The sequence below is a fragment of the Janthinobacterium sp. GW821-FHT03A03 genome (assembly GCF_059421435.1).
Window position 1 is genome coordinate 563,960 of record NZ_JBWKUZ010000002.1, and the last position, 55,715, is coordinate 619,674.

At 60.7% G+C, this 55,715-nt stretch carries 53 protein-coding genes, 1 tRNA gene and 3 pseudogenes (2 of these 57 running past the window's edge); 21 read left to right on the plus strand and 36 right to left on the minus strand.

Features of this window, described 5'->3' with window-relative positions; translation table 11 throughout:
* From AC07VI_RS09150 to traJ, 6 genes are all read right to left on the minus strand, one after another.
* Positions 1–875, minus strand: the beginning of a protein-coding gene (locus AC07VI_RS09150) for a zincin-like metallopeptidase domain-containing protein (protein ID WP_492994518.1). Its footprint begins 2,368 nt before the window's first position; the window shows 875 of its 3,243 coding nt (coding positions 1–875); it begins with the start codon at positions 873–875; its stop codon lies beyond the left edge, outside the window.
* Positions 847–1,119 (minus strand): protein TraD, encoded by a 273-nt coding sequence (locus AC07VI_RS09155; RefSeq protein WP_099375900.1) that lies wholly within the window; start codon positions 1,117–1,119, stop codon positions 847–849. The genes AC07VI_RS09150 and AC07VI_RS09155 overlap by 29 nt, the downstream gene beginning before the upstream one ends.
* Positions 1,120–1,158: 39 nt before the next feature.
* Positions 1,159–1,680 (minus strand): conjugative transfer signal peptidase TraF, encoded by a 522-nt coding sequence (gene traF, locus AC07VI_RS09160; RefSeq protein ID WP_492994521.1) that lies wholly within the window; start codon positions 1,678–1,680, stop codon positions 1,159–1,161.
* An 11-nt stretch (positions 1,681–1,691) separates the two neighbouring features.
* Positions 1,692–3,602 (minus strand): type IV secretory system conjugative DNA transfer family protein, encoded by a 1,911-nt coding sequence (locus tag AC07VI_RS09165; protein WP_492994523.1) that lies wholly within the window; start codon positions 3,600–3,602, stop codon positions 1,692–1,694.
* Positions 3,599–5,830: a TraI/MobA(P) family conjugative relaxase gene (traI, locus tag AC07VI_RS09170; RefSeq protein WP_492994525.1), complete on the minus strand. Its 2,232-nt coding sequence runs from the start codon at positions 5,828–5,830 to the stop codon at positions 3,599–3,601. The genes AC07VI_RS09165 and traI overlap by 4 nt, the downstream gene beginning before the upstream one ends.
* 64 nt (positions 5,831–5,894) lie before the next feature.
* Positions 5,895–6,272, minus strand: a complete 378-nt coding sequence (gene traJ / locus AC07VI_RS09175) for a conjugal transfer transcriptional regulator TraJ (protein WP_099375922.1) — start codon at positions 6,270–6,272, stop codon at positions 5,895–5,897.
* 369 nt (positions 6,273–6,641) lie between these two features.
* On the opposite strand from traJ, the gene AC07VI_RS09180 reads away from it, so the two are divergent.
* Genes AC07VI_RS09180 through traM form a run of 3 tightly spaced genes read left to right on the plus strand, consistent with a single transcriptional unit; the run spans position 6,642 to position 8,196 of the window.
* On the plus strand, positions 6,642–7,034 hold the full coding sequence (locus AC07VI_RS09180; RefSeq protein ID WP_492994528.1) for a TraK family protein: 393 nt from the start codon (positions 6,642–6,644) through the stop codon (positions 7,032–7,034).
* Positions 7,034–7,759 carry a nucleotide-binding protein gene (locus AC07VI_RS09185; RefSeq protein WP_092605215.1) on the plus strand — a complete coding sequence of 242 codons (726 nt, stop codon included), beginning with the start codon at positions 7,034–7,036 and terminating at the stop codon, positions 7,757–7,759. The genes AC07VI_RS09180 and AC07VI_RS09185 overlap by 1 nt, the downstream gene beginning before the upstream one ends.
* The gene (gene traM / locus AC07VI_RS09190; protein ID WP_492994530.1) at positions 7,759–8,196 is read left to right on the plus strand and encodes a conjugal transfer transcriptional regulator TraM; all 438 of its coding nucleotides are present in this window, start codon (positions 7,759–7,761) and stop codon (positions 8,194–8,196) included. The genes AC07VI_RS09185 and traM overlap by 1 nt, the downstream gene beginning before the upstream one ends.
* Here the strand turns inward: traM and AC07VI_RS09195 are convergent.
* The 9 genes from AC07VI_RS09195 to AC07VI_RS09235 all read right to left on the minus strand — a co-directional run bounded on the left by AC07VI_RS09195 (position 8,176) and on the right by AC07VI_RS09235 (position 14,987).
* Positions 8,176–8,805, minus strand: a complete 630-nt coding sequence (locus AC07VI_RS09195) for an IncP plasmid survival protein KfrC family protein (protein WP_492994532.1) — start codon at positions 8,803–8,805, stop codon at positions 8,176–8,178. The genes traM and AC07VI_RS09195 overlap by 21 nt on opposite strands.
* A gap of 30 nt (positions 8,806–8,835) precedes the next feature.
* A complete protein-coding gene (locus AC07VI_RS09200) occupies positions 8,836–9,180 on the minus strand; it encodes a KfrB domain-containing protein (protein WP_086147511.1) in 345 nt (114 codons plus the stop codon).
* A 115-nt stretch (positions 9,181–9,295) separates the two neighbouring features.
* On the minus strand, positions 9,296–10,657 hold the full coding sequence (locus tag AC07VI_RS09205) for a type II toxin-antitoxin system HipA family toxin (protein WP_492994534.1): 1,362 nt from the start codon (positions 10,655–10,657) through the stop codon (positions 9,296–9,298).
* Positions 10,658–10,660: 3 nt separating this feature from the next.
* Positions 10,661–11,026 (minus strand): helix-turn-helix transcriptional regulator, encoded by a 366-nt coding sequence (locus tag AC07VI_RS09210; protein ID WP_086147513.1) that lies wholly within the window; start codon positions 11,024–11,026, stop codon positions 10,661–10,663.
* Positions 11,027–11,171: 145 nt separating this feature from the next.
* A complete protein-coding gene (locus AC07VI_RS09215; protein ID WP_086147514.1) occupies positions 11,172–11,501 on the minus strand; it encodes a hypothetical protein in 330 nt (109 codons plus the stop codon).
* Positions 11,502–11,634: 133 nt separating this feature from the next.
* On the minus strand, positions 11,635–12,582 hold the full coding sequence (locus AC07VI_RS09220) for a ParB/RepB/Spo0J family partition protein (RefSeq protein ID WP_492994537.1): 948 nt from the start codon (positions 12,580–12,582) through the stop codon (positions 11,635–11,637).
* Positions 12,579–13,871 carry a KleE stable inheritance protein gene (gene kleE / locus AC07VI_RS09225; protein ID WP_492994539.1) on the minus strand — a complete coding sequence of 431 codons (1,293 nt, stop codon included), beginning with the start codon at positions 13,869–13,871 and terminating at the stop codon, positions 12,579–12,581. The genes AC07VI_RS09220 and kleE (AC07VI_RS09225) overlap by 4 nt, the downstream gene beginning before the upstream one ends.
* Positions 13,762–13,989, minus strand: coding sequence for an Arm DNA-binding domain-containing protein (locus tag AC07VI_RS09230; RefSeq protein ID WP_492996339.1), 228 nt, complete (start codon positions 13,987–13,989; stop codon positions 13,762–13,764). The genes kleE (AC07VI_RS09225) and AC07VI_RS09230 overlap by 110 nt, the downstream gene beginning before the upstream one ends.
* Positions 13,990–14,777: 788 nt before the next feature.
* Positions 14,778–14,987 carry a hypothetical protein gene (locus AC07VI_RS09235; RefSeq protein ID WP_139842594.1) on the minus strand — a complete coding sequence of 70 codons (210 nt, stop codon included), beginning with the start codon at positions 14,985–14,987 and terminating at the stop codon, positions 14,778–14,780.
* A gap of 24 nt (positions 14,988–15,011) precedes the next feature.
* Between AC07VI_RS09235 and AC07VI_RS09240 the strand changes: the two genes are divergently transcribed.
* The 5 genes from AC07VI_RS09240 (at position 15,012) to tnpC (ending at position 18,923) form a co-directional block, all read left to right on the plus strand.
* Positions 15,012–15,536 (plus strand): FxDxF family PEP-CTERM protein, encoded by a 525-nt coding sequence (locus AC07VI_RS09240; protein WP_193068895.1) that lies wholly within the window; start codon positions 15,012–15,014, stop codon positions 15,534–15,536.
* Positions 15,537–16,304: 768 nt separating this feature from the next.
* Positions 16,305–16,559, plus strand: coding sequence for a helix-turn-helix domain-containing protein (locus AC07VI_RS09245; RefSeq protein WP_253251973.1), 255 nt, complete (start codon positions 16,305–16,307; stop codon positions 16,557–16,559).
* Positions 16,560–16,615: 56 nt separating this feature from the next.
* Positions 16,616–17,008 (plus strand): IS66-like element accessory protein TnpA, encoded by a 393-nt coding sequence (gene tnpA / locus AC07VI_RS09250; RefSeq protein WP_086147517.1) that lies wholly within the window; start codon positions 16,616–16,618, stop codon positions 17,006–17,008.
* On the plus strand, positions 17,005–17,352 hold the full coding sequence (gene tnpB / locus AC07VI_RS09255) for an IS66 family insertion sequence element accessory protein TnpB (RefSeq protein WP_086147518.1): 348 nt from the start codon (positions 17,005–17,007) through the stop codon (positions 17,350–17,352). The genes tnpA and tnpB overlap by 4 nt, the downstream gene beginning before the upstream one ends.
* A gap of 29 nt (positions 17,353–17,381) precedes the next feature.
* The gene (gene tnpC, locus AC07VI_RS09260; protein ID WP_099375885.1) at positions 17,382–18,923 is read left to right on the plus strand and encodes an IS66 family transposase; all 1,542 of its coding nucleotides are present in this window, start codon (positions 17,382–17,384) and stop codon (positions 18,921–18,923) included.
* A 363-nt stretch (positions 18,924–19,286) separates the two neighbouring features.
* On the opposite strand, the gene AC07VI_RS09265 is transcribed toward tnpC, so the two are convergent.
* A complete protein-coding gene (locus tag AC07VI_RS09265) occupies positions 19,287–21,281 on the minus strand; it encodes an eCIS core domain-containing protein (RefSeq protein WP_492994543.1) in 1,995 nt (664 codons plus the stop codon).
* A 198-nt stretch (positions 21,282–21,479) separates the two neighbouring features.
* Positions 21,480–22,406, minus strand: a pseudogene (locus AC07VI_RS09270) (IS3 family transposase); the annotation flags it as partial.
* A gap of 205 nt (positions 22,407–22,611) precedes the next feature.
* Between AC07VI_RS09270 and AC07VI_RS09275 the strand changes: the two are divergent.
* Together AC07VI_RS09275 and AC07VI_RS09280 are read left to right on the plus strand one after the other, a co-directional pair.
* On the plus strand, positions 22,612–23,214 hold the full coding sequence (locus tag AC07VI_RS09275; RefSeq protein ID WP_492994545.1) for a hypothetical protein: 603 nt from the start codon (positions 22,612–22,614) through the stop codon (positions 23,212–23,214).
* A gap of 342 nt (positions 23,215–23,556) precedes the next feature.
* The gene (locus AC07VI_RS09280; protein ID WP_139842596.1) at positions 23,557–23,799 is read left to right on the plus strand and encodes a hypothetical protein; all 243 of its coding nucleotides are present in this window, start codon (positions 23,557–23,559) and stop codon (positions 23,797–23,799) included.
* A gap of 463 nt (positions 23,800–24,262) precedes the next feature.
* Here the strand turns inward: AC07VI_RS09280 and AC07VI_RS09285 are convergent, their stop codons facing one another.
* Both AC07VI_RS09285 and AC07VI_RS09290 read right to left on the minus strand, forming a co-directional pair.
* Complete coding sequence (locus AC07VI_RS09285; RefSeq protein ID WP_413465895.1) at positions 24,263–24,376, minus strand: H-NS family nucleoid-associated regulatory protein; 114 nt, start codon at positions 24,374–24,376, stop codon at positions 24,263–24,265.
* A gap of 8 nt (positions 24,377–24,384) precedes the next feature.
* Positions 24,385–24,582 (minus strand): hypothetical protein, encoded by a 198-nt coding sequence (locus tag AC07VI_RS09290; protein ID WP_226936043.1) that lies wholly within the window; start codon positions 24,580–24,582, stop codon positions 24,385–24,387.
* A gap of 220 nt (positions 24,583–24,802) precedes the next feature.
* Between AC07VI_RS09290 and AC07VI_RS09295 the strand changes: the two genes are divergently transcribed.
* Together AC07VI_RS09295 and AC07VI_RS09300 are read left to right on the plus strand one after the other, a co-directional pair.
* Positions 24,803–25,393: a hypothetical protein gene (locus AC07VI_RS09295; RefSeq protein ID WP_143450755.1), complete on the plus strand. Its 591-nt coding sequence runs from the start codon at positions 24,803–24,805 to the stop codon at positions 25,391–25,393.
* Positions 25,357–26,010, plus strand: a complete 654-nt coding sequence (locus tag AC07VI_RS09300) for a hypothetical protein (RefSeq protein ID WP_143450754.1) — start codon at positions 25,357–25,359, stop codon at positions 26,008–26,010. The genes AC07VI_RS09295 and AC07VI_RS09300 overlap by 37 nt, the downstream gene beginning before the upstream one ends.
* Positions 26,011–26,383: 373 nt before the next feature.
* Here the strand turns inward: AC07VI_RS09300 and AC07VI_RS09305 are convergent, their stop codons facing one another.
* On the minus strand, positions 26,384–27,421 hold the full coding sequence (locus AC07VI_RS09305; protein ID WP_099375881.1) for an extracellular catalytic domain type 2 short-chain-length polyhydroxyalkanoate depolymerase: 1,038 nt from the start codon (positions 27,419–27,421) through the stop codon (positions 26,384–26,386).
* A 1,130-nt stretch (positions 27,422–28,551) separates the two neighbouring features.
* On the opposite strand from AC07VI_RS09305, the gene AC07VI_RS09310 reads away from it, so the two are divergent.
* Entirely contained in the window at positions 28,552–28,860 is a 309-nt protein-coding gene (locus tag AC07VI_RS09310) for a hypothetical protein (RefSeq protein ID WP_086147524.1), read from the plus strand.
* Positions 28,861–29,024: 164 nt separating this feature from the next.
* Here the strand turns inward: AC07VI_RS09310 and AC07VI_RS09315 are convergent.
* The 8 genes and pseudogenes from AC07VI_RS09315 to AC07VI_RS09350 form a co-directional block, all read right to left on the minus strand.
* Positions 29,025–29,248, minus strand: a pseudogene (locus AC07VI_RS09315) (DDE-type integrase/transposase/recombinase); the annotation flags it as partial.
* A 217-nt stretch (positions 29,249–29,465) separates the two neighbouring features.
* A complete protein-coding gene (locus AC07VI_RS09320) occupies positions 29,466–31,385 on the minus strand; it encodes an acyl-CoA synthetase (RefSeq protein ID WP_099375880.1) in 1,920 nt (639 codons plus the stop codon).
* 33 nt (positions 31,386–31,418) lie between these two features.
* On the minus strand, positions 31,419–34,862 hold the full coding sequence (locus AC07VI_RS09325) for an indolepyruvate ferredoxin oxidoreductase family protein (RefSeq protein ID WP_099375879.1): 3,444 nt from the start codon (positions 34,860–34,862) through the stop codon (positions 31,419–31,421).
* Positions 34,863–34,908: 46 nt separating this feature from the next.
* The gene (locus AC07VI_RS09330; protein ID WP_492994551.1) at positions 34,909–36,177 is read right to left on the minus strand and encodes an OmpP1/FadL family transporter; all 1,269 of its coding nucleotides are present in this window, start codon (positions 36,175–36,177) and stop codon (positions 34,909–34,911) included.
* A gap of 58 nt (positions 36,178–36,235) precedes the next feature.
* Positions 36,236–37,207 carry a fumarylacetoacetate hydrolase family protein gene (locus AC07VI_RS09335; protein WP_492994553.1) on the minus strand — a complete coding sequence of 324 codons (972 nt, stop codon included), beginning with the start codon at positions 37,205–37,207 and terminating at the stop codon, positions 36,236–36,238.
* Positions 37,204–37,800, minus strand: coding sequence for a VOC family protein (locus AC07VI_RS09340; protein ID WP_086147529.1), 597 nt, complete (start codon positions 37,798–37,800; stop codon positions 37,204–37,206). Before AC07VI_RS09340 ends, AC07VI_RS09335 begins: the two co-directional genes overlap by 4 nt.
* Before the next feature lie 31 nt (positions 37,801–37,831).
* Complete coding sequence (locus AC07VI_RS09345) at positions 37,832–39,715, minus strand: FAD-dependent monooxygenase (RefSeq protein WP_193068894.1); 1,884 nt, start codon at positions 39,713–39,715, stop codon at positions 37,832–37,834.
* A 10-nt stretch (positions 39,716–39,725) separates the two neighbouring features.
* Positions 39,726–41,570, minus strand: coding sequence for an FAD-dependent monooxygenase (locus tag AC07VI_RS09350; RefSeq protein WP_099375875.1), 1,845 nt, complete (start codon positions 41,568–41,570; stop codon positions 39,726–39,728).
* A gap of 231 nt (positions 41,571–41,801) precedes the next feature.
* Here AC07VI_RS09350 and AC07VI_RS09355 point away from each other — a divergent pair, with 231 nt between their 5' ends.
* From AC07VI_RS09355 to AC07VI_RS09375, 5 genes and pseudogenes are all read left to right on the plus strand, one after another.
* A complete protein-coding gene (locus AC07VI_RS09355) occupies positions 41,802–42,500 on the plus strand; it encodes a TetR/AcrR family transcriptional regulator (protein WP_172404790.1) in 699 nt (232 codons plus the stop codon).
* Between the two features lie 724 nt (positions 42,501–43,224).
* On the plus strand, positions 43,225–44,097 hold the full coding sequence (locus tag AC07VI_RS09360) for a hypothetical protein (RefSeq protein ID WP_492994557.1): 873 nt from the start codon (positions 43,225–43,227) through the stop codon (positions 44,095–44,097).
* Between the two features lie 147 nt (positions 44,098–44,244).
* The gene (locus AC07VI_RS09365) at positions 44,245–45,159 is read left to right on the plus strand and encodes a hypothetical protein (protein ID WP_492994559.1); all 915 of its coding nucleotides are present in this window, start codon (positions 44,245–44,247) and stop codon (positions 45,157–45,159) included.
* A 133-nt stretch (positions 45,160–45,292) separates the two neighbouring features.
* On the plus strand, positions 45,293–46,957 hold the full coding sequence (locus AC07VI_RS09370; RefSeq protein WP_492994561.1) for a WG repeat-containing protein: 1,665 nt from the start codon (positions 45,293–45,295) through the stop codon (positions 46,955–46,957).
* Positions 46,958–47,019: 62 nt separating this feature from the next.
* A pseudogene (locus AC07VI_RS09375) lies at positions 47,020–47,553 on the plus strand (transposase); the annotation flags it as partial.
* A gap of 9 nt (positions 47,554–47,562) precedes the next feature.
* Here AC07VI_RS09375 and AC07VI_RS09380 read toward each other — a convergent pair.
* Positions 47,563–48,324: a ParB/RepB/Spo0J family partition protein gene (locus AC07VI_RS09380; RefSeq protein ID WP_099375870.1), complete on the minus strand. Its 762-nt coding sequence runs from the start codon at positions 48,322–48,324 to the stop codon at positions 47,563–47,565.
* On the minus strand, positions 48,321–48,638 hold the full coding sequence (gene kleE, locus AC07VI_RS09385; protein ID WP_143450753.1) for a KleE stable inheritance protein: 318 nt from the start codon (positions 48,636–48,638) through the stop codon (positions 48,321–48,323). Before kleE (AC07VI_RS09385) ends, AC07VI_RS09380 begins: the two co-directional genes overlap by 4 nt.
* Before the next feature lie 389 nt (positions 48,639–49,027).
* Between kleE (AC07VI_RS09385) and AC07VI_RS09390 the strand changes: the two genes are divergently transcribed.
* Positions 49,028–49,351, plus strand: coding sequence for a helix-turn-helix transcriptional regulator (locus tag AC07VI_RS09390; RefSeq protein ID WP_099375868.1), 324 nt, complete (start codon positions 49,028–49,030; stop codon positions 49,349–49,351).
* Positions 49,352–49,370: 19 nt separating this feature from the next.
* Here the strand turns inward: AC07VI_RS09390 and AC07VI_RS09395 are convergent, their stop codons facing one another.
* From AC07VI_RS09395 to AC07VI_RS09415, 5 genes are all read right to left on the minus strand, one after another.
* Complete coding sequence (locus AC07VI_RS09395) at positions 49,371–49,628, minus strand: site-specific integrase (RefSeq protein WP_143450752.1); 258 nt, start codon at positions 49,626–49,628, stop codon at positions 49,371–49,373.
* A gap of 353 nt (positions 49,629–49,981) precedes the next feature.
* Positions 49,982–50,056, minus strand: a tRNA-Val gene (locus tag AC07VI_RS09400).
* An 81-nt stretch (positions 50,057–50,137) separates the two neighbouring features.
* Positions 50,138–50,854 (minus strand): DNA polymerase III subunit epsilon, encoded by a 717-nt coding sequence (dnaQ, locus tag AC07VI_RS09405; protein ID WP_086146495.1) that lies wholly within the window; start codon positions 50,852–50,854, stop codon positions 50,138–50,140.
* Between the two features lie 202 nt (positions 50,855–51,056).
* Complete coding sequence (gene rnhA / locus AC07VI_RS09410; RefSeq protein WP_099375866.1) at positions 51,057–51,506, minus strand: ribonuclease HI; 450 nt, start codon at positions 51,504–51,506, stop codon at positions 51,057–51,059.
* Positions 51,499–52,275 (minus strand): class I SAM-dependent methyltransferase, encoded by a 777-nt coding sequence (locus AC07VI_RS09415; RefSeq protein ID WP_086146493.1) that lies wholly within the window; start codon positions 52,273–52,275, stop codon positions 51,499–51,501. Before AC07VI_RS09415 ends, rnhA begins: the two co-directional genes overlap by 8 nt.
* 19 nt (positions 52,276–52,294) lie before the next feature.
* Here AC07VI_RS09415 and gloB point away from each other — a divergent pair, with 19 nt between their 5' ends.
* On the plus strand, positions 52,295–53,104 hold the full coding sequence (gene gloB, locus AC07VI_RS09420; RefSeq protein ID WP_099375865.1) for a hydroxyacylglutathione hydrolase: 810 nt from the start codon (positions 52,295–52,297) through the stop codon (positions 53,102–53,104).
* A gap of 199 nt (positions 53,105–53,303) precedes the next feature.
* Here the strand turns inward: gloB and aceB are convergent, their stop codons facing one another.
* Entirely contained in the window at positions 53,304–54,902 is a 1,599-nt protein-coding gene (gene aceB, locus AC07VI_RS09425; protein WP_086146491.1) for a malate synthase A, read from the minus strand.
* Positions 54,903–55,118: 216 nt separating this feature from the next.
* Between aceB and AC07VI_RS09430 the strand changes: the two genes are divergently transcribed.
* On the plus strand, positions 55,119–55,715 hold the 5' portion of the coding sequence (locus tag AC07VI_RS09430; RefSeq protein ID WP_086146490.1) for a LysR family transcriptional regulator. Its footprint extends 315 nt past the window's final position; only the first 597 of its 912 coding nucleotides appear in the window; it begins with the start codon at positions 55,119–55,121; its stop codon lies off the right edge, out of view.

Consider the following 55,715-nt stretch of genomic DNA (forward strand, 5'->3'; position numbering starts at 1 on the left):
GCCTGGATCTTCTCGGCCCCCGACGCGGCGCGGAAAATCTCCAGCGGATCGGACTGCAGCGCGCGTATCCATGATCCGACATAGGCCGCGTGCTGGCCGGGATCGTGGCCGATGCCCAGCTCGTCGCCCAGCAGCATGCTGGCGATTTCCGCGCGCAGCTCTTCCCGCGCATATTCCTCGCTGCCGAAGGGATGGCCAAGGTCGCGGCCCAGCCGGCTGGCATGCCCGGTCCAGTGCCCGAGTTCATGCAACGCCGTCGCATAGTAATTGTCCGCCGTGGGGAACTGCTCCTTGCCTGGCAGGTGGATGGTGTCGGTGGACGGCCGGTAGAACGCGCTATCGCGACCCTCGCGCCCGCCATGCTCGATGGTGGCGCCCGATGCCTGCAATATCCGCTCCGCCCGCTCGGCCGGCGCCCAGGCAGCAACTGGCCGTGGCGCCAGCGGTGCCAGGCCGTCGATCTGCGACGCGTTGAACACCGTGGAAAAGAACATCTGCGGCCGCTCCAGCCTGACGGACTGGCGCGCCTGGCGGCCGTCGCTGCCCAGCACCGGCTTGCCGTCGGCATCCGTCTGTCCCTGCTCCTCGCTGAATTTCCAGTACTGGATGGGCGTGCCCTTCTCGCCTTGGCGCACCTGCGCACCGGCGGACGCTGCCTGCTTGTAGGTCATCCAGCGCTGGTCCGCATGGCCTTCGCTCATCAGGTGCAGGGCGTTGATGCCCTTGTAGCGCTTGCCCGTGGTGGGATTGAACGGCAGGAGCGCTCCCGGCTCGCCCGGCTGCCAGGGCTTCTGCCAGGGCGCCGTGCCTTCCCTGAGCTGCGCCACCAGCTTCTCGGCGATCGTTTCAATCAGTGACTTGGGCAGGTCGTTCATGGCTGGTACTCCCTGTCAGGGGCAGCGGCGCGCTGGCATCGGCCAGGTCGACGGCGCCTGCCGCCGCATCGTGTTCATCCACGGCATCCTCGGCAAAGGAGCCGGCCTGTTCGGCTTCATCCGGCGCGAACTCGGCCCGGCTGCCTGGTATGGCGGCGTCGCCCAGTTTTTCGCGCAGGACGGCTGCCATGGCCTGTTCGTCGGCCATCGCGCCACCGGTCTGCCTGTCTCGTGCATTCTTCATCGGTTTCCTCCTCTTCTACGTGGTTGAAAATGGAACCTGCTACCAGGTCAGCACCGGGACGATCACCGTGCGGACCTGCATGCGCTGGACGGGGCCAAAGTAGCGCGCGTCGAAAGACCGGGGATTGGCGTCCGCCATCAGCAGCAGCTGGAATTCGCTGAGGGTGTAGCGGTCAGCCTGGAAGCGTGCCATGGGACGGCCATTGCCATCGGTGGCCAGCGGCGCGCTGTGCGCCAGCAGGCGCCCGTTGACGCGCACGCCGTCCGGCGCCACGCTGATAGCGTCATTGCCCGCGCCAAGCACTTTCTTCATCATGTAGCCATAGCCGCCGGGACAGAAACCCGCACCGATATAGCCGCGCCGGCGCGCCTCCTCGAACACCCCCAGCTGGGGCGGACAGAACATCACGAAGCGCCCGGGCGCCACCGGGGCTGAACTGGTCCAGTACAAGCCGCGCGGAATGCTATGGCTGCTGTTGATGCGCGCGCCAGCCAGGTGGACTGCCACGCCCAGCACCTGCAGCGCGGCGCCCAGCGAGGCGCTCCAGGCGCCGAGTTTCACGCATGTCCTGTTCATAGCCGTATGCCCTCCCCTTCGGCAGGCCGGTGCGCGTGGTGCAGCTTGTCGCTTTTCGTGGGCGCGGGGATCGCAGCGCGCACCTGGAAGACCGCATCCTGGAAGTACAGCGGCTGGCGGCCGTAGATCGCCGGATAGCCGGCCACGTAGACGACCATGTCGCCGGCCTTCTCGATGTCGCCGCTGGCCGACTTGACGGGGCCGGGCATGCGCAGGCACTCGTCCGGCGTGAGCAGAGGGCGCTGCGTTTCCTGGATGGTGCGCGACACCTGGGCCAGCAAGGCGCTGGTGCGGCGCCCGCTCGTCGTGACCTGCTCCTTCGCCACCGTGGTCTGGCCCGTCAGCTTGGACAGGTGTTCGGCCGTCTCCAGTCGGTTCGGTGGATAGGCATTCTGAATATGGCAGCTCGATGTGATGCTTTCATCGGGACCATAGCCCGTTTCGCGGCTCTTGAGCTGGTTGATATCCTGGCAGATCAGGTAGCACTTGATGCCGTAGCCCGCCAGGAAGCCCAGCGACTCCTGCATGATGTCCAGCTTGCCCAGGCTGGGAAACTCGTCGAGCATCATCAGCAGGCGGTGCCGGTAGCGCGCCACGGGACGCCCGTTCTCGAAGCTGACACGGTCGGCCAGCTGGCGCACGATCATGTTGACCAGCACGCGCACCAGCGGGCGCAGGCGCGCCTTGTCCGTCGGCTGCGTGACGATGTACAGGCTCACGGGGCTGTCGTGGTGCATCAGGTCGCGGATGCGGAATTCCGAGCGGCTCACATTGCGCGCGACAATCGGGTCGCGGTACAGCGACAGGTAGGACTTGGCCGTCGACAGCACGGATCCGGCCTCCTCCTCGGGCCGGTCGAGCATGTCGCGCGCGGCCGAACCCACCACCGGATGATTGCGCCCGTCGGCATGGCTGTAGGTGATCATTTCCATCCACAGCTCGCCGATGCCGCGGTTCGGGTCCGCCATCATGGCGTCGACCACGGACAGGGTGGCCGTCGTGCCTTCGGCGCGCGCCTTGTACAGCGCATGCAGGATCACGCCCACGATCAGCGCCTGGCTAGTCTTTTGCCAATGCGTCTCCAGCCCCTTGCCGTCCGGGTCGACGATCAGGGTGGCGAGATTCTGCACGTCGCCCACCTCGTGCTCCGTATCGAGGCGGATCTCGTCGAGCGCGTTCCAGCACACGCTGCCCTTGGCGGCGGCCGGCTCGAAGTACAGCACCTTGTTTCCCGCATGCTTCTGGCGCCAGCCCGAGGTCAGCGCCCACAGCTCGCTTTTCAGGTCCGTGATGACGGCGCTGTGCGGCCACGCGAGCAGGGTCGGCACCACTAGGCCGACACCCTTGCCGGAGCGGGTGGGCGCGTACGTCAGCACGTGTTCCGGCCCGTCGTGGCGCAGGTAGTGCTGCCTGCCCGCCCGGTCCAGCCAGGCCCCTACGTACACGCCGGCGCTGGCCGGCTGCGCCCTTCCGGCCACCAGCTGCCACAGCGAGCGCGTCGCAGGCAGCAGGCCGGCGGCGCGGATGTCCGTGATGTTCGCCCAGCGCGCCGAGCCGTGCAGGTACTCGCTGGCGCGGGCCGAATTCACCGAGATCATCCGGGCCACCAGCAACCCGATCAGGCCGATCCCCGCGACGCTGACGCCCACGCTGCCCGCCTGCATCAGCGCATCCGGATACTGCCCGCGCCATCTGGCAGCCCAGCCGACGATCGCCCATGGCGGATAGACCTGGCTGGCATGCCAGCCCAGCGCGCTCTGGTAGTGGAAGGCGTGGGCAAAGAACTGGGTGGCCGCCTGGAAGCCGCCAACGAGGGTGAGCGCGGCCAGCGCCGGGATGGCCTTGCGGGCGCCCCGCCGTGCGCTGCGCACTTGGGGGCCGACGGCATTATTGAACCTGTCTTTCATCTGGTCCGTCCTTTCGTCTTGATGACGCCGTCAAGCGTCACGGTGACGGCATCACCGGGGGCCAGCGTACGCAAGCGCCTTGCTGCGGCGCCGCTCACCGGCAGGACCATCGTTTCCGCGCCCCGCTCCAGCAGCGCCAGCACCTGGCCGCCCGCCTCGCGCAGCCCGGCGAAGACAGCCGGCCCCTTGACACCATCATATCGTTCAAATTTCGGTATATCGGACAATCGCGGCTTTGTTTGTTCCTGCTCAAGGAGGAAGGCATCCACTGCCGCCGAGCCGGTATCCCGCCTGTCCGCTACGCCTCCCCGCCCAGAAACATGCCGTCGCATGCGCTGATCTGCTGCGGCTCCTTGCTGCTCCACGTGACCAGGTACATCACGCGGCAATAGCACTTCAGTTCCACTGCCGATGCGAACCATACCGAGTTGGGACAGCTTTCGCAGACGGTTCCTGGCTGCGGGCGGCGGATGGCCTCCAACGCCGCCAGGGTCGGACTGTGAGTGGGAGCTGCGCCGATGTCCGGCGCCTGCGCGGCCGGCCGCGGTGGCGGCGCACGCTCCAGCGACTCCAGCGCCTGCTCCAGCAGCGCGTCGCGCTGCGCCTTCACCGGGCTGTCCGCCCCGGCGCGGTTGCCTTGCCTGTTCATCCTGCTTCTCCTTCGTGCCTACGGCACGCAACAGGTCCTGCCGGCGCCGCTCCAGCACGGCGTCGTCGAACGTGACCGCCAGGTGCGCGGCAGCCGCCGCCTGGATGACCTGGTCCTGGAACGCGGCGCTGCCATCGACATGCAGGCAGCTGCCATAGCGCGAAACCGCCATGTCCAGCGCCAGCAGCAGGCCCGCCTGCGTGGCGCCGCGCGTGATTTTCAGCTTATGCCCGTCGTCGCGGATCGTCGTCGCGCCAGCGCAATAGATGAGCGTGCCATGCTTGGTGACGCTGTCCTGCCGCAAATCATTCGGCGCCTGCGCCCCGCTTGCCTCACTTGCCAGCGGGTTGCCGGCCAGCGTGTTTCCTGCCAAACTCTGCTTGCCGCCGCGTGCGCGCAGGGCGGACAGCGCCTGTGCGTCGCCGGCCCCGGCACGGGTGCGCAACCAGTCCGCCCAGGCAAGGCGGCCGTGCTGGCTGCGGATGGCGCGGCGCTCCGCAAGGTAGCCGCCGTTGATGCGTTCGATGTCCGCCATGAGCGTCTTCGCGGCTGCCGCATGCAAGATGCGTTTGGCAAAGGGACCGCTGGCAAGTATGCGGATGGCAGCCCGCTTGAGCCTGCCCCGGCGCTTCGCCTCGGCAATCAGGCGCTGGTGCTGTGCGCGTGCGCCCGCCAGGGCGCCAGCGCGCACCTGGACGGCGTCCTGCTGCTGTTCCTGGTAGAGCGCATACAGCGCGGCCGTTTCCACGCGCAGGCGCAGCGGCTGGCGAATTTGGCTCGCTTGGCTAACATGGCCGCCGCCTGTCCCGGCCGGCCCGGGAGTGAATGGCCCCAGCCGCGCTTCCAGGCGCGCCCTGGAGCAGTCGCGGTGCACGGAACTGGCCTTCACGGCCGTGCCGTCGTCGGCCAGGATCACCAGCCCGTTGCCCCGTTCGCGCAGCGCCAGGCCGTGCGCAAGCAGCACGCCGTGCAGTTCCTGCCACGAGGCCGCATCCCGCATCTGCGCATGGCATGCGCGGCGCACCAGTCCCAGCAGGCTCTCGATGCCGGCGTGGCGCTCCATGTCCATGGCGCGGCTGGCGGCGCCCGTTTGCCGCGCCTGGTGGTTGTCGCGCTGCAAGCCGAACTCGTCCTCCAGCGCCGCGCACAGTTGGCCCAGCGTGGCATGGTCGCGATAAGGCTGGTGGATCGTGTAGCGGGTGGGATGGATCTTGTTGATGGCGATATGCACGTGCAGGTTGTCCGTATCGTGATGCACGACGCTGATGCGTTGGTGCGCCCCATAGCCCAGCCCGTGGCAGATGCGTGCCTCCACGGCCTGCAGCACGGCCGGGGGCGGTTCTTCGCCGGCCGGAAAACTGAGGATCAGGTGATAGGTCTTGTCCGATAGCGCGCGCTGGTTCTGCGCCTGCGTGTTGAGGATCTCGGTGACGGCCACTGCGGCCTGGTCCGACTGGCAGTTCGTGACCGTCACGCAGCCGACGCGTTCCCGCTTGGCCTGCGCATCGGCCAGGTAGGCGAGCAGGCTGGCAAAGCCGCTTTTCCGGGCCACCTTCATCGGAACATGCTTGGCAATCATGCGGCTCTCTCCCTGCTGGGCTGCGACTTCCGTTGACCGGCCAGTGCAGCCAATTTTTTAGCTGCTAAAGTCCGCGCCCCTGTTGCGGCAAGACTACGGCACGCATGACGGCATGCATTTCATCCTGGGTATCGGCGATCTTGGCCAGCACGGCGCGGATCGTCGCCTCGCCGAACGCGGCAGTGCGCTCGTCGTTGGTCAGCCACAGCTTCAGCAGGCCACCCAATCGGCCCAGGTCGCCATTGATGCGCGCCAGTTCCTCGACGCGCCGGTGGTCGAGGATGCCCGGCAGCCGATGGCCCAGCCCGACCCTGCGCAGATAGGCCGCCACCGGCAGCCCGGCCGCGGCTGCCAGCCGCTTGATCTGCGCCTCTTCGTCTGGCAGCACCGGCACGCGCAGCTGCCGGGCCTTGCGGGTGGTGGAGTGTTCTGGTTCTTGCATGGCGTCCTCGCAGTTGGCGCGGCACGCGCAGGCCTCGCAGAGCAGGATGTCCGTTGAGCGCCGCAGGCGCGAATAAGGCACCGTGAAGAGAGATAACCGGCCCGCCGGTTAGCTAACTTCACCTATCCTGCCCCGGCCCGCACAGCGACCGAGCCATTTAATCGTAGGACAGGCTTTCGATTTAACCCTTGTTCTGGCACAAAACGGAGCGGATTTTATCGGTCACTATTCCGAAAAGGCCTTTAAAGGCCTTATTTGCCTCCAACCGTGGCATATCAGGCTTCAACCGTGTCAGATTGGTGGTTCAACCGTGCCAGTTTTGTGGTGTAACCGTGCATCTTCCGCATAACGTGAAGGGGAATAAATACCATGGAGAAACCCTATGCCGAACAACTGAGTGACTGGATCAAATGCAGCAAGCCGGCCAAGCGCGACCAATACCTGGTCGCCTTCCTCGCCGTCAGCGACGATGTACGCGCCGCACTGGCGGCGGGCTTTCCCATGAATACCATCTGGCGCCATATGTATGCCTCGGGGCGCGTACCGTTCGGCTACGACACGTTCCTGAAGCACGTGCACCGCATGCTGAAAGCCTCCGCACCGGCCGGGGAGACGGCTGGACAAGGCGTGGCGCCCCAGCAGCCGGCATCCCGCCAGTCCCGCGCGGCTTCCGGGAAACCGGACGCCGTGACGTCCCGGCCGGCACCAGCGCCGGCCGGCTTCCATTTCAACCCGATCCCGGACAAAAAGGAGCTACTGTAATGGCCCATATCCATATGATGCTGCAGGGTAAAGGAGGCGTTGGCAAGTCGCTGATCGCCGCCATCCTCGCCCAGTACATGCTCAGCAAGGCCCGCACGCCGCTGTGCATCGACACCGATCCCGTGAATGCCACCTTCCATGGCTACCAGGCGCTGCAGGTCCGGCGCATCGACCTGATGGAAGAGGAAGAAATCAATCCGCGCGGCTTCGACGCCCTGATCGACCTGGTGGCGCAGGCGCAGGGAGACGCCATCATCGACAACGGCGCCAGTTCCTTCGTGCCGCTGTCGCACTACCTGATCAGCAACCAGATCCCGGCCCTGCTGGCGGAACTCGATCATTTGCTGGTGGTGCACACCGTGATCACGGGCGGCCAGGCCCTGCTCGATACCATCAGCGGCTTTGCCCACCTGGCCAGCCAGTTTCCGCCGGAAACCCGCTTCATCGCCTGGCTCAATCCCTACTGGGGTCCGGTCGAGCACGAGGGCAATGGTTTCGAGCAGATGAAGACCTATCTGGCCAACCGTGAACGCCTGTCTGCCATCGTCCGGCTGCCCGTCTTGAAGAAGGAAACCTTCGGACGCGACCTGGCCGGCATGCTGCAGCAGCGCCTGACCTTCGACGAGGCGCTGGCCATGCCCGCGCTGCCGATCATGACGCGCCAGCGCCTGAGCATCATCCGGCGCCTGGTGTACGGCGAACTCGATGCCGCGATGGTGCTGTGATGGGCGACCAGACCGAGGAACTGCTGCGGGAAATTGCCGCGAAACATGGCATCGCCGTCGCGCGCGACGACCCCATCCTGGTTTTGCAGACCATCAACAGCCGCCTGATGCAGGACAGCGCCAGGGCCCAGCAGGTCCAGCTCGATCGGTTCAAGGAGGAAATGGAAGAGCTGTCGCGGCGCTGGAGCACGGACGCCAGGGAAAAGGCCGAACGCATCGTCAATGCAGCGCTGGCCGCCGCCCGGGAAGCCATGGCTGCCGCCATGCTGGAAGGAGGCCAGCAGGCGGCAAGGGCCGCACGCCAGGAAATCGACGGCGCCCTGCTCCAGCTCGCACGTCCCGTGCGCGCCGCACATGCCATCGCGGTGTTGAATGTCGCCGCCGGCTGCCTGGCCATGCTGGCGGCGGCCGTGGCCTCATGGGCCGTGCTGCGATAGGCCCAGCCGCGAGCCGCGTCCGGCTTGCAGCACATGGCTGCGATCAGGGAGCTGCTGTGTCTGCTGCTGCTGCTGCTGCTGCTGCTGCTGCAGCAGCTTTTCCAGGCGCTGCGCCTGCTGCAGCGCATCCCACTCGCTGGCCAGCCCGGGATGCCTGGTACGCAGCTTGCGCGCGGCCAGTTCCTCGATGCGCGGCGCGTGCACACCCATGCTGTCGCGCACCTCGCGCACCAGTTCCAGGCGGCCCAGCAGGCGCTGCATGGTTTTCTGTTGCTGCTGCACCTGCTGCTGCCACTGCGCGCGCGTGGCGGGAAAGGCCAGCAAGCCCGGCTGCTGCATCTGCGTGCGCTGCAGGCGCGATGCCTGCGATTCGATCAGGTTTTCCAGCCTGTCCTCGATGCGCTCGACCTGCTCGTGCTTGGCCTCGAGCTGCGCCGCCAGCGCCGCGCCATACTGCATGTCCGGCGGGGCGGCATCCAGCATTGCCGCCTGCTCCAGTTGCTCCTCCGCTGCCTGGTAGAGCTGCGCGTCAGCCTGCATCTCGGCGCCGCCCCGCGCGCCTGCGCTGGCTGTCCTGCCTTGCTGCGGCCGCTCCATCGATAGTTTCATGATCCGCCTCCTCTATCAGCGGGCTCTGCCCTACCGGCTCAGCTTGCGTCCCTGTTTGACGCTGGCACTGCTGCTGTGCGCCTGGCCGTCCTCATAGCTGACACTGGTATCGATGCCCGTCCCAGGTACTTTAGCGAAATCGCTGGCGGCGTGCTTGATCAATGTCTTGCCAACCTGCTGGTACACGCTGGCCCCATCGGCATGCACGATGACGCCGGCATACGTCTTGGCCTTGTCGGCATTACCTGCAAGATAAATATCGTAGATGCCGGGCTTGATCGCCCCTGCCTTGTCCACCTTGCTGGTAGCCCACTGTCCGCCCTGCTCGTTTTGCAGCAGGCGCTGCCCGTTCATGACCAAGACTCTTTGCTTCATCAATACGCTCCTGTTTATCGGTAGGACGTGACAGCGGCCGATTCGTTCGGCGATGGGCCATTTTAAGACGTGATACTTGCCGCTGGGTATCTAAATGCCCGTGATGTGGCACACATCAAACTGCATCCGTGCCTGCTTCGCCATCCGGCATATCCCTGAGCCGCCGCGCCTGGCGGGACATGCCCTGCAGGATGGCATCGGCAAGATCAGCGGGAAAGCCGGGTGGCAGCAAGCCGTACATGGCAGCCACCACCGCATCGGCATGGTCAAGCACCTCGTCGATCACGTCTTGCGCCGCAGCCGCGCCGAAACTGGCCTGGCGAGCCTGGCTCAGGCAGTGGCGCCGCTGGATCTGCTCCAGGTGATAATGGTTGCTGGCGCCGCGCACGGCCATCGCCAGCCGGGCATCCTGGCGCGGCAGCCGGTGCGCGCCGGGGCCGATGATGGGATGGGCGGACAGCACGTCGTAGAGCGGCGTCGACTGGAAACGGCTGTGCGGCAAATGGAAAATGCTGAAGTTCTTCGCATGGCCATCGGTCGCCGCCAGCAGCCAGAACACCAGCTGGGTCTTGAAGAAGCGGCGGCGGTCTGCCTCGGCCTGTGCAGAGCCCAGCAGGATGTCCATGATGCGGCTGATGCCCGGCCCGCCATCGGCCTGGTACTTGTGCAGGGGCGGCGTGCCGGTCGCCTGGCAAAAATCTTCCTGCGGCAGGCGGACTATCCAGCTGCCGTCACCCGACAGCCTGCGGTCGAAGCGCTCCACCACCAGCGTCTTCAGATCCTCGAAGGTGGCAATGCGGCATGGCGCCGTGGGCAGTCCGAACGCGTGCATAATTTGCGAACACAGCCATTCGTTTTCCACCGAGGTGCGCATGTCGGCGCGCATATTACCCACCAGCCCCATGGGCAGCTTCAGTATGTGCGTCGTCGGCGTGCTGCCGGTGGGACGGTGCCACTGGCCGCGATGCCATAGCAACGCCGTCTTTTCCTGCGCTCCGGCAATCGACAGGCGCAGGTCGGGCTCTGCGCCTGGATGCCCGAACGGGGCTTCCGCGACCGTGTTGCGCAATATCCTCGCCACGCCAGCCTCGTCGAGCGCCTCGCCCGTAATGGTAAACAGGTCCGTGGGTACCTCGCCGGGCGGCAATAGCTGGATGGCGCCGACACAGTCGCGCCCGGCCGCAGCGAGCAGCTGGTATGGCGCGATGCCCCCAGTCTGGAAGTGCTGGGCCATGCGGCGGCGGATCGGTTCGCTGTCAGGCAGGAGGTTGTCGAAATAATTCTGCACCAGCGCGCCGCGATAGGCGCCGCCCTGCGGCTTGAAAGGCATCGACAGCGACAGCGGCCGTCCGGCCTCGTCCTCGATCCAGGCGTCAAAATAGGTCAGCGCCGAGGTGCCAGCGGACGCATCCCAGTAGGCCACAGGACTGCCATTCAGCCACAGGTGCAGGCGCTGCGCATGCGCTCGCCGGCCCATGGCTTACCAGCGCTCCCTGGCCGATGGTGACGGTACCTGCCTTGCCGGCGCCTCCGGCCGCGCCGGACCGGACGCGCGCTGGCGCGCGAGGCGGGCGGCGGGCGGCCCCGCATCGGTTGCCTCCTGCGCGATGTCGGCATCCGGGGATGGCTGCCCGGCTGGCGAGAGCAGCAGTTCGGCCCCCAGCAGCCGCAGCACCGTGTACAGGCGCTCGACGCTGGTGGAAGCAGGATTGGCTTCGATCTGCGCATAGCTTTGCTGCGTGATGCCCAACTGCTCCGCCAGCGCCTGCTGCGACAGGCCGGCCTGCTTGCGGAAGCCGATGAGAATCGGCCGCAACTGCTGCAAGGATCGGATCGGATAGTCCATGGCGTGTCCTGGGATATGTATCTACAGTATAGGAACTGTGAAACACAATTACAAGAAACAGGCTGTAATTCCGTTTTACAGTCCATAGGCTGTATTTCAGATATTCCAGCAGACGGCTGGCCGGCACCACCAAGCAGGCAGCGGCTCAGTTGGCGCTGTGAAATTTCAGCCAGAATGCTTCGCGGCAGCGACTGTCAAAGCGCCTGACCGCTGGCTGCACCTCGACCGGCGCCTGCCCGTTCGATGGCACTTCATAGGTGATCCAGCACTCCGCGCAGGCCGCCTTCGATGGAAAGCTATCCTCTTCGGACGTGCGGCGCACCACTACGCCATTGCTGAAATAATAAGTGGCCACTTCCTGCCGTACATCAAAACCGTCCTCCTGCCAGGAGGATTGCGCGACATCTCGCCGCTCGATCACGGCCTGGCTGGGCAGGTTGAAAATAGCACCGATGTAGGTCAACAAGTCATTCATGGTCGCATGACAAATAATTGGACGGTTCCGTCTGTACTTCAAGACACGCTGGCGGAAACTGCAGCACAGCGCAAGAGCCGCAGTGTAGCACCGGCCCTGATCCGCGCGGCAAGCGCCATGGGCCACGGATGCGTCAGTCACCCGCGCCCAGCAGCCTGAGCGGCACAAGCCCGGCGAGCGCCACCTCCACTTCAACGCCATCGGCGCGCCGCAGCCAGGCCAGCCCCTCCCCGCCAGGCCTGCGTCCCAGCACCAGCACGCCTTCGCCCTGTCCATGGCGCACGAGCATGCCAGTGCAGCGCCAGCGGCCAGCGCCAGCCGGCGCGGCAAGAGTGGCCTGCGCAGATGCGGGCGGACCGGCGGCCGATGGCACGACTGTGGCGCCGCCGGTACCGTGGGTGATCTCGTCCTCCTCGCCAAACTTCGCCCCGAGAAATGCGCGCAGCAGCTTGACGGCGCTGCGCGTTATCTCCGGTTCGCCCTCGCGCAGCCAGGCCCCGACCTCGCCCGGATGCGACTTATAGGCCGTCACCAGTTCATTCACCGTCGTCACGTCGCGTACCCTGCCCTCGTTGAACGCCAGGGCGATGGGTTCCGGTAAATCCAGCAGGGCCGCATGCTGCGTCACGAAGGCGGCGGACTTGCTGATGTTGCTGGCGATCTGCCCCCGCTTCAGCCCCTTCGACAGTTCTCGGCCAATGTAGTTGGCAATTTCGCGCGCCGTCAGCTCGTTGCGCTGCAGGTTTTCCACCACCTGGTCGGTCTCGCTATAGTCGTCGTCGATAAAGCCAGGAATGGTCACCAGCTGCGCCAGTCGCGATGCGCGATAGCGGCGCGCGCCGTGATTGATGATGTAGTGGCCAGGCCGTTCGGGATGATGGCGCACGGAGATCGGTGTCTTGATCCCGCGCAGGCGTATCGAGGCGGCGAGTTCGGCCAGGCTATGCGCCGTAAAGCCCGGATTTTCGGACGAACGCGGCTGCAGCGGGTCTTCATTGATATGCTCGAGCGGCAGCGCCAGCGGCCTGCCCTCCGGCGCGCGGCCGCTGGCGGGGCCTGGTAGTGCGGACGCCTTCTTCATCGCAACTGGTCCGGCTTGCCGTACGCCACGAACCAGGTCAGGTAGCAGAAAAAGGCGTAGTGCAGCAGCAAGGTCCATCCGGCATGCGCGCCAGGCGTATCCCACAGCACCAGCGCGCGCAGCAGCTGGAACAGCACGTCACACACCATGATGAAGCGCAGCACTGGCCAGCACAGCGTGGCAATAACCCACAGGATGGTGCGCAGGCCCGGCCGGCCCGGCGGCGGAACGGGCGCGGGCGGCAGCGGTGGCGCTTTCTCCTTGTTTGGTACCGGTGGAAACTGAATGATGTCTGCCATGCCTCTTCCCTCCCGCCCGCTTCGCTGCACCCGTGCAACTGATATGTCGGCAGAACCTATCGTCGCTCCGCCAGCCGTAAACGACTTTGATCCAGAACAAGCTCTGGTTCCGCCATCGGCGTAATTTTTAGCTGCTAAAGCCTGATTACCGCCCAATTCCTGCATGGGACACACAGCCATGCGCGCCGCCTTGATCCAGTCGGTTTTGCGTGAAGATTCCTGTCGAATCCCCATGGCCACGGATACCAGCACCGCATTCAAGGTCGCGCCATTCATCGGCCGGTCAGGATCGTACCTGGAAGGCAGTACATAACGGGAGCCGCCAGCACAGGTCTTAAACGCGACCAGCACATCCATGGCCTGGCGCGACAGATAGACGTTATGGGGATTTCTTCTTTTCATGCGCGCGCCAGGGATCGTCCACAGGGCATGCTTGAAGTCGATCTCCGACCAGGTAGCGTCGGGCAGTTCCGACTTGCGCACCAGTGTCAGCAACAGCATCTTGCAGGCCAGGCGTACTGTCGCGGCACACTGAGTCCGATCAAGATACTTGTAGAACAATTTAATCTCGGCCGGCGTCAAGGTGCGGTCACGCGGCGCGAACGTCGCGATCGACGATGGCGGCACGCGATCCGCGGGATTTGGATGTTTTTCCCCGCGCGCCTCGGCATACCTGAAGACCATCATTACGATCTCGCGCGCATGCACGGCCACGGCCGGAGCCTGGCGTGCAACGATGCGGTCGCACAATTCACGCAGCATTTGATCGCTGATTTCCGATAGCAGCAAGGAGCCAAACGCTCTTTTCAGGTCCAGCTCATACGTCCAGCGGCGCATGGCACGAGTTGATTCAGCCATCCTGTACTTGTCGAGCCAGCGTTCAGCCCAGACAGAAAACGGTTCCTGTACCGTGCGGCGTTGGATGCTCTCTTCCTTCGTGCGCGCTGGCGCCGCCCGCAGCAACGGACTTGCGCGCCTCGGCAAGAGCATCGCGCGCTTCGCGCAAGCTCAAGCCACCCGCACCGTACCGGCCCAGGGTAATGGTCTCCTGTCTTCCGTTAATGCGGTAGTTGTAGCGAAAGGAAATGCTACCGGACGCTGCCACCATCACGTACAGTCCGTCCCGGTCCGCAACCTATGGCCGCCCGGTGCCCTTGATATTTTTCAGCTTCGCATCTGTCAGCATTTTCGCCTCCAAACGTATACCATCATGACGCCAAAATAACAAAACAAATCAACAACTTGCAATCGATTCGACAACGAATTACAAGCGCGTGGATGGTACCCGGGCCGCCAAAAGTACCATCAACGCGCATCGCGTTTTTCGAGCCAGGAAAAACCAATAAAAACAAATACTTACAGGGCTTTATACCATCAAGGCCCGGCTGAGTATGATGGTATACGTGTACCAACAGCATCACCCAAGATGGGCGATACCATCTTGAGTACCATCAAAAGAACCTGCTCGACGTTACCCGAGCTTGCCGGACCAGGTATCCCAAAAAAGAAAAAGCCCCTGCAAATCAGGGGCTTGGTCTCATCATCCTACCCGGCTGTACCAGAGGCCGCCGGATGGAATATTATTCCGCACTCGAACATCGCTGACACTTCAAAAGTGATGAATTGAAACAATTCGGACTCGATTATCAATTAGTACACCAAGAAACTGTTTTCATGATGCTTTTCCGTGTTGAAAATATTCAACATCATTAAAAATACCCTCTTCGAAACAGCGGTTAGGCATCTAATCTTACTAGATGGTTCCTATAAAAAATACTTTCCAATTATTTCCAAGACAACTGCAAGCTGAGCGACGTAATTGGCAAAATGGTTTCATCCACCGGGAGGGCCGCAGCATGGCCTTTACTTCCCTCTTTTCCAGACGGAACTAGGTACCTATACAACAGTATTTTTCACACAATTAACTCCATTCATTTCTTGTGAAATATTAATAGTACCTATTTTATATTTTTCATTTTCCTGGAATTCTTGCCCGTGCAGTAGCGATGGACTATTCAAATGACGGCAGCGATGAAAAAATATAACATTGACAATGTTTTGTGCTGGCGATAATTTATCACTGCAGTACGGTTTTTCTAAAAACATTTAGTATTCTTGGAGGAGATCAACATGAAACTAAAATCACTCATTGCAGCGGCAGTATTAAGTGCCGTTACCATCGGTAGCGCCAGCGCCACCGCCTATACTGTCAACCTCACCAACACCTCGGGCAACCTGTGGACCAGCGGTTTCAACGCTGTCCCCAGCCCGCTCGGCGACTTCACGGATACCTTCACGTTCACCCCCACTGCGACCTTTGGCTCGACCGCGCAGGCCTTCCTTGCCAACCTGTCCGTCACGGGCTCGGACAGCTCGTCCATCAGCTTTGCCAGCGCCAACCTGAACGGCATAGGACTGACCGGATTTGGCGGCCCCACCGTCTTTGGCTTTGCTCAGGGGGAAGTACTCGCACCGACGAGCATTTTGTTCAATGGCCCGCTGGTCCTGACCGTGATGGGCAACACCAAGGGCGGCAGCTATGGCGGCACCTTCAACCTGAACCTGGCTCCCGTTCCTGAACCGGAAACCTATGGCATGCTGCTGGCTGGCTTGGGCATACTGTGCTTCCTGGCCCGGCGCCGCAAGCAATCTTGAGTGCGCCACCAAAAGACGCCCCGGCGTCTTTTTTTTTATGGCGGCTAGATTCTGCGACGAACAGGGCAACCAAGTACTCGCGATAAGCGTCCTATTCCTTCGTCCGTAGTCCCCCAGCCAGCCTTGGCCATTGGTCCAAGTCCAACTCTAGAATCATTGCCATACACGTCATATCGCTAGGTTTGTGGAAGCGCGGCGTCATCGGGCGCCCATCAGCGTTGATCATCAACCTAGTAACGACAGTAACTGATCCGTCACCGGCCTCCCCGATGGCAGCGATGGCCACAGGATAGCCAGCGACGCATACAGTGCGCCAGCAAACAGGTTTGCCGGTTCAAAATTGAGCTCAAAAGAAATGGGGAATCGGATAATGCAGCACTGCTTGCACTTCCAGGCGCCGTGGACGGAGTACTCGCCACCACGTCGGGGCGAGCGCGGCAGGCCTGGCGGGCAAGATTCAGTCCTGCTCAGTAAGACCCCATGTGAATCTTGCAAAGGGAATCTTCTATCTGCTCCTTACCGCTGTGGAATACATATGGGGACAGGTTATTCCATCGAATACAGCGAAGCCAGACCACGTTGATAACTTTCGCTGCTGGCATACAGTCAAATCCCGAAAGCGGGACCTTCGATGAGGAGCATTGACCACATCATGTTGATTTGCAGCGAAATCTGACCCACTTCACCCTATAATTTGCAAACGGAACTGACCCACGTTTAAGACACAATCCTACTCATGACATTGAGTGGGGAATTGGAGTGATCGACGTGGCACTACTAGGCATTATTCGACGCTGGCACATTTGCGACCAGATCCCATTGAGAGAGATAGCCAGGCGCTTGGGCATCTCGCGAAACACCGTTCGACGCTATTTACGCTCAGAAACCATAGAACCAGCCTACGCTGAGCGGCGCTCCAAGCGAGCCATTGACCAATACGCATTCCAACTTTCGGCAATGCTCAAAACGGAAGAGGCGCGATCGCGCAGTAAGCGTCTTCCTAGTGCCGTCTGGACTGCCTGAGCGCCGTTATTCATGATCGAATTTTGGCACAGTATTTGTGCCCACAAATTCTGATTATGGACACAAATTTTCAACCGACCATTTCAAAGAACGCACGCGGCCACTATCGCCAGCATCCGCTGGAGTTCAAGCGCGCATTGGTTGCGCTATCGCTCAAACCGGGCGCCTCGGTCGCGCGCATCGCGCGCGACCACGGTGTCAACGCCAACCAGGTGTTCAGCTGGCGCCGGCTGTATCAACAAGGGCGCCTCGGTGTGCCGGCGTTGATGCGCACCGATGGCTTGTTGCCGGTGGTGCTGGCGCCGTCGGCGCCCGCGCCGAACAACGCCGATGCCGATGGCGACGCCGGCGGCACCATCGTGCTGGATCTGGGCGAAGTCCGTGTACGCATCGAAGGCCAGCCCAACGCAGCCACGCTGGCCCAAGTATTGGATCGGGTGCTACGATGATCGGGCTGCCCGCCGGTACCAAGGTGTGGCTTGCCGCCGGCACTACCGACATGCGCTCCGGCTTCAATGGCTTGGCTGCCAAAGTGCAGACGGCGCTTGAGGAAGACCCGTTCAGCGGCCACGTGTTCGTGTTCCGTGGCCGGCGCGGCGACCTCGTCAAATTACTGTGGTGGAGCGGCGATGGCCTGTGCCTGTTGGCCAAGCGGCTTGAACGCGGTCGCTTCATTTGGCCGCAGGCTACCAGCGGTTCGGTGGCGCTGACGCAAGCGCACCTGTCGATGCTGCTCGAAGGCATAGACTGGCGGCGGCCGGAACGGACCTGGAAACCAACGTCGGCCTTGTAAACGACACAAGCCTCGCGTAAACTTGGCGCATGCTCAGCCCAGCCGACCTGCCCAACGACATCGCCGCCTTGAAGGCGCTGCTGCTCGCCCAAGACGAGGTGGTTGAATGGCTGCGCGAACAACTGAACACGCGCGCCGTCGAGATCGAGCACCTCAAGCTGCAGATCGCTAAATTGTGGCGCATGCAGTTCGGTCGCAAGTCGGCAAAGCTCGACCACCAGATCGAGCAGCTGGAGTTGCAGCTGGAAGACTTGCAGGCCGACGAGGCGGAGGCGGCGCGCGAGATGCCGGCGGCCGACCAGGCACCGCGCAAGAAATCGGTGCGCCGGCCGTTGCCCGATCATTTGCCGCGAGACGAGAAGGTCTATGCACCGACGACCGATGCCTGCCCGGCCTACGGTGGCGGCCTGCGGCCGCTGGGCGAGGACGTGGCCGAGCAACTGGAATTCGTTCCGGCCAGCTTCCGCGTGATTCGTCATGTGCGCCCCAAGCTGGCATGCGCCTGCTGCGACGCCATCGTCCAGGCGCCGGCGCCGAGCCGGCCAATCGAGCGCGGCATCGCCGGCCCAGGTTTGCTGGCGCACATCCTGGTGGCCAAGTGCGCCGATCATCTGCCGCTGTATCGCCAGTCCGTCTTCTACGCGCGCGAGGGCGTCGACTTGGATCGTGCGCTGCTGGCGAGCTGGGTCGGCGCAGCCAGTGCGTTGCTGCGCCCGTTGGTCGACGCCATTCGCCGCCACGTACTGGCGGCATCAAAGTTGCATGCCGACGATACGCCGATCCCGGTGCTGGCCCCCGGCAACGGCAAAACCAAGACGGCGCGCCTGTGGACTTATGTGCGCGACGACAGGTCTTCCGGCGACACCACGTCGCCAGCGGTCTGGTTTGCCTACACACCCGACCGCAAGGGCATCCATCCGCAGACCCACCTAGCCAAGTTTGAAGACGTGCTGCAAGCGGACGCCTATGCAGGCTTCAACGCCTTGTTCGAGGACGGCACGATCCGCGAAGCGGCATGTTGGGCGCACGCGCGGCGCAAATTCCACGATCTGCACGCCGCCCGCGCGACGCCGCTGACCACCGAGGCGCTGCGCCGGATCGCCGAGCTCTATGTGATCGAGGCTGAGATCCGGGGCAAGCCGCCCGACGAACGACGACAAGTTCGGCAAGCCCGTTCGCGCCCGCTGCTCGACGACCTGGAGCGCTGGCTGCGCGCCACGCTCGATACTTTATCGCGCAAATCTGACACGGCGGCGGCGATCCTGTATGCGCTCAAGCTGTGGCCGGCACTGCTGCGCTACCGCGACGACGGCGCAATCGAGATTGATAACTCTGCGGCCGAACGCGCCTTGCGTGGTGTCGCCATCGGCCGCCGCAACTACCTGTTCGCCGGCGCCGACAGCGGCGGCGAGCGCGCCGCCGCGATCTACTCGCTGATCGGCACGGCTAGGCTGAACGGTGTCGACCCCGAAGCCTGGTTGCGTCACGTGCTGACGCATATCGCCGATCATCCCGTGAACCGGGTTGATGATTTCTTGCCTTGGAACTGCAACCTGCCAGCAGCCCTTTGAGATCACGCCGCTTCCCAGCGGTGTGACGCCATCATCGATCAAATCCCTCCTGCACTCAAGATGGCGCTGAGCGGACGCTTACCTAGGCCTCACGGTGCTTTGTGACTTAAAACAATAAAGTTGGTCGGACTGACGCGAGGTAAGTGACTGATTTTGCTGGACCCGAACGATTGAGAAAAGTTGACCGTTTGAACCCAAGACAGAAACCCGCTCACCAGAAAAGCGACTGCGCAGAGTTGTATTGAAGAGAGCCGGTCTACGGGGCCGGTTTTTTTGTCGGTACTGTTGATGGCGTTATCGGTGAGCCCGCTGTCAGTGCACGCGACAGACCCACGGTCAAGAAGCATTGAACCGGCTGATGCGTCATTCGATCAAGTCGAAGCCTCGCAACAAGAAGTTGCTGCCGTCCACACGATGGCAATTGCCATGACTATCGAAGAGCATCTCAATCAGCTGGTGTACACTGAAGTTTTTTGCAGCATCGGCACGCACGCCCTGATAGCGAAGCGCGCGTTCGTCCGGTGTGAACAGTGCAAGGTTCTGGTCTCGCGCGTTGCCATAATCCGCTTCGTTGACAAACAGGTTTTCCGCTGCCCAGTCAAAACCGCCATAAAGGATGCCCATCATCCTGTCCCTTAGCCCCTCCGGCATGTCAGCAATGCTTACCGCTCCTTCCGCTGCTTCAGGCGCGTCCGCCGTCGCCGTGATGATTGCATCCCGCGCTGTACCAACAGCTGCATAGTCTTCAATTTCAAACACATTTTTGTTGGCGAGCTGCCTTGCCTGATCGCCGCTGCTCAGGATGGGCTCTGCCTTGGGGACGAGCTCCTTAATCCGCTGGACCATGGCAGAGAGTTGGATGTGGCTGGGATTCAAATCGCCAAGGCCCAGGAATTCCTTCAAAGCACCGATCACGTTGTAGACAAACACTGGCTTGTCGGCTTCATTGAGCCTGGTGACCAGGGCTTCGTGATCGGCGCCGTTAAAAATTTCAATGGCATTGATTTCAAAGCTGTCCTTATCGGCGAACTGCGCATCCATTCCGGCACCCACATCGCCGGCCCCCAAGCCGCTGATGACACCGTCGGTTTTCAGAAGAGCCAAAATGGGCTGGTAGAGAGCTGCTTGCGGCGCATCGGTCACCTTGTGAATGAGTACCTGGTCAATATAGCCATCGAATCGCGCAGCGACTTCCCGAATGTGCGCATCAAGCCCCGCGGGAGGTGTGTGATCGACCTTGTAGATGATGTCAAATTCGTCTCGCGTTCTTCCACCCGCGACCGCCTCGTCAATCGCCGTCGCCAGACTCAAAATCGTCCCGCCGTAAGAATCGGCGCCGTCAAATGTTGTATAGCCCGCCGCAATCGCAAGTCTTATCTGCTCAAGGCTGCGTCCCGACAGTCCAAAAATAACATTGGCCTCCTCACCAATTTTGCGTTGCACTATCGGCTGGGCCGCTACAGTGGACGAGCGTTTCTGAACCGGATTTTCACGCCCGCGTGCGAACGCTTCCACGCTGGCCTGTGGTGAGTCGTGCGCATTTTTGCCAGTGCTTTCGCCAAGCGCCAGGTCGCCCATGATGTCGGCCTCATGCTCGAGACCGGCATCATCATTCACGTTCACGCCGCCTTTCATCTGCCGCGTCGGTGCCACCCTGCCCTGCGCCTGTTGGACGACGTGCCAGGCCTCATGCGGCAGGTGCCTTTCCTGCCCGGGCGCCACATGAATGTCACTGTCCTGCGCATAGGCGTGGGCCTGCAAAAGGGCCGGCTTATGCGAGTTAAAATGCACCTTCACATGATCCATGCTCATGCCAGAGAGCGACTCTATTCCTGATTTCAATCGATTGGGTAGGCCGGTATTGTTTGTTTTTTCTTTGCGCTGCGCCGGCGACGCCTCCGCTCGAATTGCACCATCTCCTTGCGGTTTGACCGCCTCGCCAAAGAGCGCATTCATTTGATGACGCTGCGCCACCATCCGCGGACTGTTGTGAATGACGTCGCTTAGCGCCCGCCGCTGCAACACACGCGGGCTGTTATTCATCATCTCGGCCAGTTTACGTTGCGCCGGCGCCTCGGGCCGGTTGTCCGCAAGTACCCCAGTCCGTGCAACTTTCGTGGCAGTGTCCGTTTGGGCGGCATCAGAGACATTTTTTGCTTGAAGTGGTGCTTGCATGGGGTGGCCTTCGACGATGAGCGGCGTTAACGATATGACTGTTTGATCATAACCACAATTTTCTGCGGTAGGCTGATTTTTCCTGACACTCCACTCCGTCAGCCGGGTCGATGGCTTTCTGCCCTGGAACTGTGCCACCAAACTGGCCTGCTCAACTCCGCTTACCAGCGGTGTGACAAGCATAATCTCGCTTTAACCCAGGAACCTCAACACGGTACTGGGCAGACGCTTACATCGCGCAAGCAGCGACGCACGCTAAAGCAGATCCATGAGGACCTAAAAGAATTGGGGTTCGAGGGGTCATACGACAGGGTCGCTGCGTTCGCGAGGACATGGAGGGAGGGTCAAATCGACCGGATCAATTCCGCTCGCAAACGAACACTGTCGTATCCGATAGCGCCACAAGCGCTGACGGAATTTTCGACTGGCGTACTGGCTACCTTGATCCGAATGAAACAGCAGCCCCTGCGGTCGACCTCGCTGCTGGTAAGCCATTTCCGGCGCTTGCACAACAAGGTCCGCGTCGGGGCGTAGCGAAAATGCCCAGCCCACCGCTCGGCGAGCGAACAACTCCAACACCACTGCCAAGTAATACCATCGGCCTTGTGCCAAGACATAGGTGATGTCCCCGCACCAGACCTGATTTGGCGCCTCTACTGTGAATTCACGATTGAGGTTTCGGAACATCGACCCGCTCCACCGTAGCCTGCTTATAGGCATGGCTGCCAGGCTGCTTGCAGACCAGCCCCAGCTCTTCCATCAAACGACTGACTTTGAAGCGGCCAATTGCCGTGCCTTCCTCGCGCATCATGCCCATGATGCTGCGGCTTCCCGCCGAATTGCGACTCTCGACGAACAGCTCGTGCACGCGGCTACGCAATGCCATGCGCTCCACATCAATGTGCCGGGCGCGCTCCCGATACGCATCCAGGCATGACCGCGCTACGTCGAACACCGCGCAGATCAACTCGATTGACTCGTTACTACAAATCTGATCGATTACCTCGTACGTTCTATCCCTTCCGACATCAAGAGCGCGGTAGCCTTTTTTAAAATGGACTTCTCCCGCTCGAGACGCGCAATGCGTGCTTCGAGTTCCTGTATTCGCTGCTGATCAGGCGTCATTGCCTTACTCTGTGGCGTGATGCCCTGCCGCTCCAACTGCAGCTGCTGCACCCAGCGGCGCAGCACTGATTCGCCGATGCCGACCGGACGGCTTGCCTCCGTATGGCTATATCCTTGATCCAGTACCAGGCATGCCGCCTGCTGTTTGAACTCAGGGGAAAACGTACGTCTTTGCTTGCTCATCAAACACCTCTCCATGGCGAGCATTCTCGCCTAAATCAGTGTCCGGGTACATTAAACCGCTACACTTAATTTCATTTCCACTAGCACATGTAGGCGAGGAATTGATTAACTGAACATTGGTTATATTGATCTACATCAAGCTTGCTTGCATTATTTCCCGAGGTGAAGTTTATCGCTGCACAATACCATCAAGGAGATGCCTGCCATGGAATTTACGCACGAACATCATTTAGATGGCTACGTTTTTCACATTTGCGCCATACTTACCTCTGAATACCGTTACAAAGGAAGGATTCTACTCTCAAAGAGAGGCGACACATGCGCCACCATTGAACCAGCCTTGACGATTGATACACCAAGCACCTTCAAATCGTTTCGTGGTGCGCAAATCGAAGCATCGGCATACGCTCATGAGCTCGTACATAGTAGGGCAATTTTGTCCATTATTGACACAGGATTACCTGCACAATCCTTCCCCCGTTTTCGTAGCTCCGAAAAAAATAAGAAGAATAGTGCTAAGCGTTATCGGTCTGCAAGAAACCTAAAGAAACCTATTTATTATGTTTACCTATCCACCTTGAGGAAATTTACTTTCCAATGGTCCACAACAAAAACATCTGACTGTGGAACTGCCCTAGCAGCTTTCTATGAACTTTCCAGCTACAGCTTTCTCAAAGGAAAACCATACCAAGTCAGCCTAAAATGCAATAATACTTTGGTGATGCGCCATAGATTTGATAGTTTACCCGGAAGTGAAGAAAACTGGGCCAATTCAATGGATAACAAGTCCACCGAACTGGCAGATTAAAATCTCTCGAATTAATTGCAAGAAGCGCCAATATATTCAATATGGAATAAATAGTTAAATCTAAAAAACCTTGTATTTTGATGATCAAAGAGTCATCCACCCATGCAAAGAATAGAGATTTCTTTTATCTTTTAAGCCATCCATCTTGCCAAATAAATTATTCTTGAACGAACTATCAAAAGAGGGAATGCATACCAAGATCCAATACGCATCAGTATAGATGCCCCATAATACTCGCCACACATTGATTCCAATTCGCTTCTCGACCACTTTCTCCATCTACCTTATGGTTTTTCTTAGATGTAGTAAGTGCATATTAAAATCCATCACTAAAAAATCCACATGCAAACCATATACATATTTGGGACTCGAAAAGGACTGGCGCAGATCGATTTCCACGCAACCACGGGGCGATTTTATGCCGTGTTTTGCAATGAAAAACTAGGGAACTATCATTCACCCGAACAAGCCGCGGCGGACTTGGCACATGGTTACACCTTTAGTCATTCATCTGGCATTGACCTCACTATCCTTGGAATACCAGAGGATCTTGAAGACTGGGAGCGCATTTCGTATGACAAATAGCTTGTCTCATTTGTGACATTCCAGAAAAATTGCATTCATCAAGAAAAAATGCGACGAATAGCCTTTAACTGAGGCATTATGAAGTGCAAAGACACATTGTCATCTACGCAAATAAAGCGTATTCATCAACATGAAATTACCACTTCTGAATCGTCTTAACTGGTCGAAATCCATTATTGACCATCAACGACAAGCCAATCAACGACGCGCTGCATGATGTGTCTCTTCCTTGCAACTGCCTACGACCTGCCTCAAAAAAATCCTCCAATGTGCTATCAGACAAGATATTCGATTATTGAGAATGAGTTAGTGAATTAAGGATATTGACGAAGGCGCCATAAATATTTTAGCCGTACCAAACAGCTTCCTCGCTCACGTATGAGATATCTAATCCCAACAGCTAATCTTCAGAATGACAAGGACCAATGACACGGACTAAAAGCATGAGAATAGGGAACTCAAATTAGATACGGATCCCATCAAGCGATTGATGCTTCTCCAGCCAAGACTTGACCCACAAAGGTTGGCGTCCACGCCCAATCCATTGCTGATCCGGATTTTCGGGGTTGCGATACATCGCTGGAACTACTTTTTCTCGCCCTTCGCTGCATTTTTTGGCCCGCCGGCGATCAACTGTGTCAGCGGCACGCCGACCCGCTGTGCGATAGCGAGCATTTCCGCACGGGCTTTTTTCAGCTCGTCTTTTTGGCGGGACTTGATTTCTTGAATTACTTGCGCTTCGAGCTTTTTTAACTCGGCCAGTGATAATGATGAGATATCCATACGAACTCCTTGACAGTGGTACAAATTTGGATGAGGCCTGTATGTGACTTGAGCAGGCATGCCAAGTCAACGCCATTCTAAGACAATTCATACATGCTTTTGCAGTCTTCTTTCTCCTTGTACCATCGAAACACCTTGTTTAAAGGGGCAATTTCGACTGGAGCCATGCAGCTGGCCCGGCAACAATCGTGAAAAGCACCGTTGCCACGCAGGCCTAAATATGGAACCACGATCCCCTTCTTTCGCATCGACCTGGCTTCTGGCCATGCTTCAAGGGCAGACCTATGACCAGATTGCAGCGCGGTTTCGTGTAACGAACTCGACTGTCTCCAAATCCGTCAGCGATTTGGCGCGGGATCTACAGACAGTCGTTGGTGTGGTCCGCCTCGATGAGGACAGTACTCCCACTGCCCATCTCATCCGCGCGCATGGGAAAGACTACCTGAAAGCGCTGGAACACTTCGTGCCGCTGGCGAAACAGGCAGCCACAACCATACTTCCGATCATTACCCAGGCACACATTGACCAGCTGGTGTTACACACAGCACGGCATAGCCGCTGCAAACAGCGCGATATCGCCCTTCTCCTCATACTTATCCATACCGGTGCACGTCCGAATGAGATCGCCAGATTGACCGTTGCCAATTACATCGATGCGGCGGGCCAGCACCGCTCTCCGCCATGGCTGCCAGCCGGTGCCGCTTCGAATGGCATAGCACGCCCGCTTCTGCTTCGCGACGCAACAGTCCTGTACTGGCTCGACGCCTATTTGGCGTGGCGCCTGCCCTGGACGCCCATTCGCCGGCGTTGATGGCGCTTGCGCGCCAGATCCGGCGCTTGGCCGATCATTGCCCGGTGCTGATGTTGCAGGGGACGTTTTCACACGAACCACCCGGTACGCTGGATCTGTTTTCCCCGCTAGGGGGCCGTTATCCCATACACGTGGCCAACCGCCGGCAGCGGGTCATTCTCAACAGCCGGCGTGAATGGACGGCTTCCACACACTCGCGCTTCGATGCCAATGACTGGCGCGACACGGACTGCGCCCTCCTCTGCTCCTGCGTTCCGACCATGAACAAGGAGAATTTGGCCGCCAGTGTCGGTGCGGAACAAGCCGGACAGGCCATGGGGCACTATCTGGCTGACCTTCTGGCCGGCTACGCGCCAGGCAATCTACTGGCGCGCCAGCGGCGCATTCCCGCCATCGCGCTCTCCCACGGTACCGTGATCGGCTGCATGACAGAACATGGGGTGCCGATGGCGGGAATGGACCATGAATTTACCGCAGGCGCGCTGTTTCAGGCACAGGCCAATGCGTTCATGCTGGGGCATATTCATCTGCATCAGGCGTGTGACCACAACGGACAGGTGCCTACCCCGGCTCCATTGGACGCTTGCATTACGGCGAACTCGATTCCCCAAAGTTGATTGCAGGCCTGGTTCGTTAGACTCAGTCCACTTAGAACTTACTGAACATCACGAAACCTGGTTTCCAGCACGCCCAATAGATGACTGAGGGCTGCTCTTTGCGCGCTCTGCTTGGCCACGACAACGGGGCCTCCCTCTATAGGCGGGCCAAGAATGCAGCATGACGCCACTCCTCCAACGTCCCTGCTGGCCACAGGCATCCACTCCGAAGCTGAAATTTTTGGCTAAAAAAACCCGCCAACTGAGGGCGGGTTGAATTCAATTTTGGAGGAGCTGGAAAAGACGGCTAAAATATGCTGCGCCGCAGCATAGCTTGCCAATCATCATTTGTAATGAGATGCATCGCAGGTGAGAATACTGTCATCACTTGATTTCAATGCATCGCCATGGGCCCTGACGAGGATAACGTGAGCCGCTCAATCATCGCCTGAACAGCCTTCATCTGTGGTGCGCTCTTGTATGCATAATTTGGCCCCGTGTAACCATACCAATCCCAGCAGCCTTGGGGGTTAAGCGGTTGTGAATCGTTCACTTGTGGATAAAGCATGATTATGTTGTTGCTATCGGCCCAGTCGTTATAACTGCTTTTCCCGTAGAAGTCGTCGCCGACAACCTTCTCCGACTGTAGGCAACCATGAAAAGCAACGTGCACTTTACAGCTGACACCTTGGGTACAACTTGCTGGTATGTACGCATAGGCATCGTCAGCCATACTGGTCGATGTATCGGCGAACTCACGCTGATTGAATGTTAGCAGCAGGCCTGTACGTATCTTGGCGGGAGGATTGAGCGGCCCATAAATATGGGAAAGTATTGCACCGGGTTGGTCATATGCCGCCTTACCTACTGTGCACTTACTGACGAACGGGGCCTTGTTTGCACTACAGGCATTTCCAAAACTTGGTGTCAATAACGCATGCCCGGACGGCACTTTATTAACATAGACCAGATTTATGTTTGGCACACCAACACCTTTAAAAAAATCGACCGTGGCATTAACAGCTGACTGATACACCACAGTATCCTTGGTGCCACTAAAAACGTAAACGCGGCTTTTTTGCAAGCTAATTAGTGGGTCGATGTCTCCGTTTAACGCGAAAAGTTGGGCCGCCGCCACCATTAAGTTGGGATTGGGTGGAAAAAACGGAACTGTTCCCATGCAGATGCCGGCATAGGTTAGTAGGAAGTTCGAAGCGCAATAATATGGGCCGCCTGCCACTATTCCTGCCCCGGAGACCGAGGCTGAGTATGCGACTTGGTATTGCACTGCCATAAACGCGCCTGACGACAGGCCAGACACGGATGTACCTTCAGGGCTTGCACCCACGCCCGGAAGTGGGGCACTCGCCTGAAGCGATGGGGATATAGCAAGTGCCAGCAACATTGTGACAGTAGAGGAAAGTAATTTCATAGCAACTCCTACATGGCAAATCATAGGAATGAAGGCGCTAACGTGCCCCTCATCGCGGAATTGACGCACTGCAGCACACAGTACAATCGGATACTCCCACGATTAGTATCATTGCAGTTTAATTATTATTTTTAGTGGTAAAAATACAAATTCCAAAATGCATCGAAAATTGTAAAAATATTTATATTTTCCATTCTTAGTACAAAAAAACGACCGATACAATCGCCAGACTCCAGATAACTACTTGGGTTCCATGAGAATGGACAATAAATTTAATTTATATAGTTTATGTAATTTCCGCTTATCGCTACTGTCAACCTATTCATTGCTTCCGGCGCAAGTTTCACATATTTGTGTGAAAGACTCTGGTCAGAGATGGTTAGCTTTTGCCTCCGTGTAGACTGCCTTGTGCATGCTGGGCCTGCCCACGACAAACGGGAGCTCCCTCTATAGGCAAGCAGAGAACGCAACATGAGACCACTCCCCAAATGTCCAATTGGCCGCAGGCTTCCGCCCAAAGCTAAAAGTTTGGGCTAAAAAAAACCCGCCAACTTGGGCGGGTTGAATCCAATTCTTTGAGGAGTTGGAGGAGACGAATCAATTATGCTGCGCCGCGCCATCCTTCGCCAATCATCATTTGTAATGAGATGTATCACTGCTGAGAATGACATCCGAGGCCGGCATGGCCATGTTTGAGTCCTTCGGCGGGACTGGTACTATCTCCGAGTATTGGCCCAGCAATTGCGCAGAAAAATGGCAGCTGAATTTGTCCGCAGATGACGTGGACAGCACTGTGGATAAATCATGCATTTGGACGGGAGAGCGAGCGTCGCGGGGGGGGGGGGCATAGCAATTGCTTGAATTTTTAACAATATCTAGTCAACGGTTCTTGATTCCTAGCTGGTGCCTTGCCACCTGACCTCAAGCTCCCCACCTACGTATTCAACCGCTCTCGGGCACTTCTCTCACAGCCAAGCAAACCGTTGGCCGAAGTGCAAGGTCGTCTCAAAGTCAGTACGAACGAGACCGATGTAACCGAACTCCAAATAAAGAAATTTTACTTGTTAGTTTGACATTTCTCGCTACACTTAAAATTGATCTTGCATCCCGTTCAACGTAAAGGAGTTGCCATGAACATCCTCGTTCAGTACGAATTTCGTCCGCAGCCCGGCAGCAATTTCATCAATCTGATAGAAAGCGTCAAGGTCGTTGCTGCATTGTGGCGTAAGTATGGCGCAGAACCATCATTATGGAGTGTGAACGTTGGCGAAGCCGGGAACTTGTCATTCACAGTCCCTTTTGCAACATTTGCTGACTATGGAAAATGCATGGACGCATTGACTGCCGACGCGGATTTCCGCCTGTGGCAGACACAGAACTCGGATGCTGGAAATGGGCAGTGGATACGCAGCAACCTGTATCGTCACATGTCAATTTGAGAAACGTTACCTGAGTGTATGTGCGGTGTTACCGGCTCTATCATATTGGCGATTTCCTGACGAATTTTGTTGAGCGAACTGAGCTTGGTTTTGTCGCGTTGTTGATCAAAGGGCGAAGTTATCCGGGCATGGCACTTCTGCCCTTAAACTGGACGGCCGTGTCCTTCCGGATCGCCGTTCGACGCTATCGCCTTTTGAAAAAGCGCTTCGCAACAGTCATGTCACGCTTCGCTGTGAGCAGGAAGTCGACAGTCTTGCCTAGCGTGTCGACGGCACGGTAAAGATACTTCCAGATGCCATTGACCTTGATGTAGATTTCGTCCATCCGCCAGCTGCGGCCGACCGGGAGCTTGTGTTTTTGGGCCATTTTCTTGATGAACGGCAGCAATCCGAAACACCGTGTGTCGGTGCGCATTCTGGCAACGACTTCGTCCGTGTAATAAACCTTTCTCGTAGAGCAAGTCATCATGGAACCTCCTCCAACCATACATTCTCTGGTCACTTCGCAGCCCTTGCGGTCGCGTAACCCAAAGCACCGGTAGCGATTCAGTCATATATGCTTTACAAGTTCAACCTGCCTTGAGCTTTCCGCCAAAAAAAGCGTTCTAGAGCACCCGCACCCTGTGCTGGAAGGTGTAGCGCGCCAGCGCGGCCTGGAATGCCGTCGTGTCGCCCGCGGCGCTCCATTCGATGACAGTGCCGTGCCGCTCATCGGGACGCGCTTCCAGCGTCAGCAGCTCGAGCTGCAAGGCGCTGGCCTCCGCCTGCACGACGGACAGGATTTCGCGCCGCAGCAAGTCGGGCTTGAAGATTTTCCCCACCGTCGTGGTCGGCAATGCAGCCACGATATGGATGGCCTTCGGCAGCGCGGCCCGTTCCGGTATGTGTTCGATGGCAAATTGCTGCAGTTGCTCCGGCGTGGCCGTCGCTCCCGGATGCAGCTGGACATACGCGACGGGCAGCTCGCCCGCATAGGCATCGGGCCGCCCCACGGCGGCGGCCAGCGCCACCGCCGGATGGCGGCACAGCGGCTCTTCGATCCACTTCGGATCGATATTGTGGCCGCCGCGGATGATCAATTCCTTGGTCCGGCCCGCAAGCCAGACATGGCCGTCCGCCTCCATGCGGCCCAGGTCGCCCGTATTGAACCAGTCCTGCTGCCTGCCCTCCCCGTCCGGGCAGGCTACCCAGATGCCCCGGTTGTGCACGGGGTCGAGATAGCCCTTGAACAGATTCGGCCCCCGGATCAGCAAGGCGCCTATCTCGTCCGCTTGCGCCTCGCGCACATAGGCGCCGTGCGCATCGAGAATGGCGATGCGCACGCCTTGCCACGGCAGGCGCAAGCCGATCGAGCCATAGCGGTAATCGCCGCCCGGGATGTTCAGGGTCGAGACGCAGCCGCCTTCCGTCAAGCCGTAGCCTTCGCCGATGCGGATGCCGAAGGTGTCCATGAAGCGCTTGAACAGCTCCTGCGGCATGGGCGCCGCGCCGCAGATGCCGAGCTTGACGCAGGAAAGGTCCAGTCCCGCGCTGGGCGCCTGCAGCAGCGCCGCATAGATCGTCGGCACGCCCGAAAACGCCACCACCCGGTGATGCGCGACGATTTCCCAGAACAGGGAAATGAGCTGCGGCGCGCGGTAGCCTTGTGGCGTGGCCAGCAGTACATGGCCGCCATGGCTCCAGCTCGACAAGCCCGTCACCAGCTGCGCATTCACGTGAAACAGGGGCAAGCCGCAAAACATGGTGTCGCCCGGGCGCATCAGCGCATCGCCGATCACGGCCGTCACCTGCAGCGCATTGGCCACTTCCGTCAGATGCGTGCGCACGGCGATCTTTGGCATGCCGGTCGTGCCGCCCGTGCAAAAATAGGAGGCGACGTCATCCAGTGCCGGCGTTGCGAAATCGAGCTGCTGCGCGCTTTCGCGCATCAGCAGGCTGTGGAAATCGTGCACGGGCAAGTCGACCTGCAGCGGCGCGGCCTCGCCGGCCCCCTGCGCCGCCGTCCCATAGTGCTCGGTCGACACGGCCACGATGGCTTGCAGGCTGGCGATGCCGGCAACGGCTTGCGCCACCTTGTCCCACAGCTCCTGGCCGCTGGCGGGCGCCACGGTGACCACCAGCCGCGGCTGCGCGGCTTGCAGCAATTGCCCGATGGTGGCGGCTTCCAGCATGGGATTGATCGCCATCACGATGCCGGCCGCTTCGCCACCCCAGATCGTCCAGTGCGTTTCCGGCAGGTTCGGCAGGATGAAGGCGACCAGTTCGCCCCGCTCCAGGCCCAGCTTGCGGAACATGTTCGCCGCGCGCGTGATCTGTCCCAGATTCTCGGCATGGCTCCAGACATGGGCTCGCGCATAGTCTTGTGCGCGCATGAAAAAGGACAGCGCCGGCGCATCGGGCGCGCGCGCCGCGCCGCGCCGCAGCAAGTCGTAGGTGCTGGCGACGCCATCAAGCGGCAAATCGCTGGCCGCTTCGAGGGCCAGCAAATCGCCGATGCTGGCGAGGGAAGTCAGGGAAGTTGGCATATTGAGTCCGTCACAAGGTAGGCTGAACAGCTGTCAGCGGGGAGCATACGCAATGCCGGCGCGCCTGGCCAGCGCAGCGTCGGCCATGCGTGCGCGCACGTGGCCGTAGCCGCGTATGCCCTCGGGCCAGGAAGCCAGTTCCAGCATCTGCCCGCCGCTATCCTTCCCTTGCGCGATGCGCGCCAGGTCGTCTTCATAGAGGCTGCGGATGCGCCGGTTCAAGGCCGCTTCCGCGCCACGCGCAAACGGGTCGAGCTTCCCGCCGCGCAGGAAACGCAGGCTGGCCAGCAGGCGGAAGGCCGGCAACACCCAGGCGCCCACGGCCGTCTTGCGCACCTGTCCCGTGGCCGCATCGGTCTTGCCGAACGGCCCGCCCGCCAGGTGGAAGCGGATCTGGAAGTCGCCCTCGAAGCTGCCGGCCAGCGACTGACGGAACTCCTTGCGGCTATACAATCGCGCTACCTCGAATTCGTCCTTGACGGCCAGCACGCGGAAATATTGCGTGGCGACCTGGCGCAGGATCTTTTCCGACGCCGCGTCCTGGCCCAGCGCCGCGCGCAAGCCCTGCATCCGCTCGCGGTAGAGCGCGGCCAGCTCCGCATCCTGGTACACCTGCAATCTGGCGCAACGGTCTTCGATCAGTGCCGGCAAGCTGGGTTGCTGCGCCCGCGCGAAATGCACTTGCTGGGCCGGCAGCACCTGCCGCTGCACGGCGGCCGGGTCGTGGATCAGCCAGCGGCCCACGTCGAACGCGCGCAAGTTGGCCTTGACGGCCACGCCGTTCAGCTCTATCGCCCGGCGCATCGCTTCCAGCTTCACGGGCAGCAAGCCCTGTTGCCAGGCGCAACCCAGCAACAGCATGTTCGACAGGATGGCATCGCCCAGCAGCGCTTGCGCCAGCTCCGAGGCGTCAACGAAATGCGCGCGCTCGCCCAGCACACTGCGCATGCCTTGCGCCAGGCTGTCCGCATCGGCAGACCAGTCGGGCTGGCGCGTAAAATCGCTGGTCGGCACCACTTCCGTATTCACGATGGCCCTGGCCAGGCCAGGGCGCAGGCGCGACATGGCCTCGGCGCCGGCCGCCACGATCAGGTCGCAGCCCAGCAGCACATCGGCTTCGTGCTCGCCGATGCGCGCCGCATGCAGCTCGCCGGCGGTGGGCGCCAGGCGGATGTGCGACGCCACCGCGCCGTATTTCTGCGAAATGCCCGTCAAGTCCAGCGAACTGCCCGCCTTGCCATCGAGGTGCGCCGCCATCGTCAGCACGGCGCCGATGGTCACCACGCCCGTGCCGCCGATGCCCGCGACGAGCAGCGATACTGGTTCGAAGCGGTCTGCGACGGCGGGGCTGGGCAACGGCGGAATCGTCAGCGCCGCTGCGCCGGCCGCCTTGCGCAAGGTCGCGCCGTGCAAGGTGACGAAACTGGGGCAAAAGCCCTGCACGCACGACAGATCCTTGTTGCACGACGATTGGTTGATCTTGCGCTTGCGCCCCAGCGGCGTGTCCAGCGGTTCGATCGCCAGGCAGCCCGACTGTTCGCCGCAGTCGCCGCAGCCTTCGCACACTTCCGGGTCGATATAGGTGCACACCTGCGGATCGGGCAGCTGGCCGCGCTTGCGCAGGCGGCGCTTTTCCGTCGCGCAGGCCTGGTCGTAGATCAGCACGGACAAGCCGGGATAGGCACGCAACTCCTGCTGCACGCGCTCCATCGCCGTGCGGTCCCAGATGGGCACATTCAGCGCCTGGCGGCGCTGCGCGTACGCGGCCACGTCGTCCGTGACGATGACGATCTTGCGCACGCCTTCGGCCTGCAGCTGTGCCACCGCCTTGTCGACGCTGATGTCGCCATCGATGGGCTGGCCTCCCGTCATCGAGACAAAGCCGTTGAACAGCAATTTGTAGGTCATCCGCAAATTGGCCGCCACGGCCTGACGGATGGCCAGGTAGCCGGAGTGGAAGTAGGTGCCGTCGCCCATGTTGGCAAACACGTGTTCCTCGTCCGTGAACGGCGCCTGCCCCATCCACATCACGCCTTCGCCGCCCATGTGCGATACCGTATTAGTTTTCAACGGGTCGTTCAGCATGGCGATGGTATGGCAGCCGATGCCCGCCAGCGCCCGGCTTTCCTGCGGCAGCCGGGTCGAAATGTTGTGCGGACAGCCGGCGCAGAAACTCGGCTTGCGCAGGGGCACGGCGCCGGCCGGCGCCTGGCAGGCGGGCGCGCTCCCGGCCGCCACGGCCATCTCCAGCAGTTTCGCGATGGCGGCGCTGATCAGCCCCGTGTTGAGCTCATAGCAGATGGGCAGCTCCGGCCGTCCCCGCAAGCTCGACCATTCCGGCGCGCCGTCGAATTTGCCCCGCACCACGGGCGGCGGCGACAGGCGCGCGTCGAACAGGATCGATTTGAGCTGGGCTTCGAGCAGCGGACGCTTTTCCTCGACCACCAGTATCGTTTCCAGCCCCTGTGCAAAGTCGCGCACGATCTGGTCTTCCAGCGGCCACACCATGCCGATCTTCAGCAGGCGCAGGCGCTGCCCGACCGGTCCGTCCGCGGTGACGCCCAGGCGCGTGAGCGCCTGCATGGTATCGGCATACGACTTGCCGGCCGTAATGATGCCCACGCGCGCCTGCGGCGCCGGCCACACGAGCTGGTTCAGGCCGGCCATCCGGGCAAACGCCACGGCAGCCGGCAGCTTGTGCACATACAGCCGCTCTTCCGCCGCTGGCGCCATTTCGAACTTGCGGATGTGCAGGGAAGTGCCCGGCGTGGCCGCAGCCGGCGTGGGCTGGGGCAACGGCGCCAGCTGGCCCACCGTCACTTCCGCCGCCGACTCCACCACATCGGTCACCAGCTTGATGCCCACCCAGCAGCCCGTCTGCCGCGACATCTCGATACCGCGCAGGCTGAAATCGAGAATATCCTGCACATTCGCCGGGTACAGCACGGGAATGCCGGCCGCGATCAGCGCAAAGTCCGACTGGTGCGCCGTGGTGGACGACTTCGCGCTATGGTCATCGCCCGCCAGCACCAGCACGCCGCCCAGCGGCGAGGTGCCGGCAAGGTTGCCATGCTTGAGCGGATCGCCGGCGCGGTCCACGCCGGGACTCTTGCCATACCAGATGCCGAACACGCCATCGACCCGGGCGCCGGGAAAACTGCCGACGAACTGGCTGCCCCAGACAGCCGTGGCGGCCAGATCCTCATTCACGCCGGGCTGGAAGTGAACTTGCGCCGCCTTCAGGACGGGCGCAACGCGCCACAGCTCCATGTCGAAGCGGCCCAGCGGCGAGCCGCGGTAGCCGGAAATGAAGCCGGCCGTATTCTTGCCCTGGGCGGCGTCGAGCCGGCGCTGGTCCAGCGCGATGCGCACCAGCGCCTGGTTGCCGGTCAGATAGACTTGGCCCTTTTCCAGTAGGAAGCGGTCATCGAGGGACGTGGGCTGGGCCTCGGCTTGTGGTGTGATGCGAGCGTTCATGGGATCCGGATTTTCAAAGTGGTCAATGGGTGGTCAAGAGAGATAGTCAATAGTCATGGCTGTATTGCAGGCCGATGATCTGCTGGCGCGTGCCGATGCTTTCCCGCCCGGACGAGCCCATGGCGGCGGCCAGCGCGGAGGGGCCGCTGCGCGTTTCCTGCGGCGCATACAGGTAATACGCGGACCACTGCGCGCCGCCGCCCGCATAGCCGGCACCCAGCGTGTAATGGCGGCGGAACGTGGATGGCGAATTGATGTTGGCCGAAGTGCTGGCGCTGGCAAATGCGGCCGTGTTGTACGACAGGCCCGCCGACAGGTGCAGGCGCGGCGTGGCCTGGTAGCGCACGCCGCCCTTGTAGACATTCATGTTTTCCCAGCCATTGCCGGCACCGCCCGCGCTGCCGAACGGATTGCCGCCATCGAAGGGCCGGTTCGCCAGCGCCGCCACGCCCTTGTAATTGATGCGCTGGTAGTCGGCCAGCAGCGACAGCTGCGGCGTGGCCGCCAGGGACAGGCCGATCAGATAGTTTTCCGGCACGTCGAAGCGGCCCGCATCGGCCAGCAAGCCCCGGTATTTGCCGAACTCGCTCATGCGCACGCGGGGCGACCAGGAAGCGCCCAAGCCCAGCTGCTCGCTGGTGCGCCAGTAGGCCCCCAGGCGCAGCCCCAGTCCGTGGGCCGTCGCCGTGCCCTGGTTGCTGACCCGCCCCGGCGACTGCGAGGAAGCGGCCAGCATCTGCACCCCTTCCGCCTTGAACAGCTGCCCCACCAGCAGCAGCGAGGCGCCCAGCGACACGTCGGGCGCCACCTTCATCGACACGCTGGGCGCGACGATCAGCTGGCGGATGCTGACGCCCGTCCTGCCCGCGCCGCACATGGCATTGCCCAGCGTGCCGGGACAGGCCGTCGTCGAGTCCGGCAAGAAGGTCGAGGCACCATTCGCATAGGCGACCACGCTGACCGACATGGCGGGACTGATCAGGGTGCCGTAGGCGAATTCGCCCACCGGTTCGAAAGCCCGTTCACTGTCCGTGTACGTGTCGAGCAGGGGCGCGGCGGCGGTGCTGCGCGACATGCGCGTCCTGCCCTGGATGATGGCCATGCCAGCTTCCAGGCGTTCGCCGGCCCCGTCGATCCATATGGTGGTGGCAGGATTGCTGGCGCCGCCCAGCACTTCGCGCGTGACGGCCGCCGACGCGCCGCCGACGCCGCGCGCTTCGGCGCCATAACCGACTTGGAAGAAGCCGTTGTCCGCCTGGGCCAGGGTGTGCGCGAGCGCGCCGGCCATCGCGATGGCCAGATGTTTCGTTTGCATGCAAGTCTCCGTTATTTATAATTTTTGGATAACACTCTTCCTGAAACGCCTGCGCTGACTACCCTCCTTCCTGTTTGCCGATGATGTTCGCGAGCGAGCCCAGCCCGTCGATGGCCACCTCGACCCGGTCGCCGGCCGCCAGGAAGCGCCATTGCTCGATGCCCGCGCAATTGGGCACGCAGCCCGTGGCCAGCAATTCGCCCGCCTGCAAGGTCTCGTTCCATGACGCGTACTCGACGATGCGTTCTATCCTGTGGCTCATCGCGGCCGTCGTGCCGCTGCCCCGCAATTCGCCGTTTACGCTGACCGTCACCTGCAGCGCATGCGGGTCGGCGATGTCGTCGCGCGTCACCAGCCAGGCCCCCAGGCTGTTGCTGCCATCGAAGTCCTTGCCCTTGGCCGGTCCCGCGCTGGGGCGTGAACCCATCTCCTTCATCAGTTGCGAGCGTTCGGAAAAGTCGTTGAAGATCAGGTAGCCGAACACATGCCGCATCGCCTGGCCGGCCGGAATATTCTTGCCGCCACGGCCGATGACCACGCCCAGTTCCGCCTCGTAGTCGAGCATGGGGCCGGACGATGGCGGCGCGATCGTGTCGCCCGGACCCGACAGATTCAGGCGCACGCCCTTGTAGTAGGCGGGCGCCGCATAAAACGACGGCGGAATCTTGAACAGCGCGCGCAGCAGCAAGGACGCCAGCGGATTCTTCTTGCGCTTGAGTATCTGGCCGAAGGCGTTCTTCAGATGCTGGGCGTAGACGCTGAAACAGCGGATTTGCGGCGGCTGCAAGGGCAGCTCCAGCGTGACGGCATGCACCGCGTGGATGTGCGCGCTGACGGATGCTTCAAGCACGCGCCCCAGGCTGGCCTGAATCGCGGGCAAAGTAGCCGCCTCGTGTTCAATGATGGCCAGCAGGCTGGCGAAGCGCGCATCGGACGCATGCAGGGCCGTGATATCGAGCAGGCGCCCCCCGTCGAGCGCTACGCCCGCATGGCGCTCGATGCCAGGCGCGGAAAAACTGCACAGCCTCATGGCAGCGTGACGAAACGCCGGCTGACGACATTGCCCGCGCCGAGCAAGACCCGGTCGGCATCGCCCTGGCGGTGCCGCTCCAGCAGGTAGTCGGGGTCGAACTCCACGCCGATGGCGTTCTTTTCAAACGCCCCCGAGTGAAACCACACGTCGAGTTCTTCCTGGCTGGAGAAGTTATCCACCTGCAGCTCCACCTGCACGCCGTCCGGGTCGCGGAAATACATCGACGTCGTCGGCCCGTGGTTGATGCACCAGACGGGCGTGATGTCGATCTTCTTCAGGCGCTCGTAGGTGTGCAACAGGTCGTCGAGCGAGGCGTAGGTGAACGCCACATGGTCGAGCCCCGTGCTTTCGCGCCGCTTCGAGCTGAAATTGGCCGTATTGATCAGGGCCAGGCGGTGGTGTTCCTCGTCATACGACAGGAAGCACAGCAGCTCGTTGCGGAACATGATCCGCGCGCCCAGCACGATGCCCCACCAGTCGATGGTTTCCTCGAAATGGCGCGAGGCCAGCACGATGTGCGCGAGCTTGGCCGGCTGGCGCGCCTGCGGGTCGGAACAGGGAATCGGGAATTGCTGCATGGTATGGCTCATGGTGTCTCCTTGGTGGGGTCTGTCCTGCGCATCAGGATTGGTAGTTATTGTGGGAAAACAGGGTGGCAAAGACGTCCGCCAGCGCTTGCGCGGGCGCGGCGCAGCGATGGCGGCTACGCCACACCACCACGCCGTCGCCGCGCACCAGCAGCGCGCCGTCCGGCGCCATTTCCAGCGCCTGCGCGAAGGCTGGCGCGGCGAGGCGGAACTGGGCCGCGTCGCTGTCGTCGATGCAGGGACAGGCGATGCGTATGCCCCATTGCGCATTGACGGCATCGAGTGCGGCCAGCCATGCAGCCCGTTGCGACGCCTGCACCAGCAGGGTCAGCGGATGCTGGCGCGCCAGGTCGCGCGTGGAAAGGTCGCTGCCGCGCTGTCCGCTCCACGCGTGGGGAATCAGGCCGCCGGGGCTGGTGGTAGGCCAGTACTCGGTATGTGCGTTCGGCGAACGGGGATGCGGATGCGGCTCGCGGCAGACAAAACCGCGGGACAGGGCGTGGCCCAGGTCCATGCCCAGCGTGACGAACACTTCGCGCTGCCTGTCGATGGTGCGCCGCACGCGGGTGCGCAGCACGGCGCCGTCGCCCGACGCCTCGGCCAGCCTGGCCAGCGGTTTCAGGCCGCCCGCCAGCAGGCCGCCGACCAGCTTGCGCGCCAGCGCGCGCGGCAGCAGGCGCACGGGGGCCGATGCCGACAGCGCGGCCAGCTTGCCCAGTCCCGCGGGATCGAGCCCCGCCGCCGCCATCACCTGGTCCGACAGGCCGGACAGCTCGCGCGTGCGGCGCGCATGGTCGTCGATGCTCTGCCGGCGCTCGCTCGCATAACTGTCCAGCAAGACGTCGCGCAAGGCGGCCGCATCGCCGGCGCGCAGCAGCAGCGCCAGGCGCCAGGCCAGGCTGGCCGCATCCTGGATGCCGTGGTTCATGCCGAAGCCGCCGATGGCGGAAAAACCGGCCGCCGCGTCGCCGATCAGCAGCGCGCGGCCACGCCGCAGCGTCGCCGCGCGGCGCAATTCCATGTTCCACGGCCGCACCGACATCAGCTCCACCGGCACTTCTGCGTCGCCGATGGCCGCACGCACCATGGCCAGCGCCTGCGCGTCGCCGATGTCGGCCGCCGTCAACAGCGGCGGCAGCACGGCGCAGCTGAGTACCCATTCGCTGTCGTCGGCCGTGTGCGCGGACAGCGCGCCGGCGACGCCGGCGTTGAGTATCCAGTACAGGGGGCTGGGCCGGGCCGACGTCAGGTGCGCCAGATTTGCCCGGAAATGTATCTGCACCACCGCTTGCAGCGGCGTCGCCGCCGAGGCGATGCCCAGCGCCTGGCGCGTGCCGCTGGCCGCGCCATCGGCGCCGATCACGTAGCGCGCCGCGCGCTGCGCCTTCTTGCCGCTCGCGCAGTGCGCCAGGGTCAGCGTGGCGGCTTGCGCGTCCTGCGACAGCGCGACCAGCGCATGCCCGGGCAAAAATTCGATCAGGGGCTGCGCCAGCACCTGCGCGCGCAGGATGGGGTCTGCCACGTTCTGCGACAGGTGCAAGGGACGGCACGGACTGCATGCCAGCAAGGCCGCCGTGTGGGCGGGATCGCCGAGCGGTACGCAGCGGCCCAGGTCCACGCCGGCCAGCGACGTACACCAGGTGATGTAGCGCAGCTTGAGCGGCGGCGCGCTCGCTTCCCTGAAGTCGTCCGCCAGCTCGGGCGCGATCGAACGCAGCACTTCCATCGAGCGTATCGACCAGACGTTGCCGCGCGGATGCGGGTCCGCTTGCGTGCCGCGTTCCACCAGCACGCTGCGGATGCCATATTGGGCCAGCAGCAGCGCCAGCACGGAGCCGGCCGTACCGGCGCCGACGATGGCGACAGGCGCCGTTTCGCCACCGCGCGCGCGGTGGCTATCTGTTTGAGTTGAAATCACGGCGATACCTTCAGTGAAGAACGGCCGCCCGGGCGGGCAAACCGAGATGGAACAGGCTGGCAAAGATGCCGATCAGGTCATCGGCTTGCGGCAGGTCGACGTGCGCATGGCGCCAGGCGATATGGCCGTCCGGGCGCACGAGGAACAGGCCATCGGGCTGCTGCTGGTTGAAGGCGGCCAGGCGGCCGGCCTCGTCCGGATGAACGAGCGCGTCGAGATCGGCCGCGTGCAGCGCCACGCCCAGCACCGCGGCGGCCTGGCGCGCCAGGTCATGCACGGCGCCGGCGTGGCGCCCCATGCCCGCCAATACGAAGCGTTCACCGCCGAGCAGGCTGTGCGACGACAGTTTTACGCCAACCGGCGCCGCCAGATGAAAGTGGGGAAAGCGCGCGCCGGGGTGGAACGACGGCAGGTGCTCCAGCACCGGGTCGCCGGCCTGCGGCGCGCGGCTGCCGTCACCGCGCACGGCCGCGCTGCGGTACAGGTAGCCCAGATCCAGACCTATGGTATTGAAATGGGCGAACTGGTTTTCCGCCGCCTGCTGCACGCGCTGTCTTTGCAATGCATGCGGGCCGCCGGCCGCCAGTTGCACCTTGTCCGTGCGCGCCTCGATGGGGGCCACCAACAGCTTCTTGACGCCGCTGCGCACGGCGCGCGGCAGGATCCGCGCCGCCAGGCTGGCGCGCAGCCTGGCCAGACGCGGCAAATGGTCCATGTTCAAGCCCAGGGCGTCGCTCACTTCGCGCATCTTGTGGTGGTTCACCGTGCTGGCCTGGCCATTCGCCAGCGCCACCGGCCGCCGCTCCTCTTCATAGGTCTGCAGCAGCGCCGGCCCCGCCTTGCCCTGGATGACCAGCGCCAGCTTCCAGGCCAGGTTGTGCGCGTCGGCCGCGCCCGTGTTCAGGCCCAGGCCGCCCGTGGGCGGGAAACGGTGCGCCGCATCGCCGACGAGGAAAACCCGGCCTTGGGCGTAGCGTTGCGCCGTGTGCGACTGCATGGTCCAGCTGGAAGTGGAGGTAACGCGCAGCGGCATGGCGTCGTCGCCCAGCGCGGCGCGCACGATGCGCTCACAGCGCTCGACGGGATAGTCGCGCGGCGATTCGCAGGCGGGAAAATACGGCGTCATGAACACCGAATAGCGGGCCGCGTCGTGCACGATGAAGGTGCCGGGACAGCGGGCCGACATGATCCAGAACAGGATCGATGGCCGGTCTTGCACCAGGTGGCGGATATCGCCCTCGAAATTGATGGTGATCAGGTTGGCCAGGTCCGTCTGGCCCTCCATCGCGATGCCGCACTCGCGCCGCACGCGGCTGCCGGCGCCATCGGCCGCGATGATCCAGTTGCTGCGCACGCGGTACTCCTTGCCCGTGGCGCCATCCTTCAGGCGCGAGATGGCGTGATCCTCGCCGTGCTGCGCGCCCAGCCAGGTCTGGCCGAAGGCCGTGCGGCACGGCACGCGCCGCGACAGGTGCTGGAACAGCAGGCGCTCCAGCTGGTGCTGCGGGATATTGCGCGTGATCTTGCCGCTGGAGCGCGCCAGCTTTGCCGCATACGCGGAGCCGCCGATATCGATGCTGGCCAGGTCGCCGCCGGCCAGGGTGCGGCGCCACGTCACATGGCTGGCGCCATCCGCATGCGTGGCGATGCCGGCCAGCTCGGCGTCGCCGATGCCGATTTCCGCGAGGATTTCCAGCGTGCGGCTGTTGATGACATGGGCTTGCGGCGCCAGGTGCAGATCGTCGCGCTGCTCCACGATCAGGGATGCGATGCCCCGGTCCGCCAGCAAGGCGGCCATGAGCATGCCTATGGGGCCGGCGCCCACGATGAGCACCGGTACGTCTGTTTCATGCATATCTGTCTCCTGTCATGACGGTCGGTCCGCCACGTCAATTTATATAAGTATCAGCGCAGCTTATATAGTTATAAGATTGAAGTCAACAGCAATTCCACGACATGCATCGGACGACGGCGGTCGGCGCGCGCGCCGTATAATGGCGCGCAAGCGGGCAGCGTTGCGGCTGCGCGACAGGATGAAATAAGAACCGGGCAGAACAGCCCGGTGGCGTGACCTTCAATGAAAAATATGACAGCAGACGACAAGCAATCCACACAAGCCGGCCCCGCCTGGAGAGCCACGCTGTTCAATGCCGACACGCCGCCGACGGCGGCGCCGGAAGCGAATGGCAAGCAAAGGCTGATACAGGCGGCCGAGATCGAGTTCTCGCAGAAGGGCTATGAAGGCGCGTCGGTGCTGTCGATCGCGCAGCGGGCCGGCGTCAAGCAGCCGCTATTGAATTACCACTTCGGCAGCAAGGAGGGCTTGTGGCGCGCCGTCGTGGCGGGCGCGTATGCGGAAGCGGAAGAGTTTTCCCGCACAGTAGACCAGACATTAGCGTCGGCCGACCCGCTGACGCACTTGAAAGCGCAATTGAAAACCTTTGCCGTGATCAATGTGCTGCACCCGGCCGCGCATACGCTGGTCTTCAAGGAAGTGGCCCAGGGCGGTCCCCGGCTGGACTGGATCATCGCCACCTACATGAAGCCCTTCCACGCGCGGCTCGACGCGCTGATCCTCGAATGCCAGGAACAGGGGCTGCTCAAGCGCTATCCTGTCGAGTATGGCAGCATCATGATGACCGGCATGCTGACCTCCGTGCAATCGTCGATGAACCTGCTCAAGGGCATCTACGGCATCGATACGATGACGGCGCAGCAGGCGGAATTGCACGCCGATCAGCTGATCGACGCCCTCTTCGACGGCATCGCGCTGCGTCCGGCCTAGTTTGGCCTAATTCTCGCCCTGGGCGGATGGGCCGGCATCGGCTTGCGATGGAGATCGCGCCAGGCACAGTTCCAGTCTGGCGATCAGGGCGCGCACTTCGTCGTGGCTCTGTTGCACAATTTTCCGCCAGCGACGCCTGAATCGCGGCTCGGGGAAACTGTCGGCAGGTGTACACCCAGCAAACCGACGTATCGAACGACCAACTGGACGGAGTACAACACGGCGTTGAAGTGCGTGGTTCGCTGCTCATCTGGCCGGACCAGAACATGTGCCCCCTCTCATGGCAGAGCATGATCCAGTCGCGCGCGGCCGGTGATGAGGTTCTTAGGGACTCCCAGCCTTGCTTGGACCGTCCAGATCCAGTTCACGCACAGTGAGGCTTGGCTCACGCAGCCCCTATCAAGCGTAAAGTGCCTGACTGATTTCTTCGTCAATCGTATTGGCGAACAGGTCGACACTCAGCATATGAACGGACTAGAGTGGCTCGTCGTATTCAATTGATTCAGGCCTCCCCCGACACGCTGGCGTACCTTTCCGGTTCTAAAACGGGCCAAGTGGAAATGACCATGTTTCTTATATAGAAGAGACGTTTCAATTCAAGCGTCGAGGGCATTTAAGTGTACACGTGTGTGGTCATTCCGGCAGCAGATAGGACACAATGCGGCCCGAGTATGTTTCGACATCCGGGCAATACTCCTCCCCTATCATTAAAAAGGAAGATTACATGAGCCATTTAAACATACCGCACACCAGTAAAGCGCTCGCAGTGTTTTTCCATAGCCGGACGGTGCCGGTATTATTTGCGGTATTCGCAGCGATCCTAGCGGCGGTATCGGGTTTTGTGCTGTATCTGAGTACGACCCTGCCCCAAAAGACGCTGAGTGACACCTCTGCCATGTCGCTGCGTAACGGCACAAAATTAGGTACACACAGCAACATACATATTCTCTATGGTGCTGCGGCTTTTTTATTGCTGCTCGCACTGCTGGTGCTGGTGATGCGCGCGGTGATGCTTAAGCGGCAGAAGAGCCGTTTTGAACTGCATGAAGACGGTGTGATCCACGAATCTGATGGCATTCGCAGCTACGCTGCATTTGCAGATATACAGGACCTGTATCTATTCGCTGGGGGCACCACCGCCATGACCGGCATGATCAACAATTTTGCCTACCGCACAGGCGCCGACCAGCCATGGATATGGGCAACTGGAGAACTTAAGGGGTTTGATGATTTCATGGATGAGTTTCGTTCCCGTTACGTGTCGCACCGCATGCCCGTTTTAAAACAGAAGCTGGCAGACGGTGAACGCGTTAACTTTCATTATATTAGTGGTGGCGAAGTTTACAAGAAACGATTCTTCGGTGATTTCCTGAATTTCAAGACCCATGAATTGGCGATATCGACCGAAAGCTTACATGTGGACGGAGCAAGGTGGCCTCTTGCCAGCCTGAAGTGCATGAATCTAAGTAACTGGACTGAGAAACTGACCATCACGGATGCGGCGGGCAGTACGGTATTTTCGTGCATCGGTACGGGCATCCTGAATTTCGATCTCTTCGTCAATATACTCGATGAAGAGATCGCTCAGCTTTCTTAGACTTAATCGGGGCGCGCGGCCCGGATACGCTTTCGACCTTGCGCGCCGCGTGCGGTGGTAGCCACGACGAGATCAAGAATAGATCAATAGTGAATCGCCACGAGCACACTAGACACTACTCCTAAAAATAGTATTGGTTAATACATTATGACAAAAGAAACAATAGGAAGACTGGTAAAGATCCTTAAGAAGACACCCGAATGGGCATCAGGCCGTTCGTTCCCGACCGATCACTTTGACGACTATATGGCCGGCAAGGGAAGTGTTGCAGCCTCGGTCGACGGAATATTTGGACTGTTTTCACTGGGACTGCAGGAGTGCAAGCAAGGTCTGCTAGCGGCAGCGGTGAATCAATTTGAATCGGCGAATCGGCATATGGCTTTCGGTTTCAGCCGCATGATTTATGCCGAAGCGATTGATGTATTCAGCATGAAGAACTCGCAACGGACGACATACTGCGACCTCAATGGATCTGCACACCTGATGCTCGGCGCCATTGCGATGGGCCGCCCGGAACTCGTTAAACCTTTGCATCAAACCATATTCGACGCCATCGAAGGCGGATACGGCATGCGTGATGGCCATGATCGGCAGTATGACACGACGCTACGTTACGCAGCCTTCGCCCTATCGATCGTCGGCGACTGGTTGGGGCAGCCGCTCGATTTGAAAAGATATGCATTGCCATCTGACCCGGAATGGGAACCATTGGTCGCCAACTGGCGCAGCACCGATAACGATGTAGTGCTGTCCTCGCTGCGGCTTGCCTGTGATACACACGTGGCGCGCATTGCATTAAATGACCGTGAAAGCAATTCCGGAAAATTTGAATTTGACTCGGAATTTCTCGCAGTGTATCCCACAGAAATCCTTGCAGTACTGCGCTTGCGTGACCTACTTGGCTTGCCGAACCCTCAGATGATCAATCACGCCCTCATGAAAACGCCCTACGCGGCCATTACTTGTGCGCCAGCAGAAGTGAAGGAGCATGATGAATTGCTTGCGAAATTCCTGACGATGGTACGCGAGCGCGACCCACAGGCGCTTCCTCCCGGGCTTTAAAATATGTACTCCCGTCATAGTACACTCTCAGGTTATTTAGGCAACAAGGCCGTGCACTTTAGGCATACGCTGATTTCCACCAACAATATTTAATGTTGGAATGAGGAATTCTAGAAAAATCGATACGATACCCATGAAAAAAAACCATTACACCCGTCTCACCCCCTTAGTACGTTCCTTACCTTTTTTCTTGTTGGCCAGTTGCGAGATACTGAGGCAAGCAGTGGCCGCGACAATTGCGCCCATCGCGGCTTTGCCTCCGATGACCATTCCTTTGTGCATCAACGAACAGTGCGGTGTGCTGGACCAAAACGGCGCCATTCTAGTTAGCCCCGACAATGACTATGACAACATCGCTTCCGCACCTTCCCACAACACCTTCCTCTTTGCCAAAGACGGCTTCTGGAACCTGGCTAGTGCCAATGGCAAGCGGATCATCAAGGAACGCTTTTCCGATGGCGAACTATTGTTTTTGACGCCTGGCTACTACGGCATTGGCCATGACGGAAAATTCAGTGTCATGAATGCGCAAGGCGATGAAATCCAGCCTGCCAAGTTCGATACCCTGTTTCTCGGTGGGAACAAAGAATTCATCGTATATGAAATCGACGGCAAGCTCGGCTTTTTGAGTACAACCGGGATATTGATCACCGAACTGCTATTCGACTCCGCTGGTATCTGGACGAACTTGGCCCAAACAGGCGGCTGGTTGACTGCTCTGCGCGGTAACGAAAAATGGATCGTCAATATCAACACCCGCGAACAGAAGAAGGTCACGTTTGACAAGATTTCTTCGTTTGCAGACGGACACATGGTGGTCGCTATGAATGATGGCGGGCAAGGCCTGGCAGATGCCAATGGCAATTTGCTGACCGAGCTCAAATACCAGCGACTGGGTCTGCCGGGCAACGGCTTGGTGGCTTTTCACGAGGAATCCCTCAGTCCGTGTGGTTACCTGGACTATCAAGGCAGGGTCGCGATTCCGGCAACTTTTTCGTCCTGCGAAGTATTTGGCCAGCAAGGTGCGCTGGTCATGACCAAGACTAGCGATGGCACATATGGAAACTACGGAAAAGCGGGGTTGATCAACCGCTCCGGTGAATGGCTGATCCAGCCGACCTATGATTGGGCAGGCCCGGCGGGTCATAGCGTCATGGGTATGCTCAGAAATGTGCCCGGCTACAATAGCATCGCCATGCGGCAAGGTGATTATAGATACGGCATCTTTAACGTCAACAAGGGCGTTGTGGTGTTTCAGCCTGACTACTTACAAATAGGTGTCCTTAACGATAACCTCTTTGTCTTTACCAAACCCGATACGCCGCTCAAAAAAACAACCATGTTTGGTCAGGCAACGCAAACCCCGCCAGTCGGGGTCATGGACGCCGCAGGCAAGGTACTGATAGAGCCGGGGCAGTACATCGACATCCGGCTCGATGCCACCGGCCATTACCTGATCGCCATGGAAAATACGACGGCCCAGTCAGCCTTGGCTCTGTATAACCTGAGCGGAAAACAACTGGTCCCGGCCAAGTGGCAAGAACTTGTGATCAATGAAGCGCGTGGAGTAGTTTTCGCTTATGAACGTATGGATTCTGACCAGCCTGGAACCCTGAAGGCAGTCTACAGCCTTGACGGAACGCCAAGCTTCCAGCTTAGCCGCATCGCCTGCGGCGCCGAACAGGTGCTTAACAGCAAAGGTCAGACGCTCTGGCCAGCCAATCCTAAAGCATTCTGTCCACAATCCACCAAGGACGTAGGCAAAAAGGGACGAAAGCCACAAAAGGCAGTGAGATAGCCCCCTGATTCCCCGGACACAGCCTATGCGTTATTCTTATGGATAGGAATAGGACTGTGCATATGACTAGGAACAAGCAAACAATCGAGGTGGTGACGGTGAACCACGAGCACCGCAGGCGCTGGTCTGCCGAGGAAAAGCGGCGCTGGTGCGCGAGACTTACGAGCCGGGGATAAATGTGTCGCTGGTCGCTCGCAAACACGGCGTGGGCGCGAGCCAGTTGCTTAACTGGCGAATGCGCGAGCGCGAAGGTGCGTTGACGGCGGTGACTGCTGGCGAGTCTGTCGGGCCGGCGAGCGAACTAGCCGCTGCACGTACCCAGATCGCTCAGCTGCAGCGCATGCTTGGTAACAAGACGATGGAGGCGGAAATTCTCAAGGAGGCTGTCGAGTTCGCTCGCGAAAAAAGTGGATTGCGCGCTCGCACTTGTCGGGCAAGGACGACCAGTGAAGCCGGTTTGTTCTGCCCTTGGTGTAGCGCGCTCGCATGTTTCGCAAATGATGATTCGGTCCGTCGATTGGGTCGATGGCCGCACCGTACAAACGTTTCATCAACCTGCTGACGCGATCCTGGTCGACGCGGTGCGCGCCGAGATCACCGCAAGCCTACGCGGTAGGAGCGGCATGCGCAGATGGCGAGGGATCTGACGCCAATGGCTGCGCAGCGGCGTCGCCGATATCGGGTGCAGCCGCTTCTTCCTCACCAAACTTAGCCCCGAGGAATGCGCGCAGGAGCTTGACGGCGCTGCGCCTGATCTCCGGTTCGCCTTCGCGCAGCCAGGCCGCCGCCTCGCCCGGGTGCGACTTATAAGCCGTCACCAGTTCATTCACCGAAGTCACGTCGCGTACCCTGCCCTCATTAAACTCCAGGGCGACGGGTTCGGGCAAGTCCAGCAGGGCCGCATGCTGCGTCACGAAGGCGGCGGACTTGCTGATGTTGCTGGCGATCTGCCCCCGCTTCAGCCCCTTCGACAGTTCACGGCCAATATAGTTGGCGATCTCGCGCGCCGTCAGCTCGTTGCGCTGCAGGTTTTCCACCATCTGGTCGGTCTCGCTGTCGTCGTCGTCGATAAAGCCGGGGATGGTCGCCAGCTGCGCCAGCCGCGATGCACGGTAGCGGCGCGCGCCGTGATTGATGATGTAGTGGCCGGGCCGTTCGGGATGATGGCGCACGGAGATCGGTGTCTTGATCCCGCGCAGGCGGATCGAGGCGGCGAGTTCGGCCAGGCTATGCGCCGTAAAGCCCGGATTCGCGGCCGAGCGCGGCTGCAGCGGGTCTTCGTCGATATGTTCAAGCGGTAACGCCAGCGGCCTGCCCTCCGGCGCACGGCCGCTGCCGGCGCCCGGCGGCACGGATGCCTTCTTCATCGCGGCTGGTCCGGCTTGCCGTACGCCACGAACCAGGTCAGGTAGCAGAAAAAGCCATAGTGCAGCAGGAAGGTCCATCCGGCATGCGCGCCAGGCGTATCCCACAGCACCAACGCGCGCAGCAGCTGGAACAGCACGTCACACACCATGATGAAGCGCAGCACTGGCCAGCACAGCACGGTCAGAACCCATATTATCTGGCATACACTAGGGCCATCTGCCGATACCAGCGACGCAGATCGTCGTCCAGGCGCAGGCGAGCATGCCTTGTCCTTGCTCTTGGTAACGCCTGGAAACTGAATAATGTCGGCCATGCTGACCTCCTCATCTGTTGCGCGCAACTCATCGCCGCGCGGAAACACAGCATATATAGTTGCGCGACACAGCTGCTCCCATCTTGATCTGGATTAAACCGGTGCACTTGCATACACCTGTTTTTAGCAGCTAAAACTGCGCAGACCATCAAATGCCCTTGTGGCAGCGACTTGCAAACACCTTTGATCTAGTCGATATACCCGCCCGATTCCAGTTGCATTGGCGGTATGCGCCATCGATACTGACTACGTATTTTCGAAATAATGATTGTGAATACAGTGTCGGCACACCGCCGCTGGCGACACGACCTCAACGATCCGATCTGAATCATTGCCGCCATGCTGACACCGAACCTGTATCACTCGCTGAGGAGCAAAAGGAGCATCCCATGACCCAAGTCACATTTCCTTCCAACCCAGAGCCACCCGCAATTCCAACGCTCAATGAAGAGCGTTTCATCCGCTTGGCTGAAGTGCTGGCCACCTGCGGGAAATCGCGCAGTAGCGTTTATGAAGGCATCAAGGATGGCACCTTCCCTGCCCCGGTAAAACTCAAAGGCCGCTCATCGGCCTGGCTCAAGAGTGAAGTGCTGCACTGGATGCAGGCGTGCGTTGCCGCACGGCATCCTGTCACTGTTGCAAAACAGGCTCCTCCGATGCAAACGGTGGGTGCGACTGGTTCAAACAGGCGCGCCAAGCGCCAGCCTGCGTAAGGATGTCCCTGCGCCCCCCTTAGACAGCAGGCGGCAGGGAAATGGTGCAAAAGTCAGACCATGCCTGCATCAGCACGATACGCTTGTCGAACAGGTCGCCGCGCCTATAGGCCGCTTCCACGCTGTCCGGCAAGCGGTGCGCCAGCGCATGTTCACATACCTCGCGCGAAAAGGTATTGGCTGCCGCCTCGGCGCACCAGTCGCGGAACGAAGAACGGAAACCATGTACGGTGATGCCGTCAAACTGCATGGGGCGCAAGACTGCCGTCAAACTCATGTCCGACAACTGAGCGCCACGCTTGCGACCTGAAAAGATGACGTCCCCTTGACGCGGCACTGCGCACAGCAGCGCAGGCGGCTCACCAGACAGCGGCACGTGATGCTCCTTGCCGGCCTTCATGCTCTGCGCTGGAATCGTCCACAGCGCCGCCTCCAGATCGGACTCATGTTGCCGCGCGCGCCTAATCTCTCCTCAACACGCCGCCGTCAGAATCGTAACGCCAGCGCAGCGATCCTCTCAATGTCCAGCGTCGACCGCAAAGGTCCAAGTCTGTTTCCCGTACTTTTCCCGTACCAAACAAAAAAGGCCTACACCGGATCAGTGTAAGCCTTTGATATCAAACGAATTCTTGGTGGGAAGTGCAAGTTTCGAACTTGCGACCCCTGCAGTGTGAATGCAGTGCTCTACCCCTGAGCTAACCTCCCGAAGCGAGGCGAATTATCGCATAGGTGTTGCGGCATCTGCAAGGGCTGGCGGGAGGAAATTTGCCATGCCCCGCTTTTTTCTCAGGCTGCCGCTGGCGGGGCCGTGACGGCTGTCCAGATGCACTGGCCTTTGGCGGCCTTGTCGAGGCCGGCGATGGTGGCTGCGTGGGCGGCCAGTTCGTCGGCACTGGCGCTCTGGAAGATGACTTCGGCCAGGGGCACGATTTCCAGCGCGGCACCGTCGGCGGCCACTTCCACTTCCTCTTCCATGCTGAGGCTGTTTTGCCCGCGCGTCATGGCCAGGTAGACGTCGGCCAGCAATTCGGAGTCGAGCAGCGCGCCGTGCAGCTTGCGGTGGGCGTTCGAGACGCCGTAGCGGTCGCACAGGGCGTCGAGCGAGTTGCGCTTGCCCGGATGCATTTCCTTCGCCTGCACCAGGGTATCGATCACGCCGTGCACCTGCTCATGCACGGGCGGCAGGTTCAGGCGCTTGAATTCCGCATTGAGGAAGCCGATATCGAACGGGGCGTTGTGGATGATCAGCTCGGCGCCGGCGATAAATGCGCGGAATTCGTCGGCGATCTCCGCGAATTTCGGCTTATCGCTGAGGAATTCCGTCGTCAAGCCGTGGACGGCCAGCGCGCCCTCTTCCGAGTCGCGCTCGGGATTGATGTAATGGTGAAAATTGTTGCCCGTCAACATGCGGTTGTTCAGTTCGACCGCGCCGATCTCCAGGATGCGGTCGCCCGTGCGCGGGTTCAGGCCGGTGGTTTCAGTATCGAGAACAATTTGACGCATGGCGGATTCATTCGTAAAAGCAAAAAGCGAAGGGCACAGTATAGCAAACCTGTGTGCTGCAATCGTGCCCATACATGTTCGAACGCCCAACAAAACCGTAGCGAGCGGCAGTGATTTGTGGCCAAGAAGCGCAAGCGTACTCTAGTACGGTGAGCATCACAGGCCGCAAAGCGCGACGCGCACCAGGTTTGGTTGGGCGTTCTTACGCGCGCACGGTTTCCACGCCCAGGTTGGCCAGCTGATCGGCCCGCTCGTTGCCCGGATGGCCATTGTGGCCCCGTACCCAGCGCCATTCCACTTCATGGACGGCCTGGGCCGCGTCGAGTGCCTGCCACAGGTCGACGTTTTTCACGGGCGCCTTGGCCGCCGTTTTCCAGCCGCGCGCCTTCCAGCCGTGTATCCATTCGCTGATGCCCTTCTGCACGTACTGGCTATCGGTATACATCACTACCTGGCACGGACGTTTGAGCGCCGTCAAGGCTTCGATCACGGCCTTCAATTCCATCCGGTTATTCGTCGTATTGAGTTCCCCGCCGTAAATTTCTTTCTTGGCGCCATCGGCCACCATCAGTGCGCCCCAGCCGCCTGTGCCGGGATTGCCCTTGCATGCGCCGTCGGCATAAATCTCAACCTTCGTTTCTACCTTATCCATCTTGCTGTTCCCGCCTTTTATTCGTGACCGGTGCGCCTGCGGGCGCCGTCGCCGGTTTTTTGGTCCACGCCGGACCGATCAAACGCATCCCTTTGACGCGCTTGATCGCCTGCACTATATACACTGCGCCCAGATATGGCCACCAGCGCGCACCGGCCTTGTCCATGAAGGCGTTGCGGCGCAGCCATTTTTCCGTCCGACAAGCGGGCGCGTAGCAGCCAAAATGGCTTTGACTGACGCCCATGTTGAGCAATTTTAACCAGTCTTTCATGCGCGGCATAGAGATCAGTTCGCCAGCCCGCGGCAGGTAATGGCGTCCCGTGACCCGCCCCACGCCCTGGCGCATGCCCCACAGGCTGGCCGGATTGAAGCCGCAGACGATCACGCGCCCTTCCGGGATCAGCACGCGCTCGACTTCGCGCAAGACCTGGTGCGGCTCGGCGGCAAATTCAAGCACATGCGGCAAGACCACGAGATCCAGGCTTTGCGAGTCGAACGGCAGCTCGTCGAAGGCCGACACCAGGGTCAAACGGCTTTCCTGCGGCGGACGCGACGGCAGGCGCGCATCGAGCAGCCATTTGTTCGGCATGCGGCTGGCGGCCAGCGCGTCGAGCTGGGGCAAGCCGATCTGCACGGCATTAAAACCGAAGATGTCGACGGTCAGGCTGTCGAGGCATTGCTGCTCCCAGGCGCGCACGTACAGACCGGCCGGCGTCTGCAGCCAGCCGTCAAGCGCTATAATGGATTTTTCGGATGCCGCACTGTCCATTCAGTTTTCTCTTTTATACATGACACACTCCCCTGAACACGCTTTATCGGTACTTGCCGTGCCCGCCTTTGCCGACAATTACCTGTGGCTGATCCATGACGGCCGCCACGCCGCCGTGGTCGACCCCGGCGACGCTATGGCCATCCTCGACGCGCTCAAAGCCCATCAGCTGACCTTGTCCGCCATTTTACTCACGCACCACCACACCGACCACACGGGTGGCGTACCTGAATTGTTGCAGCATTTCGCCGTGCCCGTATTCGGCCCACGCAATGAGGCTATCACAGCCATCACGCAAGCGCTTGCCGAAGGCGATGTCGCCTGCGTGCCCGAACTTGGCTTGCAGATGACCGTCATCGACGTGCCCGGCCATACCAAAGGCCATATCGCCTACGTGCGCCAGCGCGACGAGCGCAGCGGCGCGCCGTGGCTGTTTTCCGGCGACACCCTGTTTGCCGGCGGCTGCGGCCGCCTGTTCGAAGGCACGCCGGGCCAGATGGCCGATTCGCTGGGCAAGCTGGCCGCCCTGCCCGACGATACCGAGGTATTTTGCGCGCATGAGTACACCTTGTCCAATCTGCGCTTCGCCAACGCCGTCGAGCCGGGCAATGCGGCCTTGCAGGAACGCATCGCCATCGACACGGAAAAACGCCAGCAAGGTTTAGCGACCGTACCGTCGACCATTGCCATTGAGAAAGCCACGAACCCCTTCCTGCGCTACCGCGAACCGGCCATCCTGAACAGCCTGAAGGTCGAGGGCAAGCTGGCCGCCGACGCCTCTCCCGTGGAAGCATTCGCGGCCTTGCGGATGTGGAAGAACAACTTCTGAGGACACCTGAGCAAGCCTGCTGCGCGTCGACATAGGCGGCCTGCGATGCTCGCCGCACTAGAAGTACGGTTGCGCTTCTCGACCACCTATTCCTTCCGCTCGCTACGGTTTTGTCAGGCGTTGCAGACTTCAATACAAAAATCCCGGCAGTGCCAAAAAGCATTGCCGGGATTTTTTTTATCGCTCTATTTGATCTGGATCAGATTTCTTCGTACAGCGGCAAGGTCAGGAATTCGGCGAACGATTCCGACGTCGACATTTCCTCGAAGATCTGGCCGGCGCGCACATAGGTAGGGCCGTTGCCGCCCGGCGCATCGCGCTGCACCTTGGCCAGCTCTTCCGGAATCATGGCGCGCACCATCTCGGCCGTCACCTTGCGGCCATCTTCCAGCACGCCCTTGCTGGAACGAATCCACTGCCACACTTGCGAGCGGCTGATCTCGGCCGTGGCCGCGTCTTCCATCAGGTTGTGGATGGGCACGCAACCGTTGCCGGCCAGCCAGCTGCCCAGGTAATGGATGCCCACGTTGATGTTGTAACGCAAGCCCGCTTCCGTGATCGGCGCTTCCGGCTGGAAATTCAACAGATCCGACGCCTTCACATCGATGTCGGGACGCTGCTTGTCGATCTGGTTCGGCTTGTCGCCGAGCACTTTCGTGAACTCGCCCATGGCCAGCTCGACCAGGCCCGGGTGGGCGACCCAGCCGCCGTCGTAGCCGTCGGTGGCGTCGCGCGCCTTGTCGTTGCGCACGCCGCCCATGGCGATGTCGTTCTTTTCCGGATCGTTCTTGATCGGGATCAAAGCCGCCATGCCGCCGATGGCCGGCGCGCCCCGCTTATGGCAGGTTTTCAGCAGCAGCAAGGCGTAGGCGCGCATGAACGGCGCCGTCATCGTGACCTTGGCGCGGTCGGCCAGGCAGAAATCCTTGTCCAGCTTGAATTTCTTGATGCACGAGAAGATGTAATCCCAGCGGCCCGCGTTCAGGCCCGAGCTGTGCTCCTTCAGTTCATACAGGATTTCATCCATTTCAAACGCGGCCAGGATGGTTTCGATCAGCACGGTCGCCTTGATCGTGCCTTGTGGCAAGCCCAACTCGTTCTGCGTCATGACGAAGATATCGTTCCACAGACGCGCTTCCAGGTGCGATTCCATCTTCGGCAGGTAGAAATACGGGCCGGCGCCGCGCGCCAGCTGTTCCTTGGCGTTATGAAACATGAACAGGGCGAAATCGAAAATGCCGCCGGAGATGCGTTTGCCGTCGACCAGCACGTGCTTTTCATCAAGGTGCCAGCCGCGCGGACGCACGACGAGGGTGGCGATCTTGTCGTTCAGCTTGTACGACTTGCCATTTTGCTCCAGCGAAATCGTCTTGCGCACGGCGTCGTACATATTGATCTGGCCCGTGATCTGGTTATCCCAGTTCGGCGTGTTCGAATCCTCGAAGTCCGTCATGTAGCTGTCCGCGCCCGAGTTGAAGGCGTTGATGACCATCTTGCGCTCGACGGGACCGGTGATTTCCACGCGGCGGCATTCCAGCGCCTTCGGGATCGGCGCGATCTTCCAGTCGCCGTCGCGGATATGCGCGGTTTCTGGCAGGAAATCAGGACGCTCGCCCGCGTCAAGGCGCTTGGCCCGTTCCACGCGCACGGCCAGCAATTGCTGGCGGCGCGGCTCGAATTCACGCGTCAGCTTGGCCACCAGCGCCAGCGCCGCGGGCGTCAAGATCTGTTCGTAGCCGGGGGCGATTTCACCCGTGATTTGCATGCCTTCGGGAAGTGCGATCGTGTTCTGCGTCATGAAGTTCTCCGGTTTTTAATAAATATAAGCAAAAATAATCTGGTGATCCAAGTATAAGCGGAACGACTGCGCAGGCAAGCTGGGCAGAGGCGCAAAAACACTCTGCCGGGCCGCGCGTTTGTTCTATAGTATTGCACTATAAGGCATGGAAACGAGATTAAAAATCACTTCATCTATGCGTTTTTATCACAAGTGACGACATAGCGGGAGCATCACATGGGCCAGTTCAGACAAATATCAACCTTCGTGGAAGTGGTCGCCAGGGGCAGCCTGTCGGCGGCCGCCCGCGCGGAAGGGATCGCCCCGGCCATGATAGGCCGACGCCTCGACGCGCTGGAACAGCGCCTGGGCGTGAAATTGCTGCAGCGCACGACGCGCAAGCTGGCGCTGACGAATGAAGGCGCCGCCTTCCTCGAAGACTGCCAGCGCATCCTGGGCGAACTGGAAGAGGCGGAAGCGGCCGTGGCCGAGCGCAGCGTGAAGGCCAGCGGCCATTTGCTCATTTCCGCGCCGGCCGGCTTCGGACGCCAGCATGTGGCGCCCTTGATCCCCTCGTTCGTCGCCGAACACCGCGACGTGACCGTGTCGCTGAACCTGAACGACCGCCTCGTCGACCTGATCGGTGAAGGCATCGACGTGGCCATCCGCATCGCCAGCCTGTCCGACTCGTCCCTGGTGAGCACCAAGCTGGCCGACAACCAGCGCGTGCTGGTCGGCTCGCCCGCCTATCTGAAACGGGCGGGAACGCCGCGCACCCCGGCCGACCTGGCGAAACATAATTGCCTGGCCATCAGCAGCGAAGGCAGCCAGCGG

Bases quoted from the DNA above. Each gene is read 5' to 3' on its own strand.
- tnpB (WP_086147518.1), top strand. From the start codon at position 17,005: ATGATCGGGCTGCCCGCCGGTACCAAGGTGTGGCTTGCCGCCGGCACT.
- AC07VI_RS09355 (WP_172404790.1), top strand. From the start codon at position 41,802: ATGACAGCAGACGACAAGCAATCCACACAAGCCGGCCCCGCCTGGAGA.
- AC07VI_RS09185 (WP_092605215.1), top strand. From the start codon at position 7,034: ATGGCCCATATCCATATGATGCTGCAGGGTAAAGGAGGCGTTGGCAAG.
- rnhA (WP_099375866.1), bottom strand. From the start codon at position 51,506: ATGGATAAGGTAGAAACGAAGGTTGAGATTTATGCCGACGGCGCATGC.
- AC07VI_RS09365 (WP_492994559.1), top strand. From the start codon at position 44,245: ATGACAAAAGAAACAATAGGAAGACTGGTAAAGATCCTTAAGAAGACA.
- AC07VI_RS09210 (WP_086147513.1), bottom strand. From the start codon at position 11,026: ATGGACTATCCGATCCGATCCTTGCAGCAGTTGCGGCCGATTCTCATC.
- AC07VI_RS09320 (WP_099375880.1), bottom strand. From the start codon at position 31,385: ATGCCAACTTCCCTGACTTCCCTCGCCAGCATCGGCGATTTGCTGGCC.
- AC07VI_RS09340 (WP_086147529.1), bottom strand. From the start codon at position 37,800: ATGAGCCATACCATGCAGCAATTCCCGATTCCCTGTTCCGACCCGCAG.
- kleE (WP_143450753.1), bottom strand. From the start codon at position 48,638: ATGGCCGACATTATTCAGTTTCCAGGCGTTACCAAGAGCAAGGACAAG.
- AC07VI_RS09310 (WP_086147524.1), top strand. From the start codon at position 28,552: ATGAACATCCTCGTTCAGTACGAATTTCGTCCGCAGCCCGGCAGCAAT.
- dnaQ (WP_086146495.1), bottom strand. From the start codon at position 50,854: ATGCGTCAAATTGTTCTCGATACTGAAACCACCGGCCTGAACCCGCGC.
- AC07VI_RS09330 (WP_492994551.1), bottom strand. From the start codon at position 36,177: ATGCAAACGAAACATCTGGCCATCGCGATGGCCGGCGCGCTCGCGCAC.
- AC07VI_RS09215 (WP_086147514.1), bottom strand. From the start codon at position 11,501: ATGAATGACTTGTTGACCTACATCGGTGCTATTTTCAACCTGCCCAGC.
- AC07VI_RS09360 (WP_492994557.1), top strand. From the start codon at position 43,225: ATGAGCCATTTAAACATACCGCACACCAGTAAAGCGCTCGCAGTGTTT.
- traJ (WP_099375922.1), bottom strand. From the start codon at position 6,272: ATGCAAGAACCAGAACACTCCACCACCCGCAAGGCCCGGCAGCTGCGC.
- kleE (WP_492994539.1), bottom strand. From the start codon at position 13,871: ATGCTCTTGCCGAGGCGCGCAAGTCCGTTGCTGCGGGCGGCGCCAGCG.
- AC07VI_RS09415 (WP_086146493.1), bottom strand. From the start codon at position 52,275: ATGGACAGTGCGGCATCCGAAAAATCCATTATAGCGCTTGACGGCTGG.
- AC07VI_RS09180 (WP_492994528.1), top strand. From the start codon at position 6,642: ATGGAGAAACCCTATGCCGAACAACTGAGTGACTGGATCAAATGCAGC.
- AC07VI_RS09165 (WP_492994523.1), bottom strand. From the start codon at position 3,602: ATGAAAGACAGGTTCAATAATGCCGTCGGCCCCCAAGTGCGCAGCGCA.
- AC07VI_RS09380 (WP_099375870.1), bottom strand. From the start codon at position 48,324: ATGAAGAAGGCATCCGTGCCGCCGGGCGCCGGCAGCGGCCGTGCGCCG.
- AC07VI_RS09290 (WP_226936043.1), bottom strand. From the start codon at position 24,582: ATGGATATCTCATCATTATCACTGGCCGAGTTAAAAAAGCTCGAAGCG.
- AC07VI_RS09275 (WP_492994545.1), top strand. From the start codon at position 22,612: ATGGAATTTACGCACGAACATCATTTAGATGGCTACGTTTTTCACATT.
- AC07VI_RS09220 (WP_492994537.1), bottom strand. From the start codon at position 12,582: ATGAAGAAGGCGTCCGCACTACCAGGCCCCGCCAGCGGCCGCGCGCCG.
- AC07VI_RS09280 (WP_139842596.1), top strand. From the start codon at position 23,557: ATGCAAACCATATACATATTTGGGACTCGAAAAGGACTGGCGCAGATC.
- AC07VI_RS09390 (WP_099375868.1), top strand. From the start codon at position 49,028: ATGACCCAAGTCACATTTCCTTCCAACCCAGAGCCACCCGCAATTCCA.
- AC07VI_RS09325 (WP_099375879.1), bottom strand. From the start codon at position 34,862: ATGAACGCTCGCATCACACCACAAGCCGAGGCCCAGCCCACGTCCCTC.
- AC07VI_RS09285 (WP_413465895.1), bottom strand. From the start codon at position 24,376: ATGTATCGCAACCCCGAAAATCCGGATCAGCAATGGATTGGGCGTGGA.
- traI (WP_492994525.1), bottom strand. From the start codon at position 5,830: ATGATTGCCAAGCATGTTCCGATGAAGGTGGCCCGGAAAAGCGGCTTT.
- AC07VI_RS09265 (WP_492994543.1), bottom strand. From the start codon at position 21,281: ATGCTTGTCACACCGCTGGTAAGCGGAGTTGAGCAGGCCAGTTTGGTG.
- AC07VI_RS09295 (WP_143450755.1), top strand. From the start codon at position 24,803: ATGGAACCACGATCCCCTTCTTTCGCATCGACCTGGCTTCTGGCCATG.
- AC07VI_RS09155 (WP_099375900.1), bottom strand. From the start codon at position 1,119: ATGAAGAATGCACGAGACAGGCAGACCGGTGGCGCGATGGCCGACGAA.
- AC07VI_RS09230 (WP_492996339.1), bottom strand. From the start codon at position 13,989: ATGGTGGCAGCGTCCGGTAGCATTTCCTTTCGCTACAACTACCGCATT.
- AC07VI_RS09370 (WP_492994561.1), top strand. From the start codon at position 45,293: ATGAAAAAAAACCATTACACCCGTCTCACCCCCTTAGTACGTTCCTTA.
- AC07VI_RS09305 (WP_099375881.1), bottom strand. From the start codon at position 27,421: ATGAAATTACTTTCCTCTACTGTCACAATGTTGCTGGCACTTGCTATA.
- AC07VI_RS09350 (WP_099375875.1), bottom strand. From the start codon at position 41,570: ATGCATGAAACAGACGTACCGGTGCTCATCGTGGGCGCCGGCCCCATA.
- AC07VI_RS09235 (WP_139842594.1), bottom strand. From the start codon at position 14,987: ATGTTTTTAGAAAAACCGTACTGCAGTGATAAATTATCGCCAGCACAA.
- gloB (WP_099375865.1), top strand. From the start codon at position 52,295: ATGACACACTCCCCTGAACACGCTTTATCGGTACTTGCCGTGCCCGCC.
- tnpC (WP_099375885.1), top strand. From the start codon at position 17,382: ATGCTCAGCCCAGCCGACCTGCCCAACGACATCGCCGCCTTGAAGGCG.
- AC07VI_RS09335 (WP_492994553.1), bottom strand. From the start codon at position 37,207: ATGAGGCTGTGCAGTTTTTCCGCGCCTGGCATCGAGCGCCATGCGGGC.
- aceB (WP_086146491.1), bottom strand. From the start codon at position 54,902: ATGACGCAGAACACGATCGCACTTCCCGAAGGCATGCAAATCACGGGT.
- AC07VI_RS09205 (WP_492994534.1), bottom strand. From the start codon at position 10,657: ATGGGCCGGCGAGCGCATGCGCAGCGCCTGCACCTGTGGCTGAATGGC.
- traM (WP_492994530.1), top strand. From the start codon at position 7,759: ATGGGCGACCAGACCGAGGAACTGCTGCGGGAAATTGCCGCGAAACAT.
- AC07VI_RS09240 (WP_193068895.1), top strand. From the start codon at position 15,012: ATGAAACTAAAATCACTCATTGCAGCGGCAGTATTAAGTGCCGTTACC.
- AC07VI_RS09200 (WP_086147511.1), bottom strand. From the start codon at position 9,180: ATGAAGCAAAGAGTCTTGGTCATGAACGGGCAGCGCCTGCTGCAAAAC.
- AC07VI_RS09395 (WP_143450752.1), bottom strand. From the start codon at position 49,628: ATGAGTTTGACGGCAGTCTTGCGCCCCATGCAGTTTGACGGCATCACC.
- tnpA (WP_086147517.1), top strand. From the start codon at position 16,616: ATGGACACAAATTTTCAACCGACCATTTCAAAGAACGCACGCGGCCAC.
- AC07VI_RS09195 (WP_492994532.1), bottom strand. From the start codon at position 8,805: ATGAAACTATCGATGGAGCGGCCGCAGCAAGGCAGGACAGCCAGCGCA.